Below are 57,671 nucleotides of genomic sequence, written 5' to 3' on the forward strand. Positions count from 1 at the left end.
GAAACCAAGGCATCGCCGGTAAATGCTGCACGGTCTTTGAGCATCATAAATTCGTCTTTCGAATGGGTCAATACAACCTGAAAACCTTCTTTTTCAAGTTCATTTTGAATCATTTTACAAGCCTGTAAAGTGAGATCTTTCTCTTTGAGGCCTTTGCTGTTGGTGGCACCATTATCTTTGCCGCCATGTCCCGGATCGAGAACAATAGTCTTTACGCTGTTTTTAACAGCAGTGAGAGCAGTGATTTTTTCTTTCGTGGGATTAATAAAAGAGAAAGAGACAATTAACACGAATATACAGGGAACAAGCAGCAGATACTGATAACCTTTCGTGCGCGGCGATAGATTTCGCATCAACCTGTCGATGCGTTCTACCAATTCATTTTGGTTTTTTAAAATTCTACTTTGCATATAATCTATTTGTTGATGTTGTTGTGTCAGATTCAGCAAGAAGCTCGCATAATTGGTCTTTCCATAGCATTCTCCCACTGCACGGTCGACCTGAAATTCATGTAGACGATGCAGTTCTTTCCGGACCCAATAAATGGCCGGGTTTATCCAGAAGAAGCAGCACATTAGTTCGATGTAGAATTTGTCCCAGGCATGTCCTTTTCGAATATGCTGAGCCTCGTGGGCAAAGATGAGCTGGCCTTCATAACTTTTAAGTGCGTTTTTATCCATAACGATGTAATGAAAGATCGAACAATTATTGAAGCGATTAAACGGCGGGATCACTTTAATTCCCTGATGCTCCTGAAAATCCATCTTCTTTAAAAAGTATGCGAGGGTTAAGCTGCGATAAACTAATCGTATCAGAAAGAAGATTGCGATTAGTAGGTAAGCATAAGTGGATATTTTTTTTAACTCCATCCGGTCCCATAGGTTGAGCTGTTCTTCGGGTTCGATCGACAAGGGGGCATTGGAATTGCGTAACTGCTCTTGAAACGCTATCTCCTGATTTAACTTTGTTTTGGGATCGTTTAAATCGACATAATCGGTCTTAAATTTAAGACAGGGAACCAGGGTACAAAAGCTAACCAGTGCAATAAGCAAAAATCGGTTCCAACGGAAAAATGAAAGCTGCCGAAAAGCCAAGATAAAGAGCAAGACTAAAATAAGCAAACTGACATTGGCCTCTATACCATAGGAAAACAGGTTATTCATTTTTTTTATTTTTATTGATAATTTCCTTGATTTTCTCGATGTCAGTTTCGCTGATCTGTTGTTCCTTGACAATGAATGAAACCAAGTTTTCGACAGAATCATCAAAATATTTGTTCATCACACGCGAAAAGAAAAACTTTCGGTACTGCATCTTGGAGATCAATGGATAATATTGATAGGTCTTCCCATAGGCATTGAATCCTACATATCCTTTTTTCTCTAAAATCCGTACAATGGATGATATGGTATTATAGGGCGTCGTTTGTGTTGGATCGATATATTCAATAATATCTTTGACAAAGGCTTGCTTTAATTTCCATATAGCATGCATGACCTCTTCTTCTTTTTTTGTTAATTCTTCCATAGTTTAAAGCTATAACTTATTTTTCAGTTTATCAACTTATTTTTCAGTTTTAAAACTGAAAAATAAGTTGATAAACTATAATAAATTGATTTTCAATGATTTTATTTTGTATTTAATAGGTTTTAGTACCGTCAGTGCGGTTACGGAAACATTTTTGGAAATCTTAATTTCATTTTTTCAATAAATAGTCGGCCACCGCCTGATAAGCAGGCAGGGAATACGCATCGTTGGCTGAATTGGATGCTATGGGATGAGAGGCAAATCGGACGATCACCATTTCTGCTTTGGGGTCTATATAGATGGTCTGTCCATGGACACCACGTGCACAGAAGGCTCCATCAGCGTTATGGCTTACCCACCACATATTTTTATAACTCCACTGTTTAAGATTCGTATAACCGGCTTTTGCAAAAGCAGTCTGACTGCCACCCGATCGGACGGATTCAACTACTTCTTTCGCGAGGATTTGTTTGCCGTTAAAATAACCCTTATTGCGCACCATCTCACCAAACATGGCCATATCACGAAGATTGGCGCTAAGTCCTCCGCCCGCAAAACATATACCCGCGCCATCGATCAGATAATAGGCATCAAAATTGGCTCCCAATGGCTCCCAGATTTTTTCGGAAAGGGCTTGCGACAGTGGTTTATTTAATACCCGCGAAATTATCCAGCCCATCACATCTGTATTGACCGTTTTATAACCGAATGCTTCACCATGCTGGCCTTTTTTCTTAACGGTCTTTAAGTAATCAAAATAGTTTGCCGGTTCATCGGTACTTCGCTGAAAGTGGAAGGGATTTCCGGCCTTGGAGAAGGCCCATATTTCCGCATTCGGATCAGCATAGTCTTCACTGAACTCCAGGCCTGTGGTCATGTCCAGCACCTGACGGACCGTAGCATCGCCAAAAGCGGAATGTGCAAGTTCAGGAACGTAATCCCGACAGTATTTGTTTTCATCCAAAACACCTTCGGCAATGAGTTGCGCAGCGAGGGTGCCGGTGAATGTTTTGCTAACGGACATCGCCGCGTGTATGCCTTCTTGAGTCAATGCACCAAAATATTTTTCGTAAATAATACGCCCTTTATGAAGAATAAGGATGCCATCAGTATAATTTTCTAAAAGAGATTCAGCCCAGCTGATAGGCTTTTCATCTCCAAGAGGTCGAAAGCTTAGGGTATCAATGGCCGAATCTTGAGCGGTGGAAAAAGAATAACGATTGATCAGGGGCGCAGGAACTAGTTTCGAGGGAAAGAATTCACGCATATGGCAAACACTGTAACGTAGCGCTGGAAACTTAAAAAATGTACCGTCCAACGCCGAAATAATTCGGTCTTGCGGTGGCGGAAATCCCCGCATCCAACCCAATTTATTGGGATCGGAATCTGCCGCAGATCGAAATTCTTGCGCCTGGCTCATTTGTATCAGGATTAATGGGAATAATAAGATGGCTTTTTTCATGATCAATTAATATGTAAATGATATCAACCTAATAACTACTGTGGATAGTATATAAGTATAATAAGATATATAAGTATAATAAGCAAAGTCGTCGTATTGTTTTCCATCTTGCTCCTGTTTTTTGGCAGGTTTTGCTCTTTTATTGATAATTGATTGAAAAATGTCTTTTTTTCGTAACATATTGGCATTTGTGAAGAAATGCATTTTCCAATTAGTATCTAAGTTTGCAACGCAAAAAATAACAGAAAGACATTGAACTTTTTTTCGTCGCATTGGACCAAAGCAATATGCACTATCGCAGTGCTCCTATGCTTGGTTTTAGGAACGCGGGCCCAGGACTCGCTACGTATCTCGCTTGCTGATCTGATCAGTAAATCGCTGCAAAACAGTAAGTATATTGAACAGTCACATCTGCAGTTAGAGGAAAAGGGGATAGCCTTACGGCAGCAACGGATGGAATTACTGCCGAAAATCAGTGTCAGGGCCTCTGCGAGTTATGCGAGCAACATGTCTGTCTACGATCGGGGGATATTTGCCAAACCATCCCAACACGATGTGATCCATTTCCTGTATGATACTGGACTCGATTTCTACCTGAATCTTTACAATGGACATCGGGATCTGATGAAAATTGAATCAAAAAAACTCGAAATGGAACTGGCCAATATTGATTGGAAAAGCGCTACGGCGCAGATTAAGCTGGAGATCTGTAACTTGTTTCTGGATCTGGATTTAGCCTATCGCAACAAATTTCTCATTGAGCAGGATATCAAAGATCAGCGCACACAATTGAAAGAGATCGAAACTCGTTACACTGCAGGGGTTGTATTACATAGTGACGTGTTACGGATTTCTCTTGAATTGTCCAAGCGCGAATTGCTCTTGGTACAGATCACAAATGATATCAGGGCAATTAACCAAAAATTACAGCTGATCACCAATATACACCAGGAAATTATCCCGATGTGTGGCACGATGGAAAGCCATCCGCTGAACTATCCGGAACTTGTGGCCATTGCGAGACAGGAAGCTTTTGTACTGTTAAAATCCGAACAGGAAGTTGCGTTAAAAAAACTGAGCGTCAAACAGGCCAAATCAAATTATCTGCCTGAAATGGGGCTGACCAATACATTTACCTTTGCCAATCCGCAGGTATTTTTATATCCGTATAATGCGAGCTGGTATAACTTAAATATAGTGGGGCTTAAATTGAATATCCCGATATCCGCCCTGTACCTCAATAAAAATATTGTTCGGGGAGCTCAGGTTGCTTTGAAGCGGGAAGAGGTCAAACACCACCATGAAGAGGAAGCTGTGGAAAATGAACTCTTGAAGGCTTATCTGGATTATAATCTTGCATTGGAAAAACAGGCGATCTGTCAAAAAAATCTGGCGCTGGCCAAGGAAAATGCCCGTATTATAAAAAATAGGTATTTCAAGTCTTCTGCACTGATTACGGATTTATTGGATGCAGATATGCAATGCCTCAAGACAAACTTTGAGCTGGAATCCGCCCGGATCGCGATACAGAAACACTATTATTTTATTGAATTTTTGAAGGGTACGATCTAATGAAACCTAAATCAGGCCGGTCAATGACCGATGTACAATTGACCCGCATCACCAATTGGTTTGCTGGGATTGCTTTGTTGGCACTTTTACTATGGGGCGGAAGGATACTCTGGCTGCGCATCCGGTATACCTATACCAATGATGCACAAGTAACCCAGTATATTAATCCCATTATTTCCCGTGTGGGTGGTTACATTGTATCGGTTCACTTTAAAGATCATCAATCGGTCAAGCGTGGTGATACCTTGCTGCTGATCGATAATCGGGAATATAAATATGAAGCTGATCAGGCTTCGGCTTCGATAAATAGAGAAAATGCGGAAATCAGTGTGCTGGGGAGTCAAAAAGAAATATTGCAGGCCGAACATGAATCATTGGAACAATCCATTGCGGCGGCTGAAGCGCGGATGACGAAGCAGCAATTGGAATACGATCGCTATAAGTTTCTGTTTGATGAAAAATCTGCTACGGCGCAGCAATTGGAAGATATAAAAGCCACACTGGAGGTGTACAAAAGTGAACTTGCCGCATTACAGCATAAGCTGGAGGCATCGCGGGATCGCGTGAATGATGTTGATGTGAAAAAGGGGGTGATCAATGCGGAGAAAGCACGCTTGTCAGCAGCAGCAAACCGAAAGCATCTTGATGTCGGATATACCGTAATCCGGGCCCCCTATGATGGTCGGGTAGGAAAACGTAGCATTGAAAAAGGACAGATGATAAATCCGGGCGAGGTGCTGGGATTTATTGTCAATGCAGAGACACCAATTTGGGTGACAGCCAACTTTAAGGAAACGCAATTGCGTTATCTCAACCTTGGCAGGCGTGTAGAGGTTGTTGCGGATGCTTACCCGGATGAAACATTCTATGGAAAGATAATTTCTATTTCCCCTGCAACAGGTTCCTCTTTTTCGCTACTCCCGCCGGACAATGCAACGGGCAATTTTGTGAAAATCGTACAGCGCGTTCCCGTTCGTATTGAACTGGACAGGGGCAAGGGAGCCAAAAAATTACTCTCAGGGATGAATGTCAATGTTTCGGTCTCAAAAAATCAATAACAGTGAAAGGGATCTTCAAAGACTGGGTACCCGAATGGCTGATTAAGCTGATTTTATTCAGCGGGTTGATGCCAAGCATGGTCTTGTTTTTTCTGCCCGGTGCCAATGTCAATGTCACCGCGGGTTTCTACGGTGCACAGCCCAGTGATGTACAGTTCCTCATTATTCTTTTTTACGCGGGATTTGTCGGATTCTATGTCCTGGAACGTCGCTTTTTTCAGTATTTCCCGGTCAAACAGTACTATATCATTTTCAATCTCTTGCAATTGCTCAATTGTTACCTGATGTATCGCATCAACGAGATCAGTTGGATATATGGCTTACGTTTTTTTCAGGGTATGCTGTTCGCATCGGCTGTCAACCTCTCTATATCCATGATATTTTCCCGACTGAAAACCGAAAGGGCCAAGGAGGGAAGTTATGCCATATTTTTTGGTATGCTGCTCTGTAGTTCACCTTTCAATACCTTTGTGACAGCGGAGTTTATAGATTCATTTAACTTTGATGAACTTTACCTGTATGCCGCCTTATCTTTTGTACCGGGGCTACTACTGATCATCGTCACAATGAAACCCATCCGGCATAATCGTCCGTACCCTTTGTTTTCCCTGGACTGGGCCAGCTTTATCCTCTACAGTTTTATTGTTATAAGTTTCGGTTACCTGATGGTCTATGGACAGGAACTTTATTGGTTTTCGGATACCTCCATGCTGACCGTACTGATCGGTGGAATTTTATGCCTGGGCCTGTTTGTCATGAGGCAGAAAGCGATCAAACGTGTTTATATCGAGCTGTCTATCTTTGGAAACCGGAAATTCCTGCTTGGAATCCTCGTCTTGTATATGATGTATATCGAACGGTTTTCGCTGACGATCTCCAATCAGTATTTTCTACAGGTCATCCGCCTGGATCCTATTCACCTGTCCTATATCCAATGGTTTAATATCCTCGGGATTGTATGTGGTGTTATGCTATCCTTCTACTGGCTATTAAAACGGCGCACAGTGAAATGGATCTGGATTGTTGGCTACTGTTGCCTGTTGGCCTTTCATCAATACATGTTTTTTTCATTTGAAAGTGAGGGCAATGAAGATCACTTCTGGTTACCGTTGGTATTGCATGGGCTGGGGGTTGGCCTGATCATGGTGCCGACCATCTTATTTGTGATTGCTAGTGTACGCCCTCATTTGGGCGCTTCAGCGGCTGCAGCTTGTTTGGCCGTCCGTTACTTGGGTTATACCAGTAGTATCGGTCTGCAGAATTTCTTTAAGTTATTTGAACATGCCCAGCACCGGGAGGTTTTTCGGGATCAGCTGCAATCAGGCAATCTGATATTTGAAGACTATATTCAGCGGGAATCTCACCGGGTACTGCAGCATGGATTGCAGTACAAGGAATATGCCGCGGGATTGAAGCTCATCAGCGAGCGGGTTAATATACAGTCTTTCGTCCGGTATGGCATGGACTACTATGAATTGATGTCGATGATCAGTATCAGCATCTTGCTGCTGATACTGATTTCCCCTTCCTTGAAAAGCATGTACAAGAAGCTTAAAAAGAATCAGATTTCACCAGTATAACGGTGTCACAATTGATCAATATCCCAAATGGCTGCAGCACGTTGTAATTCCACCAATGCGACCGCACAATTGTAGCGTGCTTCATCATAAGCCAGCTGAGTGTCTGCTCTTTTCAATAAGTTCATATTCTTGCCATACGACAAGAGTATCGTGCTCTAAATCAGTTAACTTTGATGTGTAACCAGGTGCCCGGCACCTATAGATCAATGAACAATGGATAAACCAAAATCAGCAAAACTAGAAATCGTTATTCCTGCGTACCGGATGCACAGTCAGAGTTTTATCAATGTGTTGGATGGGATTTCAGAGGAACATGCACGTCAGCGCATCAATGGGCAGAGCAATCATATTGTTTGGATGGCAGGTAATTTTGTTAATGTACGTTATGGAATTGCATACGTCTTGGGGCTTCAGGAAGAAGATCCCTATCACGACTTATTTTTTATGGGTAAAACCTTGGATGAACAGTTTAAATATCCGACCTTAAAAGAGTTGAAAGATAGTTTTTATGCCATTTCCCCAAAAGTCTATCAGCGGCTGCTGGAAGTAGACGATGCAGAACTGGCGGAGATTTTCAAAATCGATATGAATATTCCTTTTGTCGAAGAGAACAAACTCAACTTTGTGGGGATGTGCATCGGAAGGCAGGATTATCTCTGCGGTCAGATGGCATTGATGCGGCGTATACTCAATTATCCGAGTATGAAATATGAAATGGACGAGCAGATGACCTATTAATGGTCAAACAGCATAAGCTCGCGCGCTGTAGGCAATGTACTGGCTTATGCTGTTCAAATGTCCTTAACCCAAATGGGCCAGGATCTCATCGACTTTTTGGAGGGCAATAAAGCGTTCGTGTTCTAAATTAACCTCATGCTGTTCATGCGTCCAGGTCACATGATAGGGAATGTGAACACCAAACCCACCGAGCTCGAGTACCGGAAGGATATCGGATTTGAGGGAATTGCCCAGCATCATAAAGTGATCAGGTGTGCAATCCAGATGCTTGAGTAACTTACGATAGTCTTTTTCTTTTTTGTCGCTCATGATTTCGATATGGTGAAAATAGTCTTCCAGTCCCGAATTTTTTAATTTCCGTTCCTGATCCAAGAGATCACCCTTGGTTGCAACGACCAGTCTGTAATTGCCCTTTAGCTGGGTCAGCGTTTCGGTCACACCGGGAAGCAATTCAATGGGCTTCAGCAAGAGCTCGTGTCCGAGCGATATAATTTGATTAATGATCTCAATGGGGACCGTGTTTTCCGAGATGCGATTGGCGGTTTCGATCATACACAACATAAAGCCTTTGATCCCATAACCATATAGGTGCAGATTCTTCATCTCGGTAGCGAAGAGCTCCTGCGAGACGGTATGTTGTGGAAGGTAGTTTTCCAAAAGCATGCAAAATTGTCTTTCTGCTTCCTGGAAGTAAGATTCATTGGCCCAGAGGGTATCGTCGGCATCAAAAGCGATGGTTGTTATCTTATTTTTCATTTGTCTCATTCGTTGTTTATGAATTATTTTCAATGGTCTTCATGAGCTCGTTTACTCATTAAGTTGGTATTTTAAGGTATTCGTGAGCTCGCTGCGCTCGGTTCACGCTGCCTTAAGCGGCATAGTGATCAAGAGTTCATCTAACCCACTCACATCGAAGACCCGTTTTGAATAAATCATGCTGTTTTTAAACCTACTTTTGTAATTTTATGAAGCTAATTTCTCAAAAGGAAATCATTATTAAAAGGACATTTGTCCCGGATCGTTATGTTAAGAACAAATCAATCATTTTTGGATCGTACGATAACACTTTACGCTCAGCAGCAGCGTCAGGAGGATATCGTGGTCAGAAAGTATACCAAGGGGCAAAACTTATATGATCAGGGGACAGCATCCACCAAGGTTATGGTTATCAGTGAAGGGATAGTCAAGTGCTATTTTACCGAGGCTAACGACAAGGAGTATATCGTTGAATTCCTTTCGGTCGGGGAAATTGTCGGGGAGATCGAAAGCATTCGTCATATTCCCAGTCTGTGTAGCATACAGGCCATGACCGATGTGACGGTCTATGCATTTTCCAAAACGTATTTTAGGGAGTTATTGGAAAGAGATATCACATGGAGCAATATGTTGCTGGATGTGATGGCACAACGTATTGTGCATACCTCGAGCCGGGCATCTTACCAGCAGTTATACAGCCTGGAACATAGTTTACATCGTTTATTGGAAATCCAATCCCAACAGGATATGGCAATCAAGAAGGAGGATATGGCTGCTTATCTCGGTATTTCGGTCAGAAGCCTCAATCGGGAGCTTAAGAAATTCCTGAAATAATTACCCATCCCATTTTTTAGGGCATTCGTCACATTTTTTCTATTTATCTTTTCATTTCTATTAGCATTGTATCATCAAAACCAATCGTAGATGAAATATTCCTGTTGGAGAAGCACAAACAATGTGAAGAAAAACTGGATATTCCATTTGACCATTTAACAACAAAATGCGAAGCATTCAAGAATACCATTGAATGCAAACACAAATGAATAATTGACTACATGATGAGACTAAGAAAATTTCGAAAAGTAGAATTCTGGTTAGCAACGCTGCTTTTTATACTATTCAGCTATAACCTTGTATCAGACACCAATCAAAGGAATGATGGTGGTATCCATGAACAATTCATTGCCGTAGGCATAAGTTATTCCTATTTCTTTAACTTTTTTGTGCCTAAGTTCCTTTATATTTTAGCGGTCTATCTAAGTTTTTTGGCGCTAAATTTTATACTGATCCCGGCAATTATTGAGAAGAAAAGCGAAGCATTAAAATACGCCCTGATCGTTCTGCTGATAGCTGTCGTTAGCCTTGTACTGGGTATTGCTAAGACGTACAGTCATACCTATGAGTTGTTGGCTTATAAGACAATTCAACAGGGATATAATCGTCTATTTTTTGATGCATTTAATAAGACGGCATTAATGGTCATCCTTATTTCGGTTTATACCTGTGGCAAGTATTTTATGGCCTATCTGCTCAAAAATATGGACGGAAATACCGCTGTGCAAAGACAGATGAAGATGGATCTGGCTTTCGGGATAGGATTTTGGTTTGTGGGATTATTTTTATGGATTACATCCAGATCAAATTTTCAGTTTGCGATCCTCTGGACCATGGTGGTGCTTTCTGCGGTCGGTATTGTGATTTATTCGCTTTATTACCTATTGCCTGAACTGTACAGGCAAAAAATGAAATTTGGCCGCTATTTTTGGAACATCTTTGTCATTAGTTTGGTCCTCATGTTACCCTTATGTATTTTGGCGCTGTTCTTCTTCAATCGGACTTCCGAAGTAATTTTTATTGTTGCGTTGTTTCATCTACCTACACAGTTATTGGTCAGTATTCCGCTTTCATGGTTTTTGTATAGAAAACGTGTTTTACAAAATTATGAGTTGACCTCACTACGAACCGAACTGGGTAAATCAGATGCTAATCTCAACTTCTTAAAGTCACAGATCAATCCACATTTTCTGTTTAATGCATTAAATACATTGTATGGTACCGCTTTGCAGGAAAAAGCCGAAAGAACCGGTGAGGGGATCCAGCGGCTGGGGGACATGATGCGGTTTATGCTTCATGAGAACACACAGGATAAGATTTCGCTGATCCGAGAGGTCGAATACCTGAATAATTATATCGCATTGCAAACTCTTCGGACCTCACAGTCTGCCGATATCAAGATCGAAACGTTGATTGAAGAGCAGTTTGAAAATTACCAAATTTCCCCGATGTTGCTTATTCCTTTTGTTGAGAATGCGTTCAAACATGGTATTAGTTTACAGAAGCCTTCATATATCAAAATTTCCTTACAGGTCAGGGGAAATGTGCTATTCTTTGATGTCAGTAACAGCATCAATCTCAAAAATGACAATGATCCTGAAAAGTTAAAAAGCGGTGTGGGGCTTGACAATGTACGGAAACGCCTATTGTTGTTGTATAGGGACAGACATGAGCTGATCATTCGTGAAAATGTACAGGAATTTTTTGTCCACTTGACCTTACATATTGACTAGGTAAAAGGAGGGAACAGATGGCCCCTTTTTGGAAGGAGCTGTTACGAAATGCCAAGGATAAAGCGGAATATTACCCACAATATTTTATATTTGATAAAACAGGAAAATTGGTCGTTGAAAAAGCGCTTCGACCAAGCCATGGACAGCAGCTTTGCGAGCAGCTTGACAAGATTTTAAACCAATAATTTGTATGATAGCCATAGCGATAGATGATGAGCCACTGGCGTTGGAGGTCATTAGCCATCACACGTCAAAAGTTCCCTTTATTGAATTGAGAGAAACATTCACAGATGCTTTTATGGCGATCAGTTATTTACAGCGGCAGCCTGTTGATCTAATTTTCCTGGACATTAAGATGCCTGATATTTCAGGTATCGAATTTCTGAAAAGCCTGAATACGGTTCCCATGATTATTTTTACAACCGCTTATTCCGAACATGCTTTGCAGAGCTTTGAACTTGATGCAATTGATTATCTCTTAAAGCCTTTTTCTATGGCTCGATTTTTAAAGGCTTGCAACAAAGCACATGAACTGTACCATCTGAGATCTACAAAGGCTGGGATGAACAAGGGCTATTTTTTTGTAAAAGATGGCTATGAACATGTAAAGGTCGAATTTGAAGATATACACTATATCGAAGCTTCTGGCAACTATACACAGATACACCTATCGAATAAACTGATTAGCTCAAGGATCACCATCAGTGAGCTCAGCGAATTGCTGCCAAAGTCTGATTTTGTGCGTTGCCATAGAGCGTTTATTGTTGCAAAAGGAAAGATGACAAAGTTTGACCGGGCCCAGATCTGGATAGCTGACAGAATAATACCTATTGGTACCACCTATACAGATCTTAAATTGTATTAATACACAAAAATAAAAGCAATGCAGCACTATAGCATCATGTACCTAAAACTCGTTTTACTTTTTATGTGTGTAACTAGCTATGCGATGGGACAAAATATGGAGAAATCTTTATTGGATAAAACGCTTTCCAGCTATTATCCGAATGGAAATGAGCCTGGGATAGCAGTTGCGATTAGTCAGCATGGAAAGATCCGTTACCAATATGCCGTTGGAATAGCGGATCTAAAAACGAAACAAAAGATCACCGAAAAAAGCCATTTTCGGATGGCCTCCGTCAGTAAGCAGGTGACAGCGCAAGCTATTTGCAGTTTATTTGCTCAGGGAAAGCTAAAGCCAACAGATCAATTGGGGCTTTTCTTTGACTATTTGCCCTTAGCCTTGCGGCGTATTACCGTTGCTCAATTACTTCAACACCGTTCGGGCATCATGGATTATGAGGCATTGATACCAAGTGATCGAACGGCGCAGGTTTCGGATCGCGATGTGCTGGATTATATCCGGCAGACAGATACGCTCTATTTTCCTGCAGGGAGCCGATTCAGATACAGCAATACGGGCTATTGCCTGTTGGCTTTGATTGTGGAACAGGTGACCGAAGAATCTTTTGCGGCATTTGTAAAAAAGCATTTGTTTCTGCCGAATGGTATCAGCAATGGAATTGTCTACACAATGGATTCAGCTATTCCCAATCGGGCCTTCGGTTATCATCCTAAGGGGGATACCTTTGTGTTTGCTGATCAGAGTGTGACCAGTGCGACTCAAGGCGATGGCGGAGTTTATCTATCGGCTTTGGAGTACCATCAATGGGCTAATTTTTTGCTTCATAAGCGTTTTTCCGAAGCTCTTATACAGGATTTTCTGGGAACAGAGAACTTTCCGGTAAAAGATGGTGTATTCTACAATTTAGGCTGGTTTATCTATCCTTTGGAGGGAAATAGGCTGTTCTTCCATTCGGGAGAATCAACGGGTTTCCATAATATTGTGTATTTAGATCAGCAGAAAGACCTTATTATCACATTATTTAGCAATCGTGATGATCTCCAGATCGCAGATGCATTTGATGCACTGCTTGATGTACTTAAATTGCCTAAGCCCATGGATCCAAATGCCCAAAACAAATCTGTTTTTGGCTGGCTCAATGCGGTATATGCGAATTAACCTACCTTCTTGCTGAAAAAATAAAATCGCCTATCCTTTTTTGAAAGGTATAGGCGATTTGCTAATCAGGATGTTAAAGTGCCTGTTATTTCAAAAAGTCAGGAGCTTGATAAGCTGGATTAGGATAGGTATAAAAGCCTTCTCCGGTCGCAACTCCCAATTTATTTTTATCAATAAAATGTTCCTTGAGGTAAGCTACAGTCTTTATTTTTATAGGGTCTTCTGTCGCCTCGGCGGACATCTTGTTGATGTTATATGCAGTGGTGATGCCAACGATATCCAAGATGCCAAATGGTCCCGTTGGTGCTCCTGTGGCCACCATCCAAGTTTTATCGATTGTCTCCACGTCCGCAACTTCATTGACCAATAGGTCTGTTGCTGCCGAGAGTAAAGGAACCAAGAGGGAGTTGACGATATAACCCGCTTGTTCTTTATGTAGTGGAAGGGCGACCATACCGATCGACTTGGCAAATTCAACTACAGCGCCGAATACCTGAGGATCCGTACCGGGATGTCCCATAATCTCTGCTGTATTATGTTTCCAGATTTCGTTTGCAAAATGCAGGGCAAGAAATTTCTGTGGTCTGCCAGTGTCCTGCGCAAACTGACTGGGCAGCAAAGTCGAAGAGTTTGTGGCAAAAATGGTCTTTTCGGGTGCGACCTTCGCGAGCTCCTCGTAGAAAGCAATTTTAATGGCCGGATTTTCGGGGACAGCCTCAATCAATAAGTCGCTGTCTTGTACCGCCTGTGCTAAATCCGATGTATACAGTAAACGTTTGAAAGTCGCTTCCAGCTGTTCATCCGTCGCATGGAGATCTTTTTGGAAAGCTTTAGCCAAGATTTCAAATTTGGATTTAGCTTTTTCGAGCACTTCCTCATTGATATCGTAAACGGTCACCTGATAACCATGGAAGGCGGTCTGAAAAGCAATTTGATAACCTAGAACCCCGCTTCCCGCAATCGTTACATTTGTAAATTTCATGTTATTCTTATTTTATAAACTCATTATTCAATAGTCAGGAGATTAATTATCCCTTAATTCCCTTTAACCAATCTTTAAATTTGCCAACCTGTTCAGCGATAAAGGATTCATGATCTTCATTTTCTTCGTTCCCTCCGGGAAGAATATGTTCAAAATAAGTTCCTTTCAGTATTTTACGCAATAAACCTTCTCCTAGAAAGGGTTTGTCATCGTTAAGTGTCCGTGCTGCTTTTAGCAAATGACGTATATCGTATTGTAATGGATTGATATCAGGAACTTGCTTGTTGAGATTCAAGAGCTCGTATACGGCAATACGCGCGGTTCTGACGGAGCTTTCCATGGTAAATACAACATCATTATTGGTTTCGACGAACTGTCCAACGAGGCCCAGATTTTTACAGCCTTCGGGCACTACTCTTGGGCGATCACCTTTAGCACGGGGCATAAACATGGAGGTGATATAAGGCATAAATGTGGTACGAACAATGGTATTTTTGATGACATCATCCAATTGGTCTATTATTCCGAGGTGATGACATAGTTCAGCCAAGATTTCATTTCCGGTACATTCGGGCATGGTCTTTTTAACATAATTTCCTTTCTTGTCCATAAAGAGCGCATAGACCCAAAGTACAAGAACATCGTCGGGTTGGCCCGGGAAGTGCGGTTGTCTGTTGCAGGTGAAGCTCATCAACCAGTTGGAATCTGTAATGGTAATTATGCCGCCAGTGACTGTTTTTCCTGAATAGGGGTCATTGACCGAATAGCCCTTTAATTTTTCGATTAAAGCCGAAGGTTTACAAGTCAGCGTAGCAGATTCCCATGCTGACTTTTCAATATTGCTGCAGAATTTTTCGGGTCTACCGAAAATAGCTGATTTGGCTGCCAGATTTTTCCAGAGTTTCCAGCCGGCACTTTGTCCACTGGTGCTATTGTCGATGCCGATGATCGGTGCTTTGGTATTATCACCATAGAAGGTGTCTTCAGTCATTGAACCGGTGGTGACAATGACAAAGTCATTTGGACCAAGTGGGATACGTACTTCTTTACCACTTTGTTCGGTAATTATTCCTTCAACGGTTTTTCCTTCGGTATTGCTTTGTATGTCAAGATCTTTGACCAGGACATTAAATTGGATCTTGACACCTTTCTCTTGTAACACCTTGCGTAATGGGGTGACAAAAGTATCATATTGATTGTATTTCGGGAATACGAGGGAAGAAAGGTCGTTTAATCCATCAATTGCATGAAGGAAACGATGCATGTACAGTTTCAATTCCAATAAGCTATGCCAGTTTTCAAAAGCAAACATGGTACGCCAAAAGGTCCAGAAATTACTGCTCAGGAAAGATTCGCTGAAATAATCTTCAATTGTCAGGTCATCTAATTCCTCTTTCTTTTTCAACAGGAGTTTGATAATTGCAAGTTGATCTTTTTTGGCCAACCCAAATTTGCTAAAATCTTTGATTTCACCAAGATTGTGAATAAGCCGTGCTTTAGAATAGTTGGAATCATTATCATTGACCAATCTATATTCGTCAAGTACACTGTAAGGAGCAGGCATTTCCAAGGCTGGAATATCCTGAAACATATCCCATAAATTTTCGTAAGTCATGTCCATTTCACGCCCACCACGGATGACATAACCATCTTTGGCATTACCGGCACCGTCCAGGGATCCGCCTTCGATATGTAACTGCTCCAGGAAGGTGATATTTTCTGCAGGGACATGTCCGTCACGGATGAAATAGTATGCGGCTGACATGCCGGCAATCCCGCTACCGACAATGTAGATTTTACTGTCCTTATAGGATTTGGTCGGGATTCCTTTGTTACGTTGATAGTTTCCTATTTGATCTGAAAAAGGCATGGCCTTTTTAGGCGTGTTACGTTGTTGTTCGCTGCTTGAATCCGGTTCATGATTTACATTTCCATATTCAGCAGATGCATTTAATACTTTGTCGAATTTTGAGGTGATTTCTTTCATGATTCTTATTGTTTTTAATTCTTGAGTAAAGTTAGCCATACTCCTCAGATCATTTATGCCCTCAAATTCGCTATTGTTCTACCGAATTTCCTTTTTTTACATATTTTGTCTTTTTCGATATTCAGAAGGCGATAACATGGCGTACTTTTTGAAAAAACGGCCAAATGCAGAGATCGAATTGAAGCCTATCGCATAGGCGATGTCGGAAATGGTCTTCTCCGGATTTCCGAGTAGGACATACGCTTCTTTGAGCAAATTTTCGTCTATGATTTCATGGGGCGTTTTCCCAGATGCTTTCTTAACAATACTAATCAGGTATTTGTTTGAAATAAATAACCGATCGGCGTAATATTTTACATCTTTGGATTGGCAGCAATGTTGCTGTACCAGGTCCGTAAACTTAAAGTAGAGGCTATTGGCCTCCTGAATTGTTTCAACAGCATGTTGGTCCTCCATGGCGAGCACATCGGCTATTTCCAGCAGCAGGTTAAATATAATGGTGCGGATAATGTCGGGGGTAAAAGGTGTCGCCCTTAGGGTCACCTCGCTTAAATATTCAAGGAGCTTTAATAATTTTCCGGCGAGTTTTTCTGCCTCGGGTATCATTGCGAATGTCGCATTATTGAATAGTCCCAGTTTTTCGATAAAAAATGGGTTGGCAATGTTTTTAAGTAGAAACAACTTGTCAAAGAAAAGCAGTTTCATTCTGAAATCCTTGCTGACCGCTGTAAATTTGATGATGGTGGAAGGGGCTGAAACAAGTAAGCTATGCTGTGATAGTGTATATTCTTGATTATCAATTTCTACCGTAATCGTTCCGGCTGTGCAAATGCAAATGGCGTAAAAATCGATACGAAATGCATTTCTAGGGTATTCAAAAAGCGGATTGCCCGATGAGATGTAGTAAGGGCGATTGCAATCTACACCAAAGAAAGATAAAGTGTCTTGTAGACTGTCGTGTGTATTTGGATTGATCTTGATGCTAAACTTCATAGGGATTGTCATGTGCAATAGACCTTATTCTTTCGGTGGATAAAATAGGTTATGTGCGTTTTAAAATAAGCTTTTCTGTAGCAATCTCATCTTCGGTACCAACAAAGTAGCTGTGGAACCCAAATTTTGTCAATAGTTGTCTGGAGGCAGTATTATCGGGGTCAATGATGCCGATCACATCCTTATTGGCGTCGATGCTTTTGGCCGTGGACAGCAGAGATTCACAGATTTTGGTGCCGAGACCTCTACGCCAAAACTCCTTTTTTAGCAAATAACCGATTTCAAATACGGTTGGATCTTTTTTATAGTTGACCAATTTGCAGTCGCCCAAAAATAATTGACTCTCGGAATCTATCACCTTAAAATAACCCAATGATGGATCTGTATTGATTTCGAGAATAGAAGCAAATTTTTTCTCGGCCTGCTCGGCCGTTAAACCCTTGCCGGAAATATATTTCATGATTTCGTCGTCCTTGGTAAGTTCTCTAAAAAGGGGGAAATCTTCGGCTGTATATTTTTTTAATTCTAGTGTGTTGTACATGGCTTATGTGTCTTCTACACAAGATAAGGTTGTTTTTCTGTTAAATCAAACTGTTTCGGCTCAAATCATCATTTTTCTGTCTAATTTGTGATTGCCCCGATTAAGCTATCGGAATTTAACTTAAATTGTCATGGAGGAATAAAATACATTGGCTCATGACAACAAAAGTTTGGAATGATGTATAGAAACTGGATCACATTTAACTATTGATACAATGAAGATAGCAGGATTATATGAAACGCATATCCAGGTACGTAATCTGGAGGAGTCGGTCAATTTTTATACGAAGGTGCTTGATCTGCGGATTGCATATCGTGATCCCAGTCGACCTATCGTTTTTTTGTGGGTAGGCACAGGTAAGGAATTTATGTTGGGACTCTGGCAGGAGGAAGCTAATTTTCAGCCGCGGCATTTTGCTTTTAGAGCAAGTAAAGAAGATATCTTGAATTACGCAGTAGATTATCTCAGGGAAAGGGATTTAAAACCTTACAATTTTTTGAAAGATGGTGTAGAAAAACCAATGGTATTTGCCTGGATGCCGGCATTGGCAATTTATTTTAATGATCCAGATGGAAATCAATTGGAATTTATTGCCCTATTGGAAGGCGAGGGGAGGCCAGAATTGGGTGTGATGTCCTACGAGGATTGGTTGCAGCTTTCATAAAAAATAAGTGGCTATTTTAGACATGCCCAAAAAGGTGTCTAACTTTTTTGGGCATTTTTCTGCTTAGAAAGCAGAAATACGATTTTGCATTTAAGTTACGTTTAGTGCGTATTATTAAGCAAGTTAAAGACCATCTTGAATAGATCAGGTTGCACCATTAACCCTTTGATAGTCTAGTAATGGCTTCGTCCCGCGTAGCAACAAAGTTGATCTTACGGCCTTTATTGCTTTCGTAGATAAAATCATTCAAACTTTTACTGTTATAAATGGAAAAGTCTCCAACAATAGCAACGTCAAAATCGTACTGCGTATATTTTTGGAGAATATCCCCCGCCAACTTCGTTTTGAGTTCAAAAAAATCAGGCGAAATATTTTCTTGGTATAAGATTGCTTTATATGCTTCCTGTGCGCCACAGTCTACCATGATCTGTAAACCGTCATCGAGATTATTGATGAGCATGCCTGAGTCTTTTACCTCAGCAATATTTTGATCGTTTACTTGAAAAATGTCGATTTTCATATTTTTTGTTTGAAATATTGATTGTTCATAAAATATTGTGTTGATTGGACATGGACACTAAACTACAAATAAAATTGTTATCTATGCTTTTCCTCTTACGTCATTCATTTTTAAGGTCATTGATAGGGCCTCCGTTTCGATCCAGTTGCTGTAATCTGCAATGGCTTTTAAACGCAGTTCATCAGTAATATACCCTTCTATGACCATTTGTTGCGACTGGGCAACTTTGATCCAGATGCCAAGATTGGTCTGGAAATGATCGTCGCCCTTGGTATAGGTCTGATCGGCGTTGATCGTCTCAATGGCTGCAAATCCCTGTTGTTGGATTAAAGTGGCGATTTCATCTGCGACACGGTTGTTCATCCCTGCATCGGCACGCCATTTCAGAAATTTATGATAAAACTCCTGCATACTGGCTGGCGGTGCAGGGTTCCATTCAATTGCGGTATGGTTATAATCCAGGATCGAAAGCTGTCCTCCGGGTTTCAACCAGGATTTGAACAGTTTTAAGGCCTTAGGAATATCACTTAGCCATTGCACTGTTCTTGCAGTCATAATCAGGTCAAACTGATGTGGAGGCTCATAACTGAAAATATTATCACATACAAGATTAAGATTGGCGGTGTCACAGTAGTGCTGATTCCCTATATCAATAAACGATTGGGTGTTGTCTAAACCGATCACTGTTCCGCCCGCAATAAGTGAGGCGGCTTCATTTGTCAGTGTTCCAGTGCCACAGCCTACATCGAGGATCGCTAAACCGGGTTTTAACAAGGGAAGAATGGTCCGGTAGTCATTTGCCAATGTTCGTCTTTCAAATATTTTATTTGCCTGCTGGTCTTTTCTGTCAATAAATTTCTCTTTCATTTGATTGGTTTAGTGTGCCGTAAATATAATTTGCTTTGACGATAAAACAAACCTCTTTTTTGATGGGAGGACCGCCAGAGGGTACCTTCGGGTCGATTAAATTTTTTTAAAATGATTCACCGTCGCTGCATAGGTTGAAAATAGGGGAAAATAAGGTTAAAAACTTAAAGTGAAGTGACAGCGGATAAAACTTTTGGATAAGAATTTATTGGGAAATATTTTTTATATTAGTAAATAATGATTCTAACATCATGTAATTGCACTTAACGATACAAATACAACTTGTAATATGAAAAAAATAGCCAAAATCCTTGCACCAATTTGCTGCGCATTTTTACTTTCTGCTTGTACTTCAAATTATTTAATGACTTTCAATGGCGACAATATAAAAAAGAATGAAGAGAATGGCCATTTTTCATTCGATAATGATACGATTAAGATTGATTATTCTTTTGCTGGTAAAGAGGGTAAGGTATATCTAAAGATAGCGAATAAATTGGATAAGCCTGTCTTATGGGATCTGAAAAGTTCGGCGCTGATCATCAATGGCAAAGCGTTCAGTTATGCTGCTGAAAGCGTGGCAATCAAAGGAGAAATTGATGGAACTGTTTCGGGCTTTGGAAATAGGAAAACAAGCATATTTAATGAAGACTTGTTACGTGGGTATTTTAATGGCACTATAGGTTTGCCAAAGGATGTGGTGCTTATCCCACCGCATGCTTATGTAGATGGCAGCTATTTTGATCTTCGAAACGATGTGAAGGAAATTACCAAATCATCAAAAAAGGAAAAGGTATATATGTATGATATGAATGGGGAAAGTTATGCTGTGCAGCTTGCCAAATTTGAGCCTGTTGAATCACCATACAATCTGCGTAGTTTTTTGAGTTATTCGGTGTTGGTCGACGGCCAGGTGTTGCCGAAAACGACAGAACAGCAGTTTTATGTGGAACAGCTCTGGCAGACCGGAACAGTATCATTGAATAATATCGTAGAGATTTATACAAAAAGAGGGGATGTGATGGCGTATAAAGAGAAGAAAGGACAAGATGTACTGTTGGTTGGAGGAGCTGTTGCATTGACGGCCGCAGCAATAGCCATCGATGATAAAAAAGTGGAGTAGGGAATCGGTCAACGCCTTTAAATTTATGGGCATATAGTCGTTTAAAAATAATGAAAGCCAATAGAGCATCCGATATTTTTGGAAACCCTATTGGCTTTTAATTTACTTGTATTCCCGAGAGCTTCTTTTCCCCCTTAATTGCTCATGGGTTTCATTTTTATTCTTAGGACAGCTTCCTTGCTTTTATTTAACGGTGGTGCCATCCGCGATTTCTTCATCGGCCTTACTCACAAGCCGCATGGCCGGATTAAGGTTGCCAAAGATTTCTACCTGTCCATCAATGCTACGTCCTTTTTGTACTGGAACACGATTTGTTTTGTTGTTTACAACGGCGATAACAAAACTCCCTTCCCCTGAGGTAAAGACTGCTGTTTTCGGGACAACAAAGGTGCTATCTTTGGAAGTTAAGGGCAACTCGACCTCGGCAACCATACCCGGGAGAAGTTTGTTGTTGGTATTGGTAATGTCGATTTCAACTCTTTCGGATCGGAATCTGCTATCCAGTGCCCCCGATTTACGTGCGATCTTGCCTGAAAACTGTTGGCCCGGCAAGGACTTTACGGTAAATTGTAGCGGTTGATCTGCTGCCAGGAAGCCGGCATATTGTTCGGGTACGGCAACGGCCAGGCGGAGTTTGCTCTGCTGTTGGATGGTCATGATCGGCATTTCCGATCCTCTTCCGGCCGGTCCGACATAAGCCCCCTGATTGACATTCCGCGTGGCGATAACGCCATCAAATGGCGCACGAATTTCGAGGTAGTTCAATAGATTCTGTACCTCCGCATAGGCTGATTTTGCCGCCTGAAATTGGGCAAAATCAGCATTCTTTTTCGCCTCGGCAACCTCAAGATCCAACCGGGCTACAGTACCTTCGACTTTACTGGTTTCGAACAGTCTATCGTAGGTACTTTTGGTGGCCATGTAAATCGCTTCCTGTGACTTTAACCTTGACTTTGCGGCCGACAACTGTGAGCTCAATTCTGGTGCTTCCAGGACAGCTAACAATTGTCCAGCCTGAACCCGACTGCCAATGTCAACTTTTAAGGCCCGCACATAGCTGCTCACTTTGGCATAAATTTCTACCTGCTGAAATCCGCTGATCTCGCCCGGTATCTGCATTTTGTTCGTTAGTTTCTGTTTGGACGGCGCAAATGTTTCCATTGCTGGACTTTCCGTTGCCGTTGCTACTTTTTTGCTGTTTTCCTCGGCAGCGGACTGACATCCGGTTAAGTAGGCGAACAGGCCTACTGCGGATAATATTTTTAGGAGATTGTGTTTCATGATAAAGGTTTTAATGCTGCGATATAATGTTTACTTTCTTCGTCTTCGGGATCTAAGGAGATCGATTGGGTGCTGCTTTTCTCTTGTGCCCAAGCAAATATTAACGGTAAAATCACCAGTACGGCAAACGTAGAGAAGAGTAAGCCTCCGATAACGGCACGTCCCAATGGGGATACCTGTTCACCGCCTTCACCATGACCGATAGCCATTGGCAACATCCCGACAATCATGGCCAAACTGGTCATAATAATAGGACGCAGACGCAGTGAAGCGGCTTCACGTGCTGCTGCCAGTGCATTTTGATTATGCTTGCGGATATGCTCGGCATTGGTGATCAATAGTACGGCATTGGCGATGGATACCCCCACAGACATAATAATACCCATATAGGATTGCAGGTTGAGTGTTGAACCGGTGAATAAGAGCATCAGCAGGGACCCAAGGACAACGGCCGGGACAGTGGTGAGGACGACCATAGATACTTTAAATGACTGAAAGTTGGCCGAGAGCATCAGAAATATCACAATAATTGCTACAGCCAGACCTGCCTGTAGGCTATCCATGGTTTCATCTAATACTTTTCCCAATCCGATCTGCTCCACCGAAAGACCGCGTGGAAGTTCGCCCAAAGCTTTTATACTACGTTGTACATCTTTGGAGGCTGTTTTTAGATCGGTATGATCAATATTGGCCGTGACGGAAATGTAGGGCATAGCACCTAAGTTGTCGTTCTCGCCATAAGTATAGGACGGCGTAATGGTGGCAATGTCGCTCAGTATTGGCCTTGACGAATTTTTTAACAATGGAATTTCACCAATCTCTTTCTCGTCTTTCATTTTATCAATCGGAACCTGTACTTGCACATTGTAGGATAGTCCCGCTTTTTCATCAATCCAGGTATTTTTTTCTGTATAACGGGAGGACGATGTTGCCGCGATCAGTGATCGGGTCACTTCTGCAAGGTCAATACCGAGCTGAGCGGCACGCACCCGGTCAATATTGATGTCATAGGACGGGTATTTGATGGATTGCGCCAGCTGTACATCCCTGAAATAGGGAATAGCTTTCAGTTCTTCGATTAATTTACCTGCATATTTCTCATTATTCTTTTTGTTCTTGCCGGCAATTCGCACCTCGATCGGTGTTGGTGAACCTTGGCTCAGGACTTTATCGGTGAGTTCGATGGGTTCAAAGGAAACTTGCACATCTGGAAGAGCGGCTTGGAGACGTTTTCTATATTCGTCGCGGAAGCTGTCCATATCGTGCTCGTAATCTTTAAGAGCGATTTGAAAAACTGCTTCATGAGGTCCGGCCATAAATAGGTAGATTGGCGATACAGAAAACTGTCCAGGGTGCTGGCCAATGTATACAGAGGAAATCCCTATATGTTCTTTTCCAACAAGTTTTTCAAGTTCGGCCAACGCGCGTTTGGCTTTCTCCTCGGTACGTTCAATACGGGTTCCTTCAACCGCACGCAGACGCATCTGAAATTGGCTCGAATTGACCTTTGGAAATACGTCCTGTCCAATCGTATTGAGTAAAACGAGCACCAGGCTTATGGCACCAACTAGGTAGACGACGGTGATAATTTTCTTCTGTTTGAACAGTCTGTCGATCATTTTCATAAACCGATTTCTGAAACGTTCAAACAGGCTGATCTTGCCATCGTTGTTAAAATCTTCCCGTTCGACCAGAAGTTTCTTCTGATTCAGGGTATCTTGTTCGGATTCAACGGATAGACCTGTTTCGGCAAATTTTACTTCATCTGCATTTAGCCCTTTTGGATTTATTTTATGCGGGCCGGCTTTGTGATGATCTTTCATCAACCAGTTGGCCATGACCGGTACAAAAGTCTGTGACAGCAGGAAGGAGATGATCATGGAGAATCCAATGGACAGGGCTAAGGGTAAGAATAAAGATCCCGGAATACCTGTCATTGTAAAGGCCGGAGCAAATACGGCAAGGATACACAATAAAATCAACAGCTTTGGCAGGGCAATTTCCTTACAGGCATCCCAGATTGCCAATGCTTTGGGTTTGCCCATATCGAGGTGCTGGTGTATATTCTCTATCGTCACTGTACTCTCGTCAACGAGGATGCCGATTGCCAGTGCCAATCCACTCAGTGACATTAGATTGATCGTCTGTCCAAATAGTTTCAGGAAGAGTACACCCGAAATAACAGAGATCGGGATTGTTAGGATAACGATCAAAGCTGCTCTACGGTCGCCCAAAAATAATAAGACCATCAGACCGGTGAGTATTGCTCCAATAGCGCCTTCGGTGATCAAACTTTTGACGGAGTTGATGACATAGACGGATTGGTCAAACTCATAAGATAATTTGACATCTTCGGGCAGGGTATTCTGTATTTTGGGAAGTGCGGCCTTTAGATTTTGTACGACCTCCCAGGTGGAGGCATCCCCTGCTTTGGCAATACTAACATAGACCGATCGTTTGCCATTGACCAGTGCATAACCTGCCGTGACATCGGCACCATCTTTCACCGTAGCGATATCACCCAGATAGAGATTTTGTACACCGCCTTTAAAAAGCGGGATTTTCTCAAAATCTTTTACATCCCGAATGGTGTTATTGGTGGGTGTAATGTAGTTTTTATCTTTTATACGGACATTTCCGGCAGGTGCGGTCTGATTGTTGAGTTTTAAAGCCTCGACAACCTGATCAGGGGTCATATTGTGACTGCGCATCAGATCGGGATCCACATTGACTTCGATTGTACGTGGACTACCGCCAAATGGTGGCGGGGAAAGTAATCCCGGTATGGAGGTAAATGAAGCCCGTACATAGACGTTGGCCAGATCCTGTAGCTCATTGTTGGAACGTTTATCGCTGCTGAGTACCAGTTGCCCTACAGGGAGTGAAGATGCGTCAAACCGGATAATAAAAGGCGGTTGTGACCCTGGGGGAAAGATGGCCTGGATACGGTTGGCCAATGCACTCAATTCGGCTGCAGCCTGAGCCATGTTGGTATCCTCGTAGTAGGAGATCTTCATCAAAGTCAGCCCCTGGATATTTTTGGTTTCAATGGATTTGACTCCGTTGGCAAAAAGCAGGATATTGACGTAGTTTTTAGCAAAATAAGACTCCATCTGATCTGGAGAATAACCTCCAAAGGGGTGCGCAATATAAATAACAGGAAGGTTCATTTTGGGTAAAATGTCTACCTTGATCGTGCGTACTGCGCCTATTCCAAATACAATAAGTCCCATGACCAACACAAGGATGGAGATTGGCTTACGTAAGGCAAAACGGATTAAATTCATGCGATGTTATTTATAGTTCTTTGTTGAAAATATCGAAATCTCCCGCTGCTGCAGCTTTCAGCAAAAGTGATTGCCAGAGGTTGATATGGACGATTTCGCGATCTGTTTCGGCTCGATTAAGTGTATATAGGGTCTGGGTGACATCCACAAGTGTTGCCAGACCGTTTTTGTACATTGCCATCTTTTGATTGTAGGCCTGTTGGGCCGCTGATACCTGTCGCGGGGCTTCGATATCGCTCTGTTGCGCTAATCTGATCTTAACGTCGGCGGCATCCAGCTGTGCAACAAATTGTGCTGCGGTGGTTTGATATTCCTCCCGTAAAGCATCGTTGGTATGCCGTTGTGCACTGATTTTTTTGTTGATTCGGGCGATCGTGGTTAAATTCCAGTTGATCCCCAGGCCCAAAAGGTAGTTTTGTCGGTTGGGGCGGATACCATCCCAGTAGTTTCTTGTAAAAGCTTGGAGATCTGTCGTGTAATCGCTTTTGAAGCCAGAACCTCTTGCCTGGAAAACACCGAAGGCCGATAAGGTGGGCAGGTATTCCTTGTTTGACAGTCGCAGCTGTTGTTCGCCCACTTCAATCCGGCTTTTGTAATATTGAAGCACGGGGTTATTGTCTACTAGCGTCGGGTCGGTGGTCAGTAGCTGGGTGGGGGTCTTTGTTACCAGTGCAGTGTCAATCTGAAGATCTGTTGCGTTGATCCCCATCAGTACCGTTAATTTGTTGTTTTGCTCTTTCACATTTTCTCCGGCCTGATTCAGGCTGATCTTGGCACGGGACACTTCTGCCGAGGCCAGGGTTGAATCCACACCGGGCAAAATCCCGTTCTTGGCTTTGGTAGCCGCGATGTTAAAGAATACCAGCGCGCGGTCAAGGTTTTTCTGTTGATTTTTTTGAAGGCGCTGACTCGCCAGAAGGTTCAGATAGGCTGCGGCAATCTTGATCTTATGTTGGAATTGTTCTTGTTGAAGATCAATTTCCAATCGTTTGCTGTCCGCTTTACTCAATTCGATGCGCTCTTTTCTGCGGCCAAAGGTGTAGATATCCCAATTGATGTTGGCAAGATAAAGCGCTCCAAAAGCGGAATTCCAATTTTGCTCCGGTAGTGCCGCACCCGAGGAAGCAACACCAAGCCCTCCAAATCCATACAATGGGCCATTCTGTCCATTGATGGTTCCATAATCTTGTTGCGCTGCAACGGTCAAATTAGGCCAGAAGTCGCGTTTTACCTGTTCGTTGGTCTGTAGTGCTGACTGGACATAATATGCCTTTGCCTTAATAATTCCATAATTTGCAAGACCTTGGTCTACGGCATCACGGATGGTAAGCTTTTGTGCAAATGAGGTTGAGGTCGCAAGTGATACAGCCAATGACAACACTAAATTCAATTTCAGCATAGGTTATATATCATTTTATGGAAACGAAGATAGGACTGAACCTTGTTGTATAGTCCGTTTAAAATGATCTATGGCGTTTAAAAGTGACCAATGTAATTCGTCATTTATTTTTCGGTGGTTATAAACTTAATACTTTTACTTTGTAACAGATTTCTAACACAACATGGGAGTATGAGAAAGGTTTTCGAAAATAAGATCATACAGGAAACCACATTATTGGTTTTTTCGTTTATCCTCTTTACGCTGAATGACTGGATCCTGATTTTAAGCTGGAAAGGCTTTTTAATGGGGGTGATCTATTTTCTGATCTTATATGTTCATGCGCAGGTGAACCGTTTTTTTCTGCTGCCGCTGCTGCTGAAAAAGAATAAAGCCATATTGTATGCACTGTCCTCCATTGCGACACTGCTGATTTTCGCCTTGATTCTAAAAGAAATAACGGAAAATGTAATCTACAAAAATTGTTTTCTATACAAAAACCTTGCTCAGAAAACATTCCATTATCAGGTCGGCGTATTATTGGGCTCGTTAATCTGTATTTTGGGCAGTATTCAATTTATTGAGTTTTATCGCTTTCAGCGGTTGAAAACACGACGGGAGCTGCTTTCTAACCAAACGCAATTATCTAATTTGAAAAAACAGCTGAACCCTCATTTTTTGTTCAATACATTAAACACCATCTATGGTATCAGCCTCAAATTTCCGGAACGTACTTCTGAACTGATTATCAAGGTATCGCAATTGCTGCGTTATCAAATGGAAAGTAGTGATAAGGAATTTGTGTCTATGGATGATGAGATTGATTTTATTTCGAGCTATATTGAATTGGAACGGGAACGCCTCGGTTATCGAACCAAGATTGATTTTGATTATCAGCGGGAAGAGGGAGTCAATTACCAGATTGCGCCAATGCTACTGATTACATTTGTTGAAAATGCTTTCAAGCATGGCACCTGTAGTATAGAAGATTGTTACGTAGCAATTTCGATCAGGATTGAAAAAGGGAACTTATATTTGCATGTACGAAATTCAGTTCCCGTGAAAAAACGGAATGTCTTTTCGGCAAAAATAGGTTTGGAAAATACGGTAGCACGATTGAAATTGTTATATCCCAACCGCTATCAATTAAACACAAACGCAAGTAAAGAGGAGTTTGAGGTATCTTTAGTCATAAATCTTTAGCTATGGAGAAAAATCGCTGTATTGTGGTTGACGACGAACCAGCTGCGCATTATGTATTGGTCAATTATATCGAAAGAAGCGCTGATCTGGAATTGGTCGCTCAATGCTATAATGCTTTTGAAGCACTGGAATATCTGCGCAATAACCGGGTTGATCTGATCTTTCTGGATATTGACATGCCCGAAATTACCGGAATGGAATTCTTGAAAATGTTGGACAATCCACCTAAAACGATACTAACAACAGCTTACTCGGAATATGCATTGGAAAGCTATGACTACGGCGTTATTGATTATTTGTTGAAGCCGATATCTTTTCCCCGTTTTTTTAAAGCTGTTCAACGTTTTCTTTCCTATACCAGTAGTCTGATCCAACAAGAGGAGGAACCAAAAACAATAAGTATCCGCATGGATGGACGATTGATTGAGGTGAAGCTTTCTCAGATCGATTTTATTCAAAGTTTTGGTAATTATGTAAAAATCGTGACGCCCGCGCAGACATATCTTACGGCCAGTACTACCCAGCAGATTTTAAAACAGGTACCTGCTTCCAAATTTGTCCGCATCCATAAATCCTATATCGCCTCTATCAATAAGGTCAGTAAGTACGAGCAGGGTATGGTGCAGATCAATGATATGAACCTACCCGTTGGGATTACTTTTAGAAGGGAATTACAAGAACGTCTCAGCAACAGATAAGATTACACTTCAGATCGTACATGGGGCTGATGGAGCACCGGAAAATTCACTGAATTTGCAATAAAACAATATTCATTGGCCTTTTTGTGGAGCGCTATTGCCTTGTCGATCATTTCCGGTCGCTGAACACGAATAGCAGGGCTAAGTGTAACCTCTTTAAAGAAGCCTTTGCCACTCTCTTCCTCGATCATTTTTCCTGTGGCATGGTCGATATACTCTTCAACGACAATATTATTGACCGAACACAAATGGAGATACCATAGCATGTGACAGGAGGATAATGAAGCTAGAAGCAGTTCTTCGGGATTGTGTTTGCTGGGATTCCCACGAAATGCCGGATCGGATGACCCCTGGATAATAACTTTATCTTTTACACTGATCAGGTGGCTTCTTTCGTAGCTGTTGTAATGATCTGTACCACTGCCCAAATTGCCTGTCCATTCGACAGTCGCTTTATATTGATGCTCTTTCATCGAGAAATATTCTAAATTGCCTAATTTGCAATGAAGTTATAAAATTTCTAAAAGAAATTTGCACTAAAACACCATTGTCAAACGAGCAGCGCTGGTGCGAGCCAATTTTGCTATCTTAGCAATGATAAAGAGCTGATTCGAGACAATAAGGTCATTATACAAGATGGGGCCACGCGAACATTTCAGGTATCTACCACTTTTCCTGTAATAATGTCTCCAATTGACTGATTTCCTCCTGATACATTGTTTTCTTGCGTGTGCCGAAATAAAGGGTATTTTCAACCGGAGATTGACCTTCCCAAACGAGCTTAATTTTGCCGGAGGCAATAGCTTCTGCACATAAAAAGTCAGGAACAATAGAAAAGCCTTTGTTATTGCTCAGACAGCGTATAATGGAACTGATATTGGGTACAATGTAATTGGGACTGAAATCCGGATGTTCGCCAAAATGTGTTGACCAGAAATTTCTGAGGTGATCCATATCCGCTGCGGTGCTGTACCAGAGCTGTTTTTTTAATAGCTCGGAAGCTTCCTTAATCTTATTGTCGTGCAATAAAGCTTCGAGCGTTGCTGTATCTGTTTGGCAGCCTGCGATCAGCACGATGCGCTCTTTTGAAAAGGGCTGATAGACTAAATTCTGCTGATTGCCTTTTTGCGGTGTGATGATCAAGTCGAGTAATCCATTGTCCAGATCCTGTTGCATCTGTGGATATTCACCGAATTTAATAATGAGGTTAAAGGGAAGTTGGGCAATATGTTCCTCAAGGGTATATTGAAAGGTTTCAAAACACATACCAACACTAATGGTAATACGTTCATCCAAAGCTCGCTTGTGAAAATGTTGCTCGCCTGTTTCCAGCTTTTTAAGTGGATCAATAATATAATTATATAAAATTTTTCCTTTCTCCGTTGGCACCATCCGGCGTGCTGACCGATCGAAAAGCTTGTGCCCTGTATAGGCCTCCAAAGAATTGAGATGTAGACTTACACCAGGTTGTGAAATAAATAATTCTTGTGCAGCCGATGACAGTGTGCCGGTCTCATAAATCGCCTTAAAAGTTCGAAGCCATTCTAAGTTCCATTTCATATGTATTATTTTAATGATACAAATATACAATTTAAATTATTTGTGTTATTAAAAAATATGATAGAAATTTGTATTATCAATAAGAAAAATTATAAAGATGAATATATTTATTATCAATGGCGGGCAGGAATTCGCACACTCTGGTGGTTCTTTTAATACTACAATTACGAATTGGACGGTACAAACTTTAGTTAGAAACGGATTTGAAACGCGTGTGACAAATGTAAACGATGTATTTGATCCGATGGTGGAAGCAGAAAATTTTAAATGGGCGGATATTATCGTGTATCATTTTCCTATATGGTGGTTTCAGGTACCCAATCGTCTGAAGCTTTATATCGATGAAGTTTTTACAGCCGGACACAATAATGGAATCTATCGGAGTGATGGTCGTTCACGCAAGAATCCCGCAATCAATTATGGCACCGGTGGTCTAATGCATGGGAAAAAGTATTTTGTGACCACAAGCTGGAATGCGCCAGATACTGCATTCACCATGGAGGGGGAGTTTTTTGATCAACATTCTGTTGACGAGGGCGTTCTGTTCGGTTTCCATAAGATGAATCAATTTGCGGGACTGGAAAGTATCGGAAGTTTCCATTTTCATGATATGGAGAAGGGTGCAACGCAGGAACGTGTAGACAATTACGAAAAAGAGTATAAAGAATATCTGGAAGAAGTATTTTATTTTGAGAATCAATTATCATGAGGATTTATATAACTGCTATTTTAAAAGCAAATGCGTTGTATCGAGACGAAGTGCTGGCTACATTGCAACATATGGTCGAAGAAAGCCGCAAAGAAGCTGCTTGTATTCAATATGACCTACATCACACGATAAACGATGAGAATCAGTTTATCTTTTATGAAATTTGGGAAAGCCGTGCGGGACTGGATAACCATAATCAGCAGCCTTATATCCTGGCTTTCGCACGAATGGCGGAGAAGAAGTTGCAAGAGACGCCGCAGATTTATCACATGGAAAGGATAGCCTGACAGTATTTTGGTAAAGTCAGGAGACTGGGTGGGGGATAAAAATGGGCTGCTATTTATCAACACGAATGATTCTATTGGTTCCCTGTTCTACGCCGATGGTCAGTTTATTCCGCTGCTTTAAACTCTTTTGTAAAAGGCTTAACTCATCTTTTCGTTCACCATTTTTGGTGTCTAACCAAAAAGAGGCTGCCATCATACCGATCTGTATCCTGTAAACTGAATCCTGATCAGGGACGACCTGTTCAATAACCTGATTTTCATACCAAATCAAATTCTCGTCATTCTTTTTAACCGAACAGGAAAATAGCACAAGACCTACGATTAATAAGATGCTTCCGCTCAAAAGATACCTAAGTTTAAAATCCATCTGCATGTTGTTTGATAGCTAAATCTACATTTTTTTCTTGACCTCAGCGCTAAAATATAGTATAAATCGGATGTTTGATCCATTATTTTTGCCAATTAAGTCCTACGAGGTTAATACAGATAACAGTTGATCTATTGTGTGTCTGAGTTTCTTACTAGTACGGTCTCTTTTAAAAGCTATTTTTTCTTATACCGATAGGTAGCTTCCAGATGATCAAGAAATTGAAATAGTTTATTGTTCATTTCGGTAAAGTCGTAACTGCGGATTTGATCTGGGGTCTGGACAAACCTGTGCGCTTGGCTTTTGTGTAAAAGATCTTTTTCTGCTTTGATCAGCAGTTCAACAACTTCTGAATTGAGTTCCATATGGCATTGGAAACCGTAGACCAAATCGTTGTATTTTACAATCTGTCGCGGACAACCAACACTGGTCGCGAGTACCTGACTGTCCGGACTGAGCCCCGGCATATCATTATGCCAATGACCGACAGGAAGGGATTTACCAAAATGCTGTATTTTCTCGTCCTGTAAACCGTCTTGAGTAAGTTGGATTGCAAAGACGCCTATTTCTTTTTCCGGACTCGGTTCGTATATTGCTCCTAGCGCCTCACCGATCAATTGTGCGCCCAGACAAACCCCAATGACGGCTTTACCGGTATGGATACATTCCTTAATCAATGCAATTTCAGCAGGAGCATCATAATAGGGATATTCTTGTTGAGACGAATCTGGACTTTGGGGACCACCCATAATAACCAATAGGTCTATCATCACGCTATCTGGCGGTAGCGTTTCATTTTGATATACCCTAGAGAAACTCGTTTTATGGTGTCGTGTTAACGCCCATTGTAAATACGCTCCCGGGGCTTCAAAATTTTCATGCTGGATAAAATGCACGTGCATAAGCTCTATTTATAGATCAGATTTTCTATTACATCAAATTCTCGTTCCAATAGTAATTATCGGGTGTATTTCGCTGTCCGAATATTGCTGTGCCTACCCGAACAATAGTTGCGCCTTCGGCAATTGCTATTTCCAGATCCCCGCTCATTCCCATGGATAATTCTTGCATTGTCACGTTGGGGAGGTCGAGCCTGATAATTTCTTGTTGAATCTGTTTGAGCAACTGGAAACACTTGCGCACTCGTTCAGCCTCGGCGCTCAGCAGACCGATCGTCATCAGGCCTTTTATACGTAAGGTATTGAAAACCGAAATCTGTCTGACAAGATCAATGACCTGATCCGGAGCAGCACCATATTTACTCTCTTCGTAAGATGTGTTTACCTGAATGAGTATATCTATTGTTTTATTTTCGGCTGTGAGTCGCTGATGGAGCTTTTGAGCTAAATCGAAGCGATCAACAGAATGCACGCAGGAAACGTTATACTTAAGGATTTCTTTGATTTTATTGGTCTGCAAATGTCCAATAAAATGATTGATGTGTGGAATCTCTTTGAGATCTTCGTATTTCTCCTTTAGTTCCTGGACCTTGTTTTCGGCAATTAAGGTCTGTCCAGTTTTTAAAGCGATTTTTATGCGCTCTGCTGCTACAGTTTTTGTTGCGAGCAATAATTTTACTTCTTCTGGATCTCGACCACTACTCTGGCAAGCCTTTTCGATACGCTGGAGTATCGTTTTTATATTGTCACTGATAGTCGCATTCATAGTTTGAAATTAATTGTTAATGACACTTTTTTTCATCAAAATATCAGTTTGTTCATCATCACCTAATTTGAAAATATGTTTATCGAAGGCGACAAAACCATTTTTTTGATAAAAACTGATTGCACGATGATTTTCCTCCCATACACCCAGCCAGATAAACCTAACATTTTTTAACCTAGCGATATCCAATGCTTTTTCATAAAGAAGCTGCCCGACTTTTTTCCCATGAAATTCTTGTAATACGTAGATACGTTCTATTTCCAGTGCATGCTCATCTTGTAATTCTGTTTGCGCCTGTTCACTGTTTATTTTGAGGTAACCAATGACCCTATTACCGAGTTGTGCAAAATAAAACTCCGACCCTCGATTGCTCAATTCAGCCAATAATGTTTCATTCGAGAATTTTTCCGCCATGTATTTCGTCATATTTTCTGCTGTATTGGCTTCGGAAAATGCCTCGATGAAGGTCTGCTGACTTATACTTTGCAATAGATCAATATCAGTCATTTTCACTTTGAGGATTTTTATGTTTGTTGAATTTTTGTCCATGTGACTGTGTATAATAAATTAAGACTGTAAGTTTCTGATAGATTTAACGATGCTTTTTTCGACAGAATTGCCCCCTTTCTCTAAATGTGTAGCAATACGTTCCCTTTCAGCGGGCGCCTTGTTCTGACTAATCTTTTTTTGCCCCTGTAGATCCGTTACTTCCAATTCGAAGGCGACGATGCCGCGCATCATGCCCTTTTTAAAACGTTCCGAAAGTCCTTGCCATTGGGTCAAATAGTCACTGTCATAAGACTTGATCATCTGTTCAAGCACTTCTGTTTTTTCGTCCTCATTATTTATAATCCGTGCTGTTCCGTAGGCATGTACAGCAATATAGTCCCAGGTGGGAACGCTTTCCTCTTTGTCATAATGCATAGGGGATATATAAGCATGTGGTTCTGAAAAAATAACCAACGAAGTGTTTTCTACGATATAGCTGGCCTGCTCATTTGCAACAGCAAAATGTGAGCTTAAAAATAGCTTGTCAGCATGTTCGTTGATCTGAAAAGGAAGTTGTGTCGCTATCGGAATATTGTTTTTAATGGATACAATCGTTGCAAAACTATATTCTTTCATAAATTCGACCTGTTCCGTATAGTCTTCAAATTGAAAATGTTTGGGTACGTACATACAAGGGTGTTTTCGTGATCACAACAAAAATAGGGCTAAAGTGATCGGAGTAAATGGTCCAAATCCAAGAATGTGGATAGTCCAGTGAAAATTTTAACGGGTATAATTGAGATTGTTGGTTATATTTACTTTGATGATAATAAAAGAAGAAATAAGCAAAGAAAATTACGTATTGCGGCGCATAGCTCCAGTACAATGGGAAGACTATAAGAAGATTAGGCTGGAAGCATTGCATACCGATCCGGGGGTATTTGGTAGTAATTATCAGCGGGAGGCGGCCTATAGCCAGCAGGATTGGGTGGCATTACTTGAGAATGAAAATTGTGCGATGTTTGGACTATACAATCAAGAGGCTATCGTCGGACTGACAGGTGTGGTGGTGGACCGTGATGATGCTTCAAATGCTATTCTGATTGCTTCTTTTGTTCGTGAACCCCATCGCGGAAAAGGGCTGTCAAGATTATTTTATCAGGCACGTATTGCATGGGCCCGCGAAAAAGGATGTGCTCAGATCACCGTATCGCATCGCGCGGGGAATGAATCGTCAAAGGCAGCTAATCAAGCCTTTAAATTTACCTATACGCATTCCCGTGAGGTCGAATGGCCGGATGGCACTGTCGCAACTGAACTGATGTATGTGTTGGTTTTATAATTGTTAGCGGACAAGGCCTGTTGTGCTTCATGTCTTGTTATTTGGCAAATTTTTTAGCGCCACCCACGCAGACTATGACGCCAATGGTAACGAATAGCATGCCGATACTTACTTCTTCGTGAAGTAGGCTAGCGGCTAAGATGAGACCAAAGAAGGGTTGAAGGAGCTGTAGCTGTCCAATGGAAGCAATGCCACCCTGGGCTAATCCTTTATACCAAAAGATAAAGCCGATAAACATGCTAAAGAGGGAAACGTACGCAAGACTTGTCCAGGCTCCGATGCTTACATGGGCTACAGTGGTTGGAACAAAAATATAAGTCAAAGGCAGCGCTATTGGTAATGAAAATACCAATGCCCAGGAAATTACCTGCCAGCCCCCCAATGTCTTTGAAAGCTTGCCCCCTTCGGCATAACCCAGTCCACAAAGAATAACAGACAATAGCATGAGTATATCGCCAGCAGGAGAGGAAGATATACCTTGCCTGAGGGCATATCCAACAACCAAAAGACTGCCCAATATCGAAAAGATCCAGAATACCGGACGGGGGCGCTCGCCACCACGAATGATACCAAAAACTGCGGTTGATACGGGAAGTATGCCTACAAAGACAATGGAATGCGCGGAGGTTACATAGCGTAAAGCCAAGGCACTCAATAAGGGAAAACCAATGACTACGCCCAACGCAACAATACCAAGGGATAAAAACTGTGTTTTTTGAGGGAATTTTTCCTTGTTGATCAATAATGCGATAAGGGCGAGTATGCCTGCGATCGTAGCACGGGATACGGTCACAAAGAATGGATCTAAATCTAAGACTGCGATCCGTGTTGCGGGCAATGATCCACTAAATATAATGACACCCATTAAACCGTTCAGCAAACCGCTGGATGATTTCGTTACTTCTGTATTTATGCTCATTGTCAGATGATCTACATTTTGATACAAATCTCGCGAATAGTTAATATTGAGTACAGTTACAGTTTTTGTTTAATGGATGGATACAGTTATATTTACAATATGGGAAAAGACTTTCTGTACAGTGTTTTGGCGCAAAATATAGCGGGTAAAATAAAAAATGGTGTTCTCAGGCCCAATGAACGGCTGCCGTCGGTGCGCATGTTGAGTAAAGAACATGGTATCAGTATGAATACTGCTAAGCGGGTATTCCTGGCATTGGAAGCACAATCACTAATTTATGCGATACCACAGTCAGGGTATTTTGTGAACGCGTTGCCCCAATTCAGATTACAACTACCCGAAACTGGCCAGATACGCCTTGTGGAGGATAGTGTGGAGCCAAATGAGCTGATCAGTAGTGTTTACGCCAATATGGGAAGAAAGGATCTCACGCTGTTTTCCATCGGTGTCCCTTCAGGAGATTTACTGCCTTTGGCGAAATTAAAAAAAGAAATCGTGCTCGCAAGCCGGGAATTGGATGCGGGCGGTGCTGAATATGAACCTCTACAGGGGAATTTAAAATTGCGGAGGATGGTAGCGGCCCGTTCCCTGAGCTGGGATGGTCGATTGACAGCGGATGATGTCATTACGACGAATGGTTGTATGCATGCTTTATCGCTCTGTTTGATGGCATTGACCAAGCCTGGAGATACGATTGCGCTGGAGAGTCCCTGTTATCCCGGTATTTTGCAGTTGGTTCTGAGTTTGGGTTTGAAGGTCATTGAATTGACCTGCGATCCAATGTCAGGAATTGATATCCATGCGCTTGAACGTCTATTGCCCGAAATCAATGTTTGTCTGCTGGTGCCCAACTTCAATACCCCATTGGGCTATTGTATGCCTGATGAAAATAAAAAGGAAGTGGTCAGATTATTCGCTAAGTATGCTATTCCGCTGATTGAAGATGATACTTATGGCGATATCTATTTTGGTCGCGAACGACCCAAATGTTGCAAAACATTTGACGATGATGGTAACGTGTTATGGTGTGGCTCGGTCTCAAAAACATTGGCCCCTGGCTACCGGGTGGGCTGGGTGGCAGCAGGTAAATACAAGGATCAGATTCTCCGTCTGAAATTAATCCATGCCTTGTCGTCGACAACATTGATTCACGAGGCGGTAGGGAATTTTCTGAAAACAGGGAGGTATGATCATCATCTTTATCAACTTCGGAAAACATTGCTGGAAAACTATCAACGGTTTGCCCATGTGATCGCGGAATCTTTTCCGGAAGGAACGCGGATCAGCAGACCGCAAGGAGGGCTAGCACTCTGGGTCGAGCTGCCAAAAAGTATAGATACGACAAAGCTTTACAATTACGCATTAAAAAAGAAAATAAGTATTGCCCCGGGGAGAATGTTCACCCTGCAAAATCAATTTCAAAATTGTATGCGCCTTTGTCTGGGACTACCATGGACGGATGAACTCCGTTTTGCGTTGGCACAGTTGGGAAATCTAGCCAAAATGATGCTCCATGCCAATAAAACTGATCCAAAAATAGAATTCAGACTTTAATACTATTTATCCGTGTTTTTAGGTTGATATTGGGGTACATGATCCACTTTTGCAAATAGGTGCGGGCCATTCATTTCAATGCCTGCAGCCAGAAAGTCATTTAGAATATGTTGATAAATTTCGGATTTGGCCAACTCAATTTCTGCAGATTTGGAAATATAGACATTCAGTTCGTAGAGGACATAAAAATCATCTAGTTTTTTTTGTAATACAAATGGTGCCGGAAGTTGATTGACACGTGCTATACGTGAGGGAATATTTAAGAGCAATTCGTGTATACGTTGCCAAGGTTCTTCATAGCCCACGGTGAGTTCAACCTGAAAACATATTCCTTCTTCTGAAAAGGTCGAATAGTTAACCGTATTGCCTGATAGGATGGACGAATTTGGAATGGTGATTTCTTCATTTTTAATTGTCCTTAACCGGGTTACCAAGGGCGATTTTTCGATGACAACACCTGTCTTATCCGCAATTGTGATCCGGTCACCGATGCGGAAAGGGCGCATATAGGTAATGACGAGACCTGCAATAATATTTGAAATAGCGGAGGATGATCCCAAAGAGAATAATACTCCGATAAAAACAGAGATTCCTTTGAAGATATCAGAGTTTGCTCCCGGAAGATAGGGAAATACAAGTACCAATGTAAAGGCCTGTAGCAGAAATCGGACAATGGTAAAGGTAGGCATGGCAAACTCCCGGTGAAAGCCATTGATCTCCAATTTCCCTTTATCAATTTCGTTGAAAATATATTTCACAAACCGTACGGCATAACGCATGACAAAGAGAATGACAAAAACGGTGATCAGATTTGGAATATAATCCCAAATGGCGAAGACCGCTTTCTTCAGGGGTTTGGTAAAAAGTCCGATCAGATTGGATGCCCAGCTTTGCGTAAAGGGAAAAACACTGAAAACAATGGGAAGCATGATAAAAGCGATCAACACAATCAGTCCCCAACGCGCAATATTGATCATGTTAATGAAAATGCGGGTTTTCTGAACCGAGGTTAGAAATACATAATTTTTGATCTTAACATCCTTGATCCGCTCTGTACGTTCGCTCAATAGGCGATTCGTGCCATATCTTTTTAGTCTATTGATAAAATACACCAAAATCGAAAAGACCACAAGGATAAGGAGGACAAGTCCTGTACGGATCAATACTTTGGCAATGCTATTGTCTGCTCTTTCCTGACTGATGGCCTGTTGGATACGCTTGAGGTATTGTGTGGCAATCTCTTCTTTGCTTTTCCCTTCCAATAGGGCGTCAAGTTCTGTGATGGAAGTAATGATCAGATCTTTGTAAACAATATCTGCGCTGATTTCGTTGTTTTCGATTTTAAAGGAATCTACTTTTACAAAATCGTCTTCATAGAGATTCTCAATTCTGTTGACCACATTGTAGGCGCGATCTTTGGCCAGGGATGATCCTAATTTGTTATAGATATAAAAGAGGGTGTCATTAAATGGTGCGACGGCATAACGCTTGGTGTTTTTTTTGATCGAGTCAACTTTGATTTTTAACTGTTGCTTGCGCAAGTTGTTTTCTTCGTCAAAGTTGTTGAGCTGTTGTTTTAGATTTTCTTTCTTGGCACTATTCTGACTCTTGAGACTGGCGATTTCATGCTGTAGTTTCTGACGTTCGAGTGAATCGTTGATCTGTTGCTGTCGGATATCATTTAATAAGGTACTTAAACCAAGTTCTTTTTTATTGATTGAATCGTTTTCTTGTGCATAGAGCCCAACGATTGTTGAACAAGAACATAGTATAATTGTAAAGAAAAAAATGTAAAATCTTCTCATATTCTCCAAGGTAAAATTGATTCCAAACGATCAGTCTGACCAAACTCGTTCTGATCGGATAGCCAAAGATAATAATGTTTTTTGTTGCACCCAGTTATCGGATGTTCTAATCTTTTCCGATTGTCTTTTTTATCGTCCAATCTATTTGGGGACCTGCTGCAATATGATATAAATTGCATATAAAATGATACGGAGAGGCTGTTGAATGTCAGTTATTCCAACGTTATTTGTTGTGATGCTCATGTTTTTCTTTAGGCATTTTTTATTGATTCTTTTTTATGCCTGAAAACAGCTAGGCTGCTAATTTTATCAAAATATATGATTAAACCCTTTAAAAAACCTATTTTTAAAATGAACAAACTCGGAAAAGTGAGTATTTGTTGCTTGTTAGCTTGTATATCGAGCTTTTTTGATGCACAGGCGCAACAAAGAAAAGCTCCAGCTTACCCATTGATTACCCACAATCCAAACTTTAGTATCTGGTCAATGACGGATCAGTTGAATGCATCGACTACCAAACATTGGACAGAAGCGGATCATTCGCTCTTGGGACTGATCAATGTCGACGGCAATATTTATCGTTTTCTTGGGAAAGAGGAACCCAGTTATAAAACGATTCTTCCTACGGCGGAGGATCAGTCCTTTACACTACAATATACTGAGTCCAAACCTGCGGGGGACTGGCAGTCTTCTTCTTATCAGGCCAGTGACTGGAAATCAGGTGCTGCCCCTATAGGTGATGATCAAAGACATGTCAAGACTTTGTGGAAATCGGATGATATCTGGGTACGTCGTACCTTTAATGTGACTGACCCGAAAAGCATCAATGAACTCTTCTTAAAACTGAACCACGATGATAATGTCATGGTGTTTTTAAATGGAAAAAAGGTTTATGAAAAGGCGGGTTGGACAAACAGCTTCCAGTACTTGCCGATAAATAAGTCAGACCTAAAGGCTGGCAAAAATCAGATTGCTATACATCTTCGCAATACTGCCGGAGGCCGTTTTCTCGACTTTGGCCTGGTAGATAGGCTCAAAGAGGAGGGAGCAAAGATACAAACTGCCATACAGAAAGATGTGGAGATAACAGCCACACGTACCGTATATAACTTCCAGGCAGGTAAAGTCGATCTGAAGCTTACATTTACGTCGCCGCTGTTGATGGATGATCTGAATCTATTGGCTAGGCCTGTATCTTATATGACCTATCAGGTAAAAGCAAATGATGGAAAACAACATGCTGTAAAAGTCTTTTTAAGTGCGGCATCCAACATTGCGGTTTATAAACCATCACAGGAGGTCGTTGCTGAAAAATATGAGACGGACAAATTAGCTATTTTGAAAACAGGGACAGTCGAACAACCTATTTTACAAAAAGGAGCTGATGATATGCGTATCGACTGGGGCTATTTCTACGTTGCCTCACCAAAGGAGAATCAAGCACGGCAGTTTGTAAGTCCGATGGCAACGGCTGTGGATAATTTTAGAAAAGGGAATACAAAATCAACTAGTACAAAGGGAACAGCATTATCCTTGAATACAATTATTCCTTTTGGGACGGTGGGCAACACGGAAGTCGAACGTTTTGTTGAACTTGGCTATGATGAAATTTATGCTATCCAATATTTCAAAAAAGATCTGCGGCCCTGGTGGAATAATTCGGGTAAGGAAACCATCGAAAATCAACTCACATTAGCGGCCAATGAATACCGCACAGTAATGGACAGATGTGTTGCTTTCGACAAACAAGTTTATGCTGATGCTTTGAAATCAGGGGGAAAGGAATATGCGCATTTAACAACACTGGCCTATCGTCAGAGTATTGCTGCACACACCTTGGTGAAAAGTCCACAGGATGAATTGCTCTGGTTGTCCAAAGAGAACAACAGTGGTGGTTTTATCAATACGGTCGATGTCACTTACCCCTCTGCACCTTTATACCTGATTTATAATCCTGAATTGTTGAAGGGCATGTTGACGGGTATCTTTTACTTTAGTGAAAGTGGCAAATATCCTCACCCTTGGGCGGCACATGATCTGGGTACATATCCATTGGCCAATGGACAGACTTATGGCGAGCCAATGCCTGTCGAAGAGTCCGGAAATATGATTATTTTGACAGCCGCGATTTCAAAAGTACAGGGGGATGTGAGCTATGCACGTAAGCACTGGAAGACGCTCACCACTTGGGTAGACTACCTTGTAAAGGATGGTTTTGATCCGAAAACACAATTATGTACAGATGATTTTGCGGGCCATCTTGCCCGTAACGTAAACTTATCGGTAAAGGCTATTGTGGGGATTGCCTGTTATGCGCAAATGGCTGAGGCGATCGGTGAAACTGAGACGGCGAAGAAATATCGTGCCATCGCAGAGGAGATGGTGCCAAAATGGATGGAAATGGCAGATGCCGGAGACCATTACGCGCTGACATTTGACGATAAAAATACCTGGAGCCAAAAATATAACCTGATCTGGGACAAGGTGCTGGGATTGAATCTGTTTCCACAGAAAGTCTACAACACGGAGATTAAGTATTACCTTACTAAGCAAAGTAGATTCGGCATTCCATTGGATAGCCGAAAAGCATATACCAAAAACGACTGGATTTTGTGGACAGCAACTTTCGCACCGACAAGAGAAGAATTTGAAGCTTTGGTGCATCCGGTGTTCAACCATGCGATCCAAACAGAATCACGTGTTCCATTAAATGATTTTTACGATGCGAATACGGGGATACGTGAGAATTTTAAGGCGCGTAGTGTTGTAGGCGGTTTTTACATGAAGATGCTGTCGGATAAACTTCAGCAAAAATAGGGAGATGTATATCTTACAATAAAAAGTAATACATTTTGATACAAAAAATTAAGGGAACCAACGGTTCCCTTTTTTGTGATAAGCTATAAATTTTATTAAAACAGTTCCAGAAATTGAGACTATCTGTTTTCAGATAATCGAGGATCAGATCAACCCGTTAGTAGACTTTGGTACTCTTTACACAGCACACTTTTAAGTTTTTTACAATCAATTTCAATGCGATCTTTGTCTTTTAGCTTATGTTTTTTCTGTAGTTTTTTCCCCGCTACCGTAATTGCTTCTTGCGTGATGAGTTGATCGAGTTGTCTTGAGGAAAGGTTGAGACAGGTACGAATGAGGGATGATAGCCTAAGTTGAAAGTCAAAGGGATAGTCCACCTCAAATGTTAAGATCCTTTCATTCAAAGACAGCAATTCATCGCTTGAAATCTGGTCATATTGTAAAGTATAGGTCACTGAGACTAAATCGGCTTTCACCTTATTCTTTTTTCTCATTTCTTCGGAAAACGCATACTTCCAAGCCTGTTCTGTATCGTTATTTTGAAATTTGTTGAACAATATACTGTCTATTGCAGTCGGTCGGGTACGTGAAAATATGGTCAGATTGTATGTGCTGTCGCATTTTACACATCGATAAATCAACCATACGTCAACGTTTTTTTTCTGTGCATTTATTCTGAATTTTTCACTGCAATAAAATTGTTTGCTATCGCAGTGGCTACATGATTTCTTTAGTAATGGTGTATTTTTGGGACTGACAGCCCATATATATTTCTTTTGCATTATTTATAGTCGTGCTTAATATTCTTTGTCAATTTTTTTGATATTATTCACGATTTTTCTGCTATCGAAACACGAGGTTATGGATGGCCTGCATAGCAAAAAGAAATATTTGCTATAACAGTTGAGTGAATAATAAAATCAAATGAAAACCTGTTTGGATAGGATTACCCAAATAAAAGAATGATTAGCCTGTGGTTTGTGAGGCTAACTAAGCAACTATAAATTTAAGAATTGTGTTCAAAACGTAATCGTTTGGCCTATATGCTAAGTTAGGTAATTAAATTGAAATTATTCATCTTTTAAACTATTGACCGGATTTATACGTCCTACTTTTAGCGCATGGTAGAAGATAGTTCCAAATGCAATCAACATGCTGGCGATTCCTGCAAGTATAAATATCCAAGCCTGAATACTGATTCTGTAATTGAAGTCCTGTAACCAGGTGTTCATGGCCCACCAGCCAAGAGGACAGGCGATTAGAATGGCTATGAAAATAAGTTTTATAAAATCGGTGGATAGCAATTTTATAATTCCGAGCAAACTGGCTCCAAGAACCTTCCGGATGCCGATCTCTTTTGTCCGCTGTTGGGTCACAAATGCGGCAAGTCCAAATAAGCCCAAACAGGCAATAAATATCGCTAAACCGGCAAAGGTTGAGACAATAACCTGAGTCCGTTGTACATCTGCATATAACATGGCGAATCCTTCATCCAAGAAGGTGTATTGGATTTTTTGATTTGGAGAGAATTTGTTCCAAACATTCGTAATTTCCTGAATACTTTGTTCCAACTTGTCTGATTTAAGTTTGACGGACATCATATTCGGGCTACCGCCGATAACCAGTGCCAGCGGTTTAACATCCTCATTACGCATGTTCCCAAAGATAAAATCTTCGACCACGGCAATGATTGTATAAGTTGCATAATTTCGAATTTTTGCACCGATCGGATTTTTGATGTTCAACTCTTTTACCATCTTTTGATTGACTATTATCGCCGCAGAATCTGTTGGCATGTTCATGTTGAAATTACGGCCTTCGAGAATTTTGATCCCGAAGGTGGCGATATAATCATCATCAACAATCCAGTTCTGACCGGCTACACCCACGTCTTGATTTTGTCTACCATCGTTCCAAAATGAATTTCCGTTACGTTTTACGCCGTCCATGGTAACAGGTAGGTAATCACCAATAGAGACAGAAGCCACACTGGACAATTCCTTTAATTCGTTTTTTAGTAATCTTTGCTTTCCATCCAGAGTGCCCGTTCCTCTTAATATGAGCACCTGTTCTTTATTGAAACCTAAGTCTCTATCTAAAATATAGTTGATTTGCTGGTTGATGACCAGGGTGCCGATAATCAGGATGATAGATGTTGCGAACTGGAAGATAACAAGTCCATTTCGAAACCAGTTGCGGTTAGATTTTAGGTTTACGTTTCCTTTTAACACGGCAATTGGCTTGAATTTAGAAAGATACATTGCGGGATAAATTCCAGATACAATAGCTATCGATAAACCAAAGATGACAAGGGTAGGGATAAAGTACCAGGTTGTCCAAGGAAAAACCAAGGATTTGCCGGCAATCTGATTAAAAAAGGGAAGTAGAAGTACAGCAAAAAATAAGGCAAATGCGATCGAAATTCCACTGTATAAAAAGGACTCCGTCATAAACTGTATAATGAGGGCTTTTCGACCGGAGCCGATTGTCTTCCGGACACCAACTTCTTTTGCACGTGTAACAGCATTGGCAGTAGACAGATTGATAAAGTTGATCATTGCGATAATCAATATGAATGTTGCTATTCCACTAAAAATATAGACCAATCGAATATCTCCACGATTTTGACTTTCAATCTTATGCGTTTGCACGTCATTGGAATATAGATGAATCTTGTCCAAGGGCTGTAAAGTCATTCTTGCAGTATTCCAAACCTCTTCATTGAGCGTCATCCCTGCTTTAATTATAGCGGGTTTATAATGATCCTGGATGTAAGATTTTGTGATTTTCTTTTCTAATTGTTGAATATCGGTCCCTTCTCGGACTTTAAAATAGGTTGTATAGTTGGAGGCCAGCCAATTTAATTTTTCACCTTCATAAGGTTCATGACCACTTAAAGTCATAAAGAAATCATATCCATATAGATTGGAATTTGTGGGAATATCATCGATGACTGCCGTAATGGAATACTCGTTTGATTTATCATTATTTAGATAGATGCGTTTTCCGATCGGATTTCCGTTAAACAGTTTTGCTGCTTTTCGCTTGGTGATTACAATGGTCTTGGGATTGTCAAGCGCATGGCTTAATGAACCGAAGATTGTCTTGGTAGGGAAGAAATCCATGATCGCCTGATCCGCAAAACAAAAGCCTTCTTCAGAAAATAGTTCAGTATTGCCCGTTGTGGCGACTTGATTGGTTCCAGCACCAAACAGCGGGTTTGTTAGTAGTCTTCCGGAGGCAATAATTTCCGGAAATTCTTCTTTTAAAGTAGCACCCGCTGGGGCAGGCAGCGATAACCCTTTTAGAACAGTATTGTCTTTATTGACCACGCCTACGACCCTGAAAAGCAGGTTAGCATCTTTGTAGAATTTATCATAGCTCAGCTCATGCTTTACATACAAAACAATGAGCATACAGATCGCTATGCTAAAGGCAAAACCGCCTATTTTTATTAATGAGAAGAAGCGTTGATTTTTTAAGCTTCTCCAAGCAGTTTTTATATAGTTTTTTAACATAGCGATATCAATTATAAATAGATGACTATTTCATGTGAAAATAGAATGGCAATTGATTTGCCATTGTTTTAGTGTGTTGGTTTTTAGTTGTTTATGTTTTGTTGTTAGAGAGGGAGACTGTTCATATTCGAACATGTTTTTGTTCAGATGCGGACAATTATACACTACAGTCAGCGCTGGCAAAATCTATAATCGTTAACCACCATTGTCTGTCAATTTTGGTGATATAAAAAATAAAAGTACCCGTGTCGCTGTTGACAATAATCCGTCGACTCCGGGTTTCGATACGCTTTACCCTGCTATAGAGATAGTCTAGTTCCTGCCTTTTATTCGATGTAATTTCTTCGCCGATAATGTCTGAATAGTGTATTTTATAAAAATTAATAGATTCGGATAAGGTGTGGTATTTACCTTTATTGGCGACAAATATCCCTTTTTTATAGATTGTTTCACACTCGAAAAAAGGTTGATTGCTATAGGTTATATTTTTTTTGGTTGTGTTTGAAATCTGATCCTGCGCCAGAAAGTCTTGGTAAGGGGCGTTGATCGAGCAATCTGTATGGTGATTAAAGGAGATTTTTGGACTATATGTCCAACGATTATTGACTCCCAAAGTGGTGATGAAATAGAGACCAACGTCTTTGTTAAGAAGTGCATTAAAAGCGATGCTGTCTTTATTGTTATAGGAATTAATCACGTGATCTACGATCTGGCGAACCGTACGGTGCTGTCCATAGGCAACGATATGGATGATACATGATATAACTAATATAATAGTACGCATGGTCGATCACTGTTTTCTATTCTTTACGCTAAGCAAACTTGATACCATTACTTATTTCCACTCACTTGCGACTTTTAGTAAATGTACCATAATATCTCTTTTTTCATATTTTTCAAACTTTTCGGATGTTAGTGCATTGCACAAGATATAATCCGCGGAACTGGTGTCGCTGTTAAAGCTATCGGTAAGAGCAGAAATAGCTTTGTCGAATTCATAATAATTATTATAATCAGGTTCTTCGATAAGTAGAATGTCCTTCATTTTTTGAGTGTAATATTGTTTTACCTCTTCAGGGTATTTCTTTTTGATTAGGGATAACAGATCTTCATGCCCCAGTTGAAATTGTTGTAGGGCCGTCTGATATTGTTTTTCGGTGTATAATATAGAATCTGTGGTGATACCTTTTTGTTTATAATAGGCTATAAATTCGCCATCGGGTAGTAGACCATTCTCGATAAACCAGTCCAGGGTTTTGGAAAACCGTTCGTTTTCATTTTTGATGTTTTCAAAATTGCTGCTACTTGTTATCTGCTTTTTATAAGCTTGAAAGAGTGCATCCTCTACATTTGATAACGTCAATACTTGTTTATACTGCCCTTTTTCCTTTTTTATGAAAAATATATCTTGATAGTGTTTGCTTATATCGATAACCATTGGTACGAGACAAGAGAAAGGCTGATTAATATCATTGGAGAAGAAGCCTTCCTGCCCCAGATAATTCTTGATTCGTAGTGTCTGTGGTGTAGATTTGAGTTTATTGCGTAGGATAGACGCATTGCCTGAATCTATTTTATCCATTTGCGTGTATGACTGCAAAGTATGGTCATTGTCCCAAATAGTGTCCTGACGATGGTTATTGATCGAAATAATCAAATCACTTTGCAAAATCGCTTTTCGCAAATTCAATTGTGCATAACTACTTGTAGCGAGTAATAGCAATAGGATGAGGTATAAACTTTGTTTGATCATTTAGTTTTTTCTTTTCTTCTTTTAATATGATTGTACGATTCGTCAGGTTTGTCACAGCTGGCAAAAAATAGACTTGCGGCAGCGGTAGCTTTGGTGTCAAACTTATCTTGTTTGGGTACTAATGGCTCTTTGGTATATTGACGCAGATAGCGATCACCCTGATCGCGCTCTTGGTCATTATCCTCCGCGGACTTGCTGATGTATTGATTTGTCGCTTTGTCAAAATTATATTCTTCTAGCTCGGGATAAGAAATGTTATAGGCCGCATTAGAAAATATTGCAGTCGGCATAATGCTTCCAGCACGATCATATTCATTTTTCATTGCTAGTATTTCAAGCCAGCGCTTTTGAATAGGGTCTGCTTGGTTTTCTCTTAAAAAGCCCTTTCTGCCGCCATAATTAGAGAGACTAATGGCGAGCTTTTTATCTTCAGTTAAATACAGGTAGGCACCGAAATTCGCCCGTGCTCGCTGTGGTTTATTATAGATTGCGATGAAGTCATTGAAGCGTTGGTCATTTTGATAGTGGAATGTTTGGTATACCGGGCCAGCATCAAAACCTTCATTTTGTACAGTGAATTTCAACTGTGGCATCGGGTGCGATTGCTCATAGATATAGGGGAAATCGAAGCAATTGGCCCCATCGTTGAAAACTGGTTTCATGCTGTCATCTCCAAACTGCACAAAAGCCTTTCCCTCTTCGAAGCCTCTAAAATTGACAGATACTTCATCCCCTAAAGTGGGGTTATGGCATGCATATAGCTGAAATTGCGGTAACTGGTCTGGATAGAAAAGAAGGTAATCTTTTTCAAAGACATAAGAGCCAAAGACCATGGTAGCATAACCATATAACATGAATTTGCCGTCTTCAAAGAGGCAGATGCCACTGAGGTCACCGTACTGTCCACTGATCGTTTTGGATCTGTCTTTACCGGTCGCGATATAATGATTGACTTCTTGTGCCATAATATTTCTGGTTATAACAATAAGGATAGCGAAACTTATGATTCGTCTAATGCATGCGATATTAAAGAACGTATTTTTCATGTACATACCATTACTGATTTTATCAAAGCTAAGAAAGGAATGCTGGCCACAGCAGTGATATTTACAAATCGTAAATAGTTTTTACGATTCGCAAAATATCAATCTTACGGATTTGATATGTGGTCTATACGCTCGTTTGTCGAAATAAAACTCATTGTATCAACTTTCGTTGCAAAAAAGAGCAAGGCCATGAGCAGGCATGTTTCAATAACAAATAGTAGCCTGATTTTACCTAAAGAAGAATAGCTTACTTGTAGCTTTTGATGAATTTTGGAAGAAAGGATAAGCAGTAGAAAACTAATAATTGCTGTGCTGTAATAGGCTAGAATAAAACTCAGGTTAATATTGGCAAACTTGCCTAATAAACTAAAATAGAGAAGACATAGCGTTGGATAATAAGACAAGCAAAGGCAATCGTCTTTAATGATAATAGACCTCCTCCTAAAGGAGACTTTACGATGGTATTCCTAAGTAAGCGAGTTTTATCTTTTTGGTAAAACAGGAAAATTGCAATGCGGGCCAAATCCAATGCAATAATTGTGGCAAGTATAAAGTCCGAATTGAAATATAAAGAATAACCAAATCATTGTCTTAAAAAATTCAGGATGTAACAGGTATCTGCAATTTGACCAGTGTCCCACCTTCAGGATTTTTCGTGATTTTTATGCTTGCTTTCCTGCCCAGGAGCTGCATGCGTTCGTGACTGATTGTTCCAGAGAGTGAGCGATGTGGAGTTTCTTGGATATTTGGTTCAGACTTACCGCTATCAAGGATGTCTACCGATAAAATATCTCCATCCAATTGGAAATGAATGTCGATATTGCCTTTACAGGTTTCGAGGTCAATACCATGTAATAGGGCATTCTCGACATAAGGCTGTATCAACATTGGTGGTAACATGATGGCACTCAGATCTTGTTCGTCTGGCTGTATAATACGATAGGTAAAAGCATCTTCAAAGCGCATTTGCTGTAAGGTCAGATAATTTTCCAGTGTTTCGATCTCCTCATTTAAAGGGACCAGATTTTCTCGGCTTAACTCCAGATTGCTCCGCAACAAACGACTAAAACGATTGAGATATTTGATGGCACTTTCTTTCTTATCTAATCGCACAAAACTCTGTACCGCTGCTAAGGTGTTGAAAATAAAATGTGGTTCCATCTGTGTGCGCAGTAATTGCTGTTGCAGCAGCACTTTTTCTTTCTCCTGGCTTAGGCGTCTTTGACGGAAACTATAGTATAGAAAGAATAATATAATAATCAATAAGATAAGACCCAAAGAGGATATGGCCAGCCATAGGCGGTTTTGCTGCAACTGTAGTTTATTGATCTTAATGCTTTCATTCAATGTGCGAATGGACTGATCTTTGGCCTGTAGTTGATACAATGCATTCATTTCGGCAATAGCTTGCGTGTTTTCCGAATGATAGACATTTTTCTGTAATTGAACAATATTATTTAAGACGGTTATTGCCTCTTCCTTTTTGCCCTGTAAACGGTAAAGCGCGGCCAAGCTTTTTTGAAAGAGTATTTCATTATGCGGAAAGATCAATTTAGGGAACTGTGTTCTAAGCTGTTTGGCCTTCACTATATATTGTGCTGCTTGCACAGGCTTCTTGAATAGCACATAAATTGCTGCGACATTACAGTAGTTTACGAATAGGTTATTCATTAATACCGTAGACTCCTTTATATCGCCTGAGCTTTCATCAATTTCTATTTTAAGCAACTGATAATGTAATAAAGAATCTTGCTGTTTTGTTGTTTCAAAGTACTGTATTTTCGAATCGTATAAAAAACTGATATTATATTTATCTGGAAATGTACGGTGTAGATCTTCTAGTTTCTGGAGATAGGGAAGAATTTCTTTTGCAGGTTTCTGCAATGCATTTAATACTTGAATCATCTGTACGAATACCCGCTGGCGATTGATGTGTCCCTCTGGGAGTGAATCTGAAAGCGGAAGTGCTGCCCGATTCATTTTTTCAGCAAGATTGTACTGAAATGAACTCAGATTATTTTGTGCCGCAGAGAGCAATATGGCTGATTTCGCTTCGGCAGAAAGTCCTGCGGTGCTGTCCGAGAGGACGATTGCAGCTGCTTTGTTGTAGTAATAGCCCGCTTCACGTTCTTTTGCTTCGGCACTGCGGATATTGCCAATACCATTGTAGATAAGTGCTTTGTATTTTAGATTACCGCTTGTGGGTTCGATCAATTCGAGTGCCTGCTCTACAAAAAAGCCAGCGGAATCTTGCTGAAGCATGGCATATAAGCGGGCGGTATTGTATTTAACTTTTGCAAAGAATACGGTGTCTTTTCTTACCTCAGGATTTTCGCTAAGTTGCCGCCAAGCTTTCTTGAGCGAGTCGCCGTTTGTACGCGTCAACCTTATGTCTTCGAGCTCCTTTATCTGTGCTAAAACAGTATCATGATCTTGGGAAGAAAAAGGCGGTCTTTTGTCGCAAGCTACAATATGTAAAATAAGCAGCAAAAAGAAAATACTTCGTAGCAGATATTTCATTTGTCTGGGAAAAGCTGGGTTAAAATTATATTTCTCCGTCGTGATGAAATAGGTATTTCTTCTTTGTTTTTTAATACGATATACTCGGAGCGGTTAACGCCAGTTATATACTTGCGGTTTACCAGATAGGATTGATGGGTACGTAGGAAATATGGGGCGGGTAATAGTTCCTCATAATATTTCAGCGGTTTGGATATAAGTTCTTTGGAACCGTCACTCAGAAAGAAAAAAGTATATGGGCCATCCCCTTTACAGTATACAATGTCGTGGACGGCAACGATACGTACATTGTGAATGGATGTCAAAGTAATACTTTCGGGTAAATCACCATGGTGCATTGCACTTTGTGCCATATTTAGCTGTTGCATCCATTGTGGATTATTATCGCTGCGACGACGGTAGCGTTCTAATGCTTCTTTTAATTCCGTTTGGTCAACTGGTTTTAACAGGTAGTCTAGGGCACCATACTTGATTGCTTTGATGGCAAAATGATTATATGCGGTGATGAATATGACGTTTTGTGGGATAACATGGAGTTTTTTTAGAAGGTCAAAAGCTGTACCATCCTTTAGTTGAATATCCATTAGGATCACATCCGGTTTCTTTTCTTCAATTAGTTTTACAGCAGTTCTGACACTATCGCTCCAACCAATTAGTTCTGTGTCGGTTTCCTCTTGTATAAGGTAACTGATTTCTTTACGGACAGCGGGTTCATCTTCTATTATCGCTACTGTTATCATTTTTCAAACTTTTCTGTTCGGTAAAAATAATAATTGTGAGTAAAAAAAACTTATTCATTTAATATTCGTGCTGTTTTTTTCAATTTATGATAGAGATCGTCAGTCGATATATTCAGTAATTTCACGAATCATAAACGATGTTGACGGATTGTAAATGTAATAAATAGGTTGGTTATTGCATTCAGTATATTTGAGTTAAGCATAAAAATGGAGTACTATGGAATTAGCGATTGAGATCAATAGCGCGAAGGATCTGGCTGAGCTAAAGACAATTCCGAAATTGAATACGCTTTATATTCATGAATTTTTTATCAATAAGAAAATCAAAATAGATAGAAAAAATGAATTGCTTAAAATAATAGCTGATTTAAAACAGATCGATGAAATCATACTGACAATTAACGGGGAGAGCTATATAAGGACTGAATTACTGGCTGAATTGAAAAAATAGAGAAACAATTATGGGATTTTTAAACAAACTTTTTGGAAAGGGTACCAAAACAGGACAGGGTACCGAAGTAGAAGCTAAGGTAGAGCAAGGTTCTAAAGTAGAGGAAGGTATTACAGGAGCGGAACATGGAGCTAAAGTGGGGCAGGTCACGTCTATAAAGGAGCCGGAAGATAACTTGATCTATCGCACGGAACAGGAACTGATTGAAAGATTTGGTGGAATTGCCTTTGATAAGCAATATGATTTTGCAACGGTCATCGGTAATAATAATTGGAATATTGATATGAGCAAAGAGGAGATCAGTTTTGGCCCAAACCTTGATTTTCCGATTCAGGTCTTAGGGACTTTTTCACATTCGTCCGAAACTTGGCTTTGGGCATGGGCAAATAAGAAATCTGGTCTGTCTGAACATATTATGCAGCAGGCTCTTCAACTGAAAAAATATGGTGAAGATCAAGGGATTGATCTGCTCAGTAGTAGTAGCTTTGATTTTTCCAAAGACGAGTTGCATCGCATTGGTTTGATCGCCTCGGGAATGTTTAACGCAAGTGCTTATTATATTGCTGATTATGGACAGGGGGCAATGCTGGTGACAATCAAAAGCGATCTTATTGACCGTCAGCGTCAAGATGATCATCTGCGAATACTTTCTGTCTTTCCGCAGTTAATTTCCCAATTTGAAATGGATCATAGGATAGCTTTGCAGCGGTATCTGGAGGAAAAAGGGTATAAAATATCGGAACAGGGAGCACGGCTTACAGCAACAAAAAGAGGAGACACGATCACCGCAGATTTTGATGAGTTTTCGCGTCTTTCCAATCTTAAGGGATAGAAAATCGGACAGATGAGCCTGCTTAAATTAGCGCTGTTGGTTTTATTGCTTCAAGCTATACATGTGTCCTATGGACAAAACGACCAAGAGTTAAAACTTGTACAGGCATTGCTTGATCTCAACACAGCAATTGCCAATCAAGACTCGGACACCAAAGCTACACTTTCCAAAGAATTTGAGGGACGATTAATTCAAGTACTTGAGCAAGAGGATATAGTAAGTTTTAAAACCTTTAATAAGGTATTGGATAGTTTAAATTCAGCTTTTAGTTTCAAAAAATCTGGGGAGTATGAGCTGTTCACCCTCAGAAATAATTTTGAACATTGGAATTATGTGTTGAAAAACAAACATGTGATCCATAAGCAAGAAAGAACCTTTGATTACTTCCATGCGGTCTATTCGCTTGATCATCATAGGTATTTACTAATCAAAAGAATGGATGAGCTATCTTTTTCCTGTTATAAGGCTTACTTGTATCAAGATAATTCGAGCTCGATTGATTCTAGTAATCATTTTTTATCGGTGTGTAGCTGGACAAATGTTGATGAAAGCCTGTTGCAGAACAGATCTTCTCCAGAAAGTGATCAATCGAGTAAGGATCACTTAAAGTCTTATCCGCCAATACCCATAAAATTTGACGTGAAAAATAAGGTAATTTCTTATACTTTTTATCGCCAATCGGATGGGAAGAAAACAACAAGAAAAGCGAGATACTTGCATGGTGGCTTTGTGATCAAAAGTTATGATGCGAGAATGTTTGATGAATAGGTGCACGTTGAAGCTTAAAGGAGGCAGTCGGTTGTCGTGGAGCCTTTGATAGGTAAATGAGCAAGCGGTTTCTGATGAAAGGAAAAAAATAAGAAAACTCTTGCACTTAATCCATTGTTATATGAACTAGAATAAGACAGAGTATAGTCTGAGGATGAATTTGAAGTTAACACAACGATTTGTTTGGCTGATAAGAAGATACATTTTATGTTTAAATTCAGTATCAATAATGTATGATTTTATTTAATTGAATTTGGAATGGTAGTACGATTTTTTATTTGTTTTTCTTTTATTTTAAGCACAATCTATTGTTTTGGTCAGATAAATGTAGACAAAATGCGGGCTGATTATGCCACAGCAGTTAAAGATAAAAAACTCTGTGAGACCAATTTGAAAACATTGGAAGCTATGGCAAATACCGCAACAGAAAAAGGGTATCTTGCTGCTTATCAGATTCTTTGGGCAAAGCATATGGGAAATCCTTTTTCAAAATTGGGGCAGTTTAAAAAAGGTAAGAAATTATTGGAATCGGTTATCATCAAATATCCTGATAATATTGATTTGCGTTTTATTCGTTGGAGTGTACAGACACATGCGCCATCTTTTTTGAACTACAGTAAGGACCGGTTGCGGGATAAGCAGTTTTTGGTACATAACCTATATAAGCTGCCTAATCCAGAAGCAAGAAAAATAATTTATATTTACCTGAAGGATGCGAATAGTTATCTCAAGGGGGAGCATATATTCTCTCAAACAGAGCTTGCCGAGCTTTCCAAATAAGTTGATACAGGTATCTTTGGCAAATAATTATGACAATGGACAAAATTGGAGATAGCGATTGTTGTAATTTATCGGTACCTGGAAAACATCCGAAGAAGTTCGGGTTGGTGCAAAAAACTATCTTTAGTCAGCGTTGAGTCTTATGAATTTATACTCGACAACAACTGTATTTTACATAAAGCGAATGTCAACATAGGTGGCGAACATAGTGAAACAATTGGGATGATCACCGGAATTTATACTCGATGCTTGTTGGGAATTGGTGTATGCGAGCAACAAATGGTGATTGGAAACAGTTTATTGCACTTAAATTAGAAAAGTATCAAAAGCAAGGATTTTAATGCGGAACATGTTCATAGCATTTTTAAATCTTGGCATAGGCCAAGATTTTTGTAAAGCGTAATGCGCAATTTTGTGTTATCAATAGCAATTAAAATTTAAAAAATGAAACAGGTATTTATTAATCTCGCTGTGGCGGATGTAAACAAATCGATGGCTTTTTATACTCAATTAGGTTTTGAGGTAAATCTACAATTTTGCGATGATGACTCTAAATGTATGGTATGGAGTGAGCACATTTTTGTAATGATCATGACCCATGATAAATTTAAATCCTTTACGAATAAACCGATAGCGGATACAAAAAGTCACATTGCCGGACTATTTGCTCTCTCTGTGGAAAGCGTGGAGCGGGTAAATGAAATTGTTGAAAAAGGGCTAGCAGCAGGAGGAACAGAGCCTATGCCAATGATGGATCATGGTTTTATGCAATTAAGAAAGGTGGAAGATTATGATGGCCACACTTGGGAGATATTTTATATGGATATGAGTAAATTTCCGGGGGCTTAATACCGCATATCCTGACAGTAATTTTTTTCAGGTAACCATCGCCTGTCTGATAACTTTCGATCTCATTGAATGTTTGGTGGGCGATGGAAATTGTTAAATCTTTTTTCAATTTTCTGCTTAAAAGGATTTTTTTGAATGAGAAGGCCAATGTTGTATTGACCATAACACCCCATTTTAAAGGACTCTGCCGCAAAGGAATATAGCGGTAGCGTCTTCATTCAGAAGTAGGAAATCCAACAATAATTTGGCTGAAGCCCTTTAGCTCGTTCAAATCGTTAATTTAAACGTTGTCGTCGTGAACGGCGTAAACGTGACCTCTTAACAAAGTCCTGTTCTACAAAAGTGCGACCAGTAATGTCACGCCGTTTGTGGTAAACTGCATCGGGTTTATGACTTATCCATTCCGATCTGACATAAGGAGGATACTGTTGTGATCCTCGGTCTTTTAACTGATTTGCGGAAAAAGAACGAATATGCATTGAATTCCCTTGAATATGAATTGTTTTGTATATATAATTCCATTTCTTATTACTTTTGGGTAAAGTTGTTCTATAAATAATAAAATCCATATATGGTTCTTAAAGCTATAATTTCAGCCTTTGTGATTACTCTTTTGGGATTATTGGCCATGTTGTTAACACAAGATGCCGATATGAATTTGGTTTATGCAGCATTTTGTATTTCACCCTATTTTCTTTTAATTACCCTTATTTATTTCCTTTTCAATAAGCTTCGGAAAAAATTCAATGTATTTGACAAGCCTAGTATTGTCTTTGAAGGTATTTACAGTTTTTTGCTTTACTTTATATTTTCCACATTGTTACCTGTACTGCTATTTTTTGGTACGCTGGGCGACAAACATGAACATGAGATATACGCTGATCTAGGCGGGGTAATTTCAGAAATGTTCCCTTTGATTTTAATTCTGAGTTTTTTTTTGAGCTTATTCAGTAGCGTCACATTCATTTGGGGTTTGCGATCGTGGAAAGCTTTGACACTAACATTTTTGGCCTGTATTTTTTTTAGTGTGATCGTATCTATTTTTTCAACTGTTGGTCGAGAGATTAAGGAAGCTGAACAGGAGCGGAGAGATCAGGCAGATAATTTAAAAGAGGGAAGATTTGAATGGGCCGGAGCAATGAGTAATCCTGCAGGCTATCCAGTACAACTTTATAAGGGGAGGTTCATCTTCCCAAAAGATAAAAATTATGAATTCACATTTAGTGAGGGAAATACCGTGAATTATCATGCGAAATGGGGCGAGGCAGGAGCCGAGACCTATAAAAGGATGATGTCATTGCCCAAAGCAATTGACGTTACTTGGTACTCCTTCTCGGAAAATGCTTTTTACCAATTCCAGGACACAATAGACTACAATAAATTGCTCACACTTTTTAAACAATCTTATGTAGAACGAAGAGCAACTAGCGACGTTGAAGAACATTATGATAAGATTATTTTTGGGTTTGCTCCGGGGGGGAGGTTGGTGATATGGGCTGCTGGAACTGGTTATCGTCAGACCTGGATCGGTCAGTATCAGGCGAAAAAAATTAGTATTGATCAGAAGGTTTCTGACAGTAAGGAAATGGTGCATGGTGATTTATTCAATCAGGAGTGGCGCAATAAGGTACTGACAGATACCATGATCGTTCCTTTGGCTATACAGCTAGCAAAAAAAGACCAACCTGTTTCTGATGATTACTGGGACAAAATAGGGACGGCTTATACATGGTGTCCAAAGTTTGTGATCGCTCCAGAAATCAAAAAATTCGATGCTAGTTTCCTTTATTTTAATGCTGAACGTTTTGCTTTTGATGAAAGAGCACAAAATATAGCCTTTGAAAAAAGGGGAATTCCACGACAGATATATATCACATGGTCTGATCAAAATCAAAACCGTTGTGCTGTAAATTTTGAATTTGATGAAGCGGATATTTTTAAAAAATTCATTGCTTTTTTTGATCGCGCTAAAGATATAGCGGCTGAAATGGAAATTACCGTAGATACCCAAAATGGCAAGGGAACCGTACAATTAAAAAATGGAGACCAGCAGCTTTTACTTATGGAAACCAAAATCATTGAATATGGTAAGA

At 40.5% G+C, this 57,671-nt stretch carries 53 protein-coding genes (2 of these 53 running past the window's edge); 24 read left to right on the forward strand and 29 right to left on the reverse strand.

Annotation, left to right across the window (positions count from 1 at the left end):
* From ABTV71_RS06205 to ABTV71_RS06215, 3 genes are all read right to left on the reverse strand, one after another.
* A protein-coding gene (locus tag ABTV71_RS06205; RefSeq protein ID WP_433902523.1) for an N-acetylmuramoyl-L-alanine amidase crosses the window boundary here: on the reverse strand, nucleotides 1-1,163 show its 5' portion. Its footprint begins 307 nt before the window's first position; only the first 1,163 of its 1,470 coding nucleotides appear in the window; it begins with the start codon at nucleotides 1,161-1,163; its stop codon lies off the left edge, out of view.
* Nucleotides 1,156-1,527 (reverse strand): BlaI/MecI/CopY family transcriptional regulator, encoded by a 372-nt coding sequence (locus ABTV71_RS06210; protein ID WP_433902524.1) that lies wholly within the window; start codon nucleotides 1,525-1,527, stop codon nucleotides 1,156-1,158. Before ABTV71_RS06210 ends, ABTV71_RS06205 begins: the two co-directional genes overlap by 8 nt.
* A 169-nt stretch (nucleotides 1,528-1,696) precedes the next feature.
* On the reverse strand, nucleotides 1,697-2,989 hold the full coding sequence (locus ABTV71_RS06215; RefSeq protein WP_433902525.1) for a serine hydrolase domain-containing protein: 1,293 nt from the start codon (nucleotides 2,987-2,989) through the stop codon (nucleotides 1,697-1,699).
* Between the two features lie 252 nt (nucleotides 2,990-3,241).
* On the opposite strand from ABTV71_RS06215, the gene ABTV71_RS06220 reads away from it, so the two are divergent.
* The 4 genes from ABTV71_RS06220 (at nucleotide 3,242) to ABTV71_RS06235 (ending at nucleotide 7,937) form a co-directional block, all read left to right on the forward strand.
* Entirely contained in the window at nucleotides 3,242-4,561 is a 1,320-nt protein-coding gene (locus ABTV71_RS06220) for a TolC family protein (RefSeq protein ID WP_433902526.1), read from the forward strand.
* Nucleotides 4,561-5,619, forward strand: a complete 1,059-nt coding sequence (locus tag ABTV71_RS06225) for an HlyD family secretion protein (RefSeq protein WP_433902527.1) — start codon at nucleotides 4,561-4,563, stop codon at nucleotides 5,617-5,619. The genes ABTV71_RS06220 and ABTV71_RS06225 overlap by 1 nt, the downstream gene beginning before the upstream one ends.
* 2 nt (nucleotides 5,620-5,621) lie before the next feature.
* Nucleotides 5,622-7,199, forward strand: a complete 1,578-nt coding sequence (locus tag ABTV71_RS06230) for a hypothetical protein (protein WP_433902528.1) — start codon at nucleotides 5,622-5,624, stop codon at nucleotides 7,197-7,199.
* Between the two features lie 213 nt (nucleotides 7,200-7,412).
* Nucleotides 7,413-7,937: a DinB family protein gene (locus ABTV71_RS06235; RefSeq protein ID WP_121125027.1), complete on the forward strand. Its 525-nt coding sequence runs from the start codon at nucleotides 7,413-7,415 to the stop codon at nucleotides 7,935-7,937.
* 63 nt (nucleotides 7,938-8,000) lie between these two features.
* On the opposite strand, the gene ABTV71_RS06240 is transcribed toward ABTV71_RS06235, so the two are convergent.
* Nucleotides 8,001-8,693: an HAD family hydrolase gene (locus tag ABTV71_RS06240; RefSeq protein ID WP_433902529.1), complete on the reverse strand. Its 693-nt coding sequence runs from the start codon at nucleotides 8,691-8,693 to the stop codon at nucleotides 8,001-8,003.
* 267 nt (nucleotides 8,694-8,960) lie between these two features.
* Between ABTV71_RS06240 and ABTV71_RS06245 the strand changes: the two genes are divergently transcribed.
* The 5 genes from ABTV71_RS06245 (at nucleotide 8,961) to ABTV71_RS06265 (ending at nucleotide 13,283) form a co-directional block, all read left to right on the forward strand.
* The gene (locus ABTV71_RS06245) at nucleotides 8,961-9,527 is read left to right on the forward strand and encodes a Crp/Fnr family transcriptional regulator (RefSeq protein WP_121125029.1); all 567 of its coding nucleotides are present in this window, start codon (nucleotides 8,961-8,963) and stop codon (nucleotides 9,525-9,527) included.
* A 221-nt stretch (nucleotides 9,528-9,748) separates the two neighbouring features.
* Entirely contained in the window at nucleotides 9,749-11,260 is a 1,512-nt protein-coding gene (locus ABTV71_RS06250; protein ID WP_433902530.1) for a sensor histidine kinase, read from the forward strand.
* Nucleotides 11,261-11,277: 17 nt separating this feature from the next.
* Complete coding sequence (locus tag ABTV71_RS06255; protein WP_433902531.1) at nucleotides 11,278-11,445, forward strand: hypothetical protein; 168 nt, start codon at nucleotides 11,278-11,280, stop codon at nucleotides 11,443-11,445.
* Nucleotides 11,446-11,450: 5 nt separating this feature from the next.
* Nucleotides 11,451-12,125 carry a LytR/AlgR family response regulator transcription factor gene (locus ABTV71_RS06260; RefSeq protein ID WP_433902532.1) on the forward strand — a complete coding sequence of 225 codons (675 nt, stop codon included), beginning with the start codon at nucleotides 11,451-11,453 and terminating at the stop codon, nucleotides 12,123-12,125.
* Between the two features lie 18 nt (nucleotides 12,126-12,143).
* Complete coding sequence (locus ABTV71_RS06265; RefSeq protein WP_433902533.1) at nucleotides 12,144-13,283, forward strand: serine hydrolase domain-containing protein; 1,140 nt, start codon at nucleotides 12,144-12,146, stop codon at nucleotides 13,281-13,283.
* A gap of 85 nt (nucleotides 13,284-13,368) precedes the next feature.
* Here the strand turns inward: ABTV71_RS06265 and ABTV71_RS06270 are convergent, their stop codons facing one another.
* The 4 genes from ABTV71_RS06270 to ABTV71_RS06285 all read right to left on the reverse strand — a co-directional run bounded on the left by ABTV71_RS06270 (nucleotide 13,369) and on the right by ABTV71_RS06285 (nucleotide 17,786).
* Nucleotides 13,369-14,265 carry a 3-hydroxyacyl-CoA dehydrogenase gene (locus ABTV71_RS06270; RefSeq protein WP_121125033.1) on the reverse strand — a complete coding sequence of 299 codons (897 nt, stop codon included), beginning with the start codon at nucleotides 14,263-14,265 and terminating at the stop codon, nucleotides 13,369-13,371.
* Nucleotides 14,266-14,311: 46 nt separating this feature from the next.
* Nucleotides 14,312-16,252, reverse strand: a complete 1,941-nt coding sequence (locus tag ABTV71_RS06275) for an oleate hydratase (protein ID WP_433902534.1) — start codon at nucleotides 16,250-16,252, stop codon at nucleotides 14,312-14,314.
* A gap of 96 nt (nucleotides 16,253-16,348) precedes the next feature.
* Nucleotides 16,349-17,245, reverse strand: a complete 897-nt coding sequence (locus tag ABTV71_RS06280) for a helix-turn-helix domain-containing protein (protein ID WP_433902535.1) — start codon at nucleotides 17,243-17,245, stop codon at nucleotides 16,349-16,351.
* 49 nt (nucleotides 17,246-17,294) lie between these two features.
* Nucleotides 17,295-17,786 carry a GNAT family N-acetyltransferase gene (locus ABTV71_RS06285; RefSeq protein ID WP_433902536.1) on the reverse strand — a complete coding sequence of 164 codons (492 nt, stop codon included), beginning with the start codon at nucleotides 17,784-17,786 and terminating at the stop codon, nucleotides 17,295-17,297.
* Between the two features lie 214 nt (nucleotides 17,787-18,000).
* Between ABTV71_RS06285 and ABTV71_RS06290 the strand changes: the two genes are divergently transcribed.
* The gene (locus ABTV71_RS06290) at nucleotides 18,001-18,450 is read left to right on the forward strand and encodes a VOC family protein (RefSeq protein ID WP_433902537.1); all 450 of its coding nucleotides are present in this window, start codon (nucleotides 18,001-18,003) and stop codon (nucleotides 18,448-18,450) included.
* Nucleotides 18,451-18,607: 157 nt separating this feature from the next.
* Here the strand turns inward: ABTV71_RS06290 and ABTV71_RS06295 are convergent, their stop codons facing one another.
* Nucleotides 18,608-18,970 (reverse strand): DUF4180 domain-containing protein, encoded by a 363-nt coding sequence (locus tag ABTV71_RS06295; RefSeq protein WP_433902538.1) that lies wholly within the window; start codon nucleotides 18,968-18,970, stop codon nucleotides 18,608-18,610.
* 81 nt (nucleotides 18,971-19,051) lie between these two features.
* Nucleotides 19,052-19,837 (reverse strand): class I SAM-dependent methyltransferase, encoded by a 786-nt coding sequence (locus ABTV71_RS06300; RefSeq protein WP_433902539.1) that lies wholly within the window; start codon nucleotides 19,835-19,837, stop codon nucleotides 19,052-19,054.
* Between the two features lie 289 nt (nucleotides 19,838-20,126).
* Between ABTV71_RS06300 and ABTV71_RS06305 the strand changes: the two genes are divergently transcribed.
* Nucleotides 20,127-20,960, forward strand: coding sequence for a hypothetical protein (locus tag ABTV71_RS06305; RefSeq protein WP_147430427.1), 834 nt, complete (start codon nucleotides 20,127-20,129; stop codon nucleotides 20,958-20,960).
* A 183-nt stretch (nucleotides 20,961-21,143) separates the two neighbouring features.
* On the opposite strand, the gene ABTV71_RS06310 is transcribed toward ABTV71_RS06305, so the two are convergent.
* The 3 genes from ABTV71_RS06310 to ABTV71_RS06320 are packed head-to-tail and all read right to left on the reverse strand — an operon-like array spanning nucleotide 21,144 to nucleotide 26,927.
* Complete coding sequence (locus ABTV71_RS06310; protein WP_433902540.1) at nucleotides 21,144-22,241, reverse strand: efflux RND transporter periplasmic adaptor subunit; 1,098 nt, start codon at nucleotides 22,239-22,241, stop codon at nucleotides 21,144-21,146.
* A complete protein-coding gene (locus ABTV71_RS06315; RefSeq protein ID WP_433902541.1) occupies nucleotides 22,238-25,528 on the reverse strand; it encodes an efflux RND transporter permease subunit in 3,291 nt (1,096 codons plus the stop codon). Before ABTV71_RS06315 ends, ABTV71_RS06310 begins: the two co-directional genes overlap by 4 nt.
* Before the next feature lie 10 nt (nucleotides 25,529-25,538).
* Nucleotides 25,539-26,927: a TolC family protein gene (locus tag ABTV71_RS06320; RefSeq protein WP_433902542.1), complete on the reverse strand. Its 1,389-nt coding sequence runs from the start codon at nucleotides 26,925-26,927 to the stop codon at nucleotides 25,539-25,541.
* Between the two features lie 171 nt (nucleotides 26,928-27,098).
* Here ABTV71_RS06320 and ABTV71_RS06325 point away from each other — a divergent pair, with 171 nt between their 5' ends.
* On the forward strand, nucleotides 27,099-28,109 hold the full coding sequence (locus tag ABTV71_RS06325; protein WP_433902543.1) for a sensor histidine kinase: 1,011 nt from the start codon (nucleotides 27,099-27,101) through the stop codon (nucleotides 28,107-28,109).
* 2 nt (nucleotides 28,110-28,111) lie between these two features.
* On the forward strand, nucleotides 28,112-28,807 hold the full coding sequence (locus ABTV71_RS06330) for a LytR/AlgR family response regulator transcription factor (RefSeq protein ID WP_433902544.1): 696 nt from the start codon (nucleotides 28,112-28,114) through the stop codon (nucleotides 28,805-28,807).
* Between the two features lie 2 nt (nucleotides 28,808-28,809).
* Here ABTV71_RS06330 and ABTV71_RS06335 read toward each other — a convergent pair whose 3' ends face one another.
* On the reverse strand, nucleotides 28,810-29,280 hold the full coding sequence (locus ABTV71_RS06335) for an OsmC family protein (RefSeq protein ID WP_433902545.1): 471 nt from the start codon (nucleotides 29,278-29,280) through the stop codon (nucleotides 28,810-28,812).
* Between the two features lie 190 nt (nucleotides 29,281-29,470).
* Nucleotides 29,471-30,367, reverse strand: a complete 897-nt coding sequence (locus ABTV71_RS06340; protein ID WP_433902546.1) for a LysR family transcriptional regulator — start codon at nucleotides 30,365-30,367, stop codon at nucleotides 29,471-29,473.
* Nucleotides 30,368-30,464: 97 nt separating this feature from the next.
* On the opposite strand from ABTV71_RS06340, the gene ABTV71_RS06345 reads away from it, so the two are divergent.
* Both ABTV71_RS06345 and ABTV71_RS06350 read left to right on the forward strand, forming a co-directional pair.
* Nucleotides 30,465-31,076: an NAD(P)H-dependent oxidoreductase gene (locus ABTV71_RS06345; protein WP_121125047.1), complete on the forward strand. Its 612-nt coding sequence runs from the start codon at nucleotides 30,465-30,467 to the stop codon at nucleotides 31,074-31,076.
* Nucleotides 31,073-31,363 (forward strand): putative quinol monooxygenase, encoded by a 291-nt coding sequence (locus ABTV71_RS06350; protein ID WP_433902547.1) that lies wholly within the window; start codon nucleotides 31,073-31,075, stop codon nucleotides 31,361-31,363. Before ABTV71_RS06345 ends, ABTV71_RS06350 begins: the two co-directional genes overlap by 4 nt.
* 49 nt (nucleotides 31,364-31,412) lie before the next feature.
* Here ABTV71_RS06350 and ABTV71_RS06355 read toward each other — a convergent pair whose 3' ends face one another.
* From ABTV71_RS06355 to ABTV71_RS06375, 5 genes are all read right to left on the reverse strand, one after another.
* Nucleotides 31,413-31,730 (reverse strand): hypothetical protein, encoded by a 318-nt coding sequence (locus ABTV71_RS06355; RefSeq protein WP_146190990.1) that lies wholly within the window; start codon nucleotides 31,728-31,730, stop codon nucleotides 31,413-31,415.
* 176 nt (nucleotides 31,731-31,906) lie between these two features.
* Nucleotides 31,907-32,632 carry a glutamine amidotransferase-related protein gene (locus tag ABTV71_RS06360; RefSeq protein WP_433902548.1) on the reverse strand — a complete coding sequence of 242 codons (726 nt, stop codon included), beginning with the start codon at nucleotides 32,630-32,632 and terminating at the stop codon, nucleotides 31,907-31,909.
* Nucleotides 32,633-32,660: 28 nt separating this feature from the next.
* Complete coding sequence (locus ABTV71_RS06365) at nucleotides 32,661-33,395, reverse strand: YggS family pyridoxal phosphate-dependent enzyme (RefSeq protein ID WP_433902549.1); 735 nt, start codon at nucleotides 33,393-33,395, stop codon at nucleotides 32,661-32,663.
* Between the two features lie 9 nt (nucleotides 33,396-33,404).
* A complete protein-coding gene (locus tag ABTV71_RS06370) occupies nucleotides 33,405-33,944 on the reverse strand; it encodes a GNAT family N-acetyltransferase (protein WP_433902550.1) in 540 nt (179 codons plus the stop codon).
* Nucleotides 33,945-33,962: 18 nt separating this feature from the next.
* The gene (locus ABTV71_RS06375; protein ID WP_433902551.1) at nucleotides 33,963-34,574 is read right to left on the reverse strand and encodes an FMN-binding negative transcriptional regulator; all 612 of its coding nucleotides are present in this window, start codon (nucleotides 34,572-34,574) and stop codon (nucleotides 33,963-33,965) included.
* A 133-nt stretch (nucleotides 34,575-34,707) separates the two neighbouring features.
* On the opposite strand from ABTV71_RS06375, the gene ABTV71_RS06380 reads away from it, so the two are divergent.
* Nucleotides 34,708-35,226 (forward strand): GNAT family N-acetyltransferase, encoded by a 519-nt coding sequence (locus tag ABTV71_RS06380; protein WP_433902552.1) that lies wholly within the window; start codon nucleotides 34,708-34,710, stop codon nucleotides 35,224-35,226.
* Nucleotides 35,227-35,263: 37 nt separating this feature from the next.
* On the opposite strand, the gene ABTV71_RS06385 is transcribed toward ABTV71_RS06380, so the two are convergent.
* Nucleotides 35,264-36,145 carry a DMT family transporter gene (locus ABTV71_RS06385; RefSeq protein WP_433902553.1) on the reverse strand — a complete coding sequence of 294 codons (882 nt, stop codon included), beginning with the start codon at nucleotides 36,143-36,145 and terminating at the stop codon, nucleotides 35,264-35,266.
* A gap of 99 nt (nucleotides 36,146-36,244) precedes the next feature.
* Between ABTV71_RS06385 and ABTV71_RS06390 the strand changes: the two genes are divergently transcribed.
* Nucleotides 36,245-37,699, forward strand: a complete 1,455-nt coding sequence (locus ABTV71_RS06390; RefSeq protein WP_433902554.1) for a PLP-dependent aminotransferase family protein — start codon at nucleotides 36,245-36,247, stop codon at nucleotides 37,697-37,699.
* Between the two features lie 2 nt (nucleotides 37,700-37,701).
* On the opposite strand, the gene ABTV71_RS06395 is transcribed toward ABTV71_RS06390, so the two are convergent.
* Nucleotides 37,702-39,504: a mechanosensitive ion channel family protein gene (locus tag ABTV71_RS06395; protein ID WP_433902555.1), complete on the reverse strand. Its 1,803-nt coding sequence runs from the start codon at nucleotides 39,502-39,504 to the stop codon at nucleotides 37,702-37,704.
* Nucleotides 39,505-39,855: 351 nt separating this feature from the next.
* Here ABTV71_RS06395 and ABTV71_RS06400 point away from each other — a divergent pair, with 351 nt between their 5' ends.
* Nucleotides 39,856-42,321 carry a glutaminase domain-containing protein gene (locus tag ABTV71_RS06400; protein WP_433902556.1) on the forward strand — a complete coding sequence of 822 codons (2,466 nt, stop codon included), beginning with the start codon at nucleotides 39,856-39,858 and terminating at the stop codon, nucleotides 42,319-42,321.
* 149 nt (nucleotides 42,322-42,470) lie between these two features.
* On the opposite strand, the gene ABTV71_RS06405 is transcribed toward ABTV71_RS06400, so the two are convergent.
* From ABTV71_RS06405 to ABTV71_RS06435, 7 genes are all read right to left on the reverse strand, one after another.
* The gene (locus tag ABTV71_RS06405; RefSeq protein ID WP_433902557.1) at nucleotides 42,471-43,103 is read right to left on the reverse strand and encodes a DUF1062 domain-containing protein; all 633 of its coding nucleotides are present in this window, start codon (nucleotides 43,101-43,103) and stop codon (nucleotides 42,471-42,473) included.
* Between the two features lie 288 nt (nucleotides 43,104-43,391).
* Complete coding sequence (locus tag ABTV71_RS06410) at nucleotides 43,392-45,839, reverse strand: FtsX-like permease family protein (RefSeq protein ID WP_433902558.1); 2,448 nt, start codon at nucleotides 45,837-45,839, stop codon at nucleotides 43,392-43,394.
* A 157-nt stretch (nucleotides 45,840-45,996) separates the two neighbouring features.
* Nucleotides 45,997-46,623 (reverse strand): hypothetical protein, encoded by a 627-nt coding sequence (locus ABTV71_RS06415; protein ID WP_433902559.1) that lies wholly within the window; start codon nucleotides 46,621-46,623, stop codon nucleotides 45,997-45,999.
* A gap of 51 nt (nucleotides 46,624-46,674) precedes the next feature.
* Nucleotides 46,675-47,592 (reverse strand): hypothetical protein, encoded by a 918-nt coding sequence (locus ABTV71_RS06420; RefSeq protein ID WP_433902560.1) that lies wholly within the window; start codon nucleotides 47,590-47,592, stop codon nucleotides 46,675-46,677.
* Nucleotides 47,589-48,557 (reverse strand): preprotein translocase subunit SecD, encoded by a 969-nt coding sequence (locus tag ABTV71_RS06425; protein ID WP_433902561.1) that lies wholly within the window; start codon nucleotides 48,555-48,557, stop codon nucleotides 47,589-47,591. Before ABTV71_RS06425 ends, ABTV71_RS06420 begins: the two co-directional genes overlap by 4 nt.
* A gap of 681 nt (nucleotides 48,558-49,238) precedes the next feature.
* Nucleotides 49,239-51,158, reverse strand: coding sequence for a sensor histidine kinase (locus ABTV71_RS06430; protein WP_433902562.1), 1,920 nt, complete (start codon nucleotides 51,156-51,158; stop codon nucleotides 49,239-49,241).
* Nucleotides 51,155-51,898, reverse strand: a complete 744-nt coding sequence (locus ABTV71_RS06435; protein ID WP_433902563.1) for a LytR/AlgR family response regulator transcription factor — start codon at nucleotides 51,896-51,898, stop codon at nucleotides 51,155-51,157. The genes ABTV71_RS06430 and ABTV71_RS06435 overlap by 4 nt, the downstream gene beginning before the upstream one ends.
* A gap of 217 nt (nucleotides 51,899-52,115) precedes the next feature.
* On the opposite strand from ABTV71_RS06435, the gene ABTV71_RS06440 reads away from it, so the two are divergent.
* The 6 genes from ABTV71_RS06440 to ABTV71_RS06465 form a co-directional block, all read left to right on the forward strand.
* Nucleotides 52,116-52,349, forward strand: coding sequence for a hypothetical protein (locus tag ABTV71_RS06440; RefSeq protein ID WP_121125065.1), 234 nt, complete (start codon nucleotides 52,116-52,118; stop codon nucleotides 52,347-52,349).
* A 10-nt stretch (nucleotides 52,350-52,359) separates the two neighbouring features.
* A complete protein-coding gene (locus ABTV71_RS06445) occupies nucleotides 52,360-53,181 on the forward strand; it encodes a DUF6882 domain-containing protein (RefSeq protein WP_121125066.1) in 822 nt (273 codons plus the stop codon).
* Nucleotides 53,182-53,193: 12 nt separating this feature from the next.
* Nucleotides 53,194-53,949 carry a hypothetical protein gene (locus ABTV71_RS06450; protein ID WP_433902564.1) on the forward strand — a complete coding sequence of 252 codons (756 nt, stop codon included), beginning with the start codon at nucleotides 53,194-53,196 and terminating at the stop codon, nucleotides 53,947-53,949.
* Between the two features lie 336 nt (nucleotides 53,950-54,285).
* Nucleotides 54,286-54,729 (forward strand): hypothetical protein, encoded by a 444-nt coding sequence (locus tag ABTV71_RS06455; protein WP_433902565.1) that lies wholly within the window; start codon nucleotides 54,286-54,288, stop codon nucleotides 54,727-54,729.
* Between the two features lie 444 nt (nucleotides 54,730-55,173).
* Nucleotides 55,174-55,578, forward strand: a complete 405-nt coding sequence (locus ABTV71_RS06460; RefSeq protein WP_433902566.1) for a VOC family protein — start codon at nucleotides 55,174-55,176, stop codon at nucleotides 55,576-55,578.
* 571 nt (nucleotides 55,579-56,149) lie between these two features.
* Nucleotides 56,150-57,671, forward strand: partial view of a DUF2931 family protein gene (locus ABTV71_RS06465; RefSeq protein ID WP_433902567.1) — the 5' portion only. It continues 8 nt past the right edge of the window; 1,522 of the gene's 1,530 nt are visible here — the first part of the coding sequence; its start codon is at nucleotides 56,150-56,152; its stop codon lies off the right edge, out of view.

The sequence above is a fragment of the Sphingobacterium puteale genome (assembly GCF_050986225.1).
GTDB lineage: Bacteria > Bacteroidota > Bacteroidia > Sphingobacteriales > Sphingobacteriaceae > Sphingobacterium > Sphingobacterium puteale.

Coding starts and splice junctions, on each gene's coding strand:
- ABTV71_RS06210 (WP_433902524.1), bottom strand. CDS start 1,527: ATGGAAGAATTAACAAAAAAAGAAGAAGAGGTCATGCATGCTATATGG.
- ABTV71_RS06215 (WP_433902525.1), bottom strand. CDS start 2,989: ATGAAAAAAGCCATCTTATTATTCCCATTAATCCTGATACAAATGAGC.
- ABTV71_RS06225 (WP_433902527.1), top strand. CDS start 4,561: ATGAAACCTAAATCAGGCCGGTCAATGACCGATGTACAATTGACCCGC.
- ABTV71_RS06235 (WP_121125027.1), top strand. CDS start 7,413: ATGGATAAACCAAAATCAGCAAAACTAGAAATCGTTATTCCTGCGTAC.
- ABTV71_RS06240 (WP_433902529.1), bottom strand. CDS start 8,693: ATGAAAAATAAGATAACAACCATCGCTTTTGATGCCGACGATACCCTC.
- ABTV71_RS06245 (WP_121125029.1), top strand. CDS start 8,961: ATGTTAAGAACAAATCAATCATTTTTGGATCGTACGATAACACTTTAC.
- ABTV71_RS06250 (WP_433902530.1), top strand. CDS start 9,749: ATGATGAGACTAAGAAAATTTCGAAAAGTAGAATTCTGGTTAGCAACG.
- ABTV71_RS06255 (WP_433902531.1), top strand. CDS start 11,278: ATGGCCCCTTTTTGGAAGGAGCTGTTACGAAATGCCAAGGATAAAGCG.
- ABTV71_RS06260 (WP_433902532.1), top strand. CDS start 11,451: ATGATAGCCATAGCGATAGATGATGAGCCACTGGCGTTGGAGGTCATT.
- ABTV71_RS06265 (WP_433902533.1), top strand. CDS start 12,144: ATGCAGCACTATAGCATCATGTACCTAAAACTCGTTTTACTTTTTATG.
- ABTV71_RS06270 (WP_121125033.1), bottom strand. CDS start 14,265: ATGAAATTTACAAATGTAACGATTGCGGGAAGCGGGGTTCTAGGTTAT.
- ABTV71_RS06275 (WP_433902534.1), bottom strand. CDS start 16,252: ATGAAAGAAATCACCTCAAAATTCGACAAAGTATTAAATGCATCTGCT.
- ABTV71_RS06280 (WP_433902535.1), bottom strand. CDS start 17,245: ATGAAGTTTAGCATCAAGATCAATCCAAATACACACGACAGTCTACAA.
- ABTV71_RS06285 (WP_433902536.1), bottom strand. CDS start 17,786: ATGTACAACACACTAGAATTAAAAAAATATACAGCCGAAGATTTCCCC.
- ABTV71_RS06290 (WP_433902537.1), top strand. CDS start 18,001: ATGAAGATAGCAGGATTATATGAAACGCATATCCAGGTACGTAATCTG.
- ABTV71_RS06295 (WP_433902538.1), bottom strand. CDS start 18,970: ATGAAAATCGACATTTTTCAAGTAAACGATCAAAATATTGCTGAGGTA.
- ABTV71_RS06300 (WP_433902539.1), bottom strand. CDS start 19,837: ATGAAAGAGAAATTTATTGACAGAAAAGACCAGCAGGCAAATAAAATA.
- ABTV71_RS06305 (WP_147430427.1), top strand. CDS start 20,127: ATGAAAAAAATAGCCAAAATCCTTGCACCAATTTGCTGCGCATTTTTA.
- ABTV71_RS06310 (WP_433902540.1), bottom strand. CDS start 22,241: ATGAAACACAATCTCCTAAAAATATTATCCGCAGTAGGCCTGTTCGCC.
- ABTV71_RS06315 (WP_433902541.1), bottom strand. CDS start 25,528: ATGAATTTAATCCGTTTTGCCTTACGTAAGCCAATCTCCATCCTTGTG.
- ABTV71_RS06320 (WP_433902542.1), bottom strand. CDS start 26,927: ATGCTGAAATTGAATTTAGTGTTGTCATTGGCTGTATCACTTGCGACC.
- ABTV71_RS06325 (WP_433902543.1), top strand. CDS start 27,099: ATGAGAAAGGTTTTCGAAAATAAGATCATACAGGAAACCACATTATTG.
- ABTV71_RS06330 (WP_433902544.1), top strand. CDS start 28,112: ATGGAGAAAAATCGCTGTATTGTGGTTGACGACGAACCAGCTGCGCAT.
- ABTV71_RS06335 (WP_433902545.1), bottom strand. CDS start 29,280: ATGAAAGAGCATCAATATAAAGCGACTGTCGAATGGACAGGCAATTTG.
- ABTV71_RS06340 (WP_433902546.1), bottom strand. CDS start 30,367: ATGAAATGGAACTTAGAATGGCTTCGAACTTTTAAGGCGATTTATGAG.
- ABTV71_RS06345 (WP_121125047.1), top strand. CDS start 30,465: ATGAATATATTTATTATCAATGGCGGGCAGGAATTCGCACACTCTGGT.
- ABTV71_RS06350 (WP_433902547.1), top strand. CDS start 31,073: ATGAGGATTTATATAACTGCTATTTTAAAAGCAAATGCGTTGTATCGA.
- ABTV71_RS06355 (WP_146190990.1), bottom strand. CDS start 31,730: ATGGATTTTAAACTTAGGTATCTTTTGAGCGGAAGCATCTTATTAATC.
- ABTV71_RS06360 (WP_433902548.1), bottom strand. CDS start 32,632: ATGCACGTGCATTTTATCCAGCATGAAAATTTTGAAGCCCCGGGAGCG.
- ABTV71_RS06365 (WP_433902549.1), bottom strand. CDS start 33,395: ATGAATGCGACTATCAGTGACAATATAAAAACGATACTCCAGCGTATC.
- ABTV71_RS06370 (WP_433902550.1), bottom strand. CDS start 33,944: ATGGACAAAAATTCAACAAACATAAAAATCCTCAAAGTGAAAATGACT.
- ABTV71_RS06375 (WP_433902551.1), bottom strand. CDS start 34,574: ATGTACGTACCCAAACATTTTCAATTTGAAGACTATACGGAACAGGTC.
- ABTV71_RS06380 (WP_433902552.1), top strand. CDS start 34,708: ATGATAATAAAAGAAGAAATAAGCAAAGAAAATTACGTATTGCGGCGC.
- ABTV71_RS06385 (WP_433902553.1), bottom strand. CDS start 36,145: ATGAGCATAAATACAGAAGTAACGAAATCATCCAGCGGTTTGCTGAAC.
- ABTV71_RS06390 (WP_433902554.1), top strand. CDS start 36,245: ATGGGAAAAGACTTTCTGTACAGTGTTTTGGCGCAAAATATAGCGGGT.
- ABTV71_RS06395 (WP_433902555.1), bottom strand. CDS start 39,504: ATGAGAAGATTTTACATTTTTTTCTTTACAATTATACTATGTTCTTGT.
- ABTV71_RS06400 (WP_433902556.1), top strand. CDS start 39,856: ATGAACAAACTCGGAAAAGTGAGTATTTGTTGCTTGTTAGCTTGTATA.
- ABTV71_RS06405 (WP_433902557.1), bottom strand. CDS start 43,103: ATGCAAAAGAAATATATATGGGCTGTCAGTCCCAAAAATACACCATTA.
- ABTV71_RS06410 (WP_433902558.1), bottom strand. CDS start 45,839: ATGTTAAAAAACTATATAAAAACTGCTTGGAGAAGCTTAAAAAATCAA.
- ABTV71_RS06415 (WP_433902559.1), bottom strand. CDS start 46,623: ATGCGTACTATTATATTAGTTATATCATGTATCATCCATATCGTTGCC.
- ABTV71_RS06420 (WP_433902560.1), bottom strand. CDS start 47,592: ATGATCAAACAAAGTTTATACCTCATCCTATTGCTATTACTCGCTACA.
- ABTV71_RS06425 (WP_433902561.1), bottom strand. CDS start 48,557: ATGGCACAAGAAGTCAATCATTATATCGCGACCGGTAAAGACAGATCC.
- ABTV71_RS06430 (WP_433902562.1), bottom strand. CDS start 51,158: ATGAAATATCTGCTACGAAGTATTTTCTTTTTGCTGCTTATTTTACAT.
- ABTV71_RS06435 (WP_433902563.1), bottom strand. CDS start 51,898: ATGATAACAGTAGCGATAATAGAAGATGAACCCGCTGTCCGTAAAGAA.
- ABTV71_RS06440 (WP_121125065.1), top strand. CDS start 52,116: ATGGAATTAGCGATTGAGATCAATAGCGCGAAGGATCTGGCTGAGCTA.
- ABTV71_RS06445 (WP_121125066.1), top strand. CDS start 52,360: ATGGGATTTTTAAACAAACTTTTTGGAAAGGGTACCAAAACAGGACAG.
- ABTV71_RS06450 (WP_433902564.1), top strand. CDS start 53,194: ATGAGCCTGCTTAAATTAGCGCTGTTGGTTTTATTGCTTCAAGCTATA.
- ABTV71_RS06455 (WP_433902565.1), top strand. CDS start 54,286: ATGCGGGCTGATTATGCCACAGCAGTTAAAGATAAAAAACTCTGTGAG.
- ABTV71_RS06460 (WP_433902566.1), top strand. CDS start 55,174: ATGAAACAGGTATTTATTAATCTCGCTGTGGCGGATGTAAACAAATCG.